Source organism: Leptolyngbya sp. BC1307, from assembly GCF_002286735.1.
Lineage (GTDB): Bacteria > Cyanobacteriota > Cyanobacteriia > Phormidesmidales > Phormidesmidaceae > Phormidesmis.
Window position 1 is genome coordinate 1 of record NZ_NRTA01000001.1, and the last position, 56,967, is coordinate 56,967.

The window sequence follows — 56,967 nt, forward strand, 5'->3', positions numbered from 1 at the left end:
TGTTTTACCTTCTGCTGCCGAATTCCCCGCTTTGGCAAGCTGCGTTTAGTGATTAGCTTTGAAACTGCACAGCTCACCGGGACTTACGCTGTGCTGCTGACCAATCGCGCTGACTGGTCAGCCAAACAGGTGCTCGCCAAATATTTACAAAGATGGCCGATAGAAACCTTTTATCGAGATGGAAAGCAATATCTCGGGCTTGATGAGTATCGGATGCGAACCTTTGAATCCATTCAAACCCATTGGACGTTGGTGTTCGTGGCTTACTCAATCTTGCACTTGGCTTGCTTGCCACCCCCGACAAAGGCTCCGGGCAAGCGCCCTACCCAGCTCACACAATCCATCGGGCAGGTCTGTCGCCAGCAATCGCAAGCGCTGATAGAAAAGCTAATCCTCTTTGCTCATGACTGTCTTGAACAGGGTGAATCGGCGTCGCAGGTGTTTGCCAAATTGTTTGACAAGCAGAATAAGGGGGTGCCTGCATGACTCGCTAGATAACGCCTCAATTATTTTTCTACCGTCAGAGCACAACACTCAAGTAGTTACATCCAATATTGACATTTGACATCAACCTTAGAATTGGAAGTTAGGATCTCGATCCCTGTAAATTGCTCAGCCCAATTTTCCCCTTCAGTGTCACAATGGAGTGTTGAAAAAACTTGTCCCCAACACCACTGCCCCTTACCATGAGCGAATCGCGCCGCTACCACGTCACCACCTTCGGCTGCCAGATGAATAAGGCAGACTCTGAGCGCATGGCAGGCATCCTCGAAAATATGGGCATGTCTTGGGAAGAAGACCCCCTAGCGGCAGACGTAGTGCTATACAACACCTGCACCATTCGCGATAGCGCCGAACAAAAGGTGTATTCGTACTTGGGCAAACAGGCCAAACGCAAGCGCAAAAATCCGAATCTGACGCTAGTGGTCGCAGGCTGTGTCGCTCAGCAGGAGGGCGAAAATTTACTACGACGGGTGCCCGAGCTAGATCTGGTGATGGGGCCGCAGCATGCTAACCAGCTAGAGAGTTTGCTGGCACAGGTAGACCAGGGCAATCAGGTGGTGGCGACTGAGCCGGTGCATATCATGGAAGACATTACCAAGCCGCGCCGCGATAGTCAGGTGACGGCTTGGGTAAATGTCATCTACGGCTGTAATGAGCGCTGCACTTACTGTGTGGTGCCTGGTGTGCGGGGAGTGGAGCAGTCGCGAACGCCAGCAGCCATTCGCGCTGAAATGGTAGAGCTAGGGCAGCAGGGCTACAAAGAAGTGACGCTGCTTGGCCAGAATATTGACGCCTATGGCCGCGATCTGCCAGGGATTACGCCCGAGGGCAGAAGAGAAAATACGCTGACTGATCTGCTGTACTTTGTTCACGATGTGCCAGGCATTGAGCGGATTCGCTTTGCGACGAGCCACCCGCGCTACTTTACCGAGCGATTGGTAAAAGCTTGCGCCGAGTTGCCCAAGGTGTGTGAGCATTTTCACATTCCCTTTCAGTCGGGCGATAATGAGGTGCTCAAGGCGATGGGCCGGGGCTATACCCACGAAAAATACCGGCGGATTATCGACACGGTGCGCCGCTACGTGCCCGATGCTTCGATTAGCGCGGATGCGATCGCTGCCTTCCCCGGCGAAACCGATGCCCAGTTTCAAAGCACCCTCAAGCTGATGGAAGACATCGTCTTCGACATGGTGAACACGGCAGCTTATTCCCCCCGGCCTGGGACGCCAGCGGCTGAGTGGGCCAATCAGCTCAATGAAGCGACCAAGCAGGACAGGTTGCAGCAGCTCAATCATTTAGTGTCACAGCAGGCGGAGGTGCGATCGCAGCGCTACTTAGGCCGCACCGAAACCGTCCTGGTAGAAGCCGTCAACCCTAGAGATCCAGCGCAGGTCATGGGCCGCACCCGAGGCAACCGGCTCACCTTCTTTCCCGGCGATATCAGCGCGCTCAAAGGGCAGATCGTTCCGGTTAGAATTACCGAAACACGGGCGTTTAGCTTAACAGGCGCTGTGCTAGAACAGGCAGCGATAAAAGAGCGTATCGGCGTCTCAGCCTGTTAAGCGGTGCGACTTATAGCGTTACCCAGATGCATTCGGGTAACGCGAGTCACTTGGTCTGTTGTTATGCAAAGGTTTTGCCTGCGTTGCTGTATTCAAGCCAAGTGACCAACGCTATAGATAAGAGATTCAGACGCTTCGAGAATTATTTTTAATAATCTTTCTGAAAGAAAGTTACTGGCCAGTATATCTAGTTGGACAGCAGGCTACTGAGCTAAGAGTTCATGAGCTAGCTAAAAGCAATCTGAGGTAGCTGCTCAGTCAGTAAACCTCTGATCACCTAAAAAATATTGAGAATTAGTCTCACTGGCAGGCACACAAACTGATTGCCAAAAATCGTATTGAAAGAAGGTTTCCTGCTTCAGGTTGCCACCTTGATCATAAGTTGAGTTCCTGGTTGAAAGTCACGCCTTTGTTAATGACCCAACCCTACAAGAGAGAACCTTCTGATGGATCGCTTGACCCTATTAAAAAACGGTATAGAAACTTGGAATAAGTGGCGATCACTTCATCCTAATGAGCCGTGCAATTTGGCCGGTCAAGACCTGAGCTATGGCTACTTTTTTGGTGGGAATTTTTGCCAGGTCGATTTAAGCGGCGCTAACCTGCGGCAGGCTTGTCTGATCAGCGCAGATTTTCGGGGCGCAGACCTAACAGGCGCAGACTTAACGGGGGCCTATCTGGCTGATGCGGTCTTTTACGGCGCTGACCTCAGCCATGCCAACCTGGGCGGCGCTAACCTGGATCGAGCTGATTTGCGGCGAGCCAACTTACTGGGCGTCCAACTTGCCAGAGCCGATATTCGCCTGGCTTATCTGCCCAACCCTAATATCGATCCCTTGGCTGATGAGGTGGTGCATTTGCTGGCACAGCGCAATCTATCAGCTCAGAGCGCCCCGACGCCCGAGCAAAAGACCTTTATAGAAGCCGTCCACAGGCGTCTACAAGTCTGGTTAAATTGGCGTGACCAGGAGGCGACTGACGAAGGCGATGTCAAGCAGGGAGAGCAGCCGGTTGATCTGCCTGCCTCATCTACAGATTCGCCTGTACCTATCCCTGACATGAGCCCGGCGATGAGAGTGCAAAAAAACAACGACGGCGAGGATGAAACCGATGCGATGCTGTACTCAAGCGCCAAGGGCGGGCTTTATCAAATGAACACGACGGGCTCAGCATGGATGAACGCCGCTGCAAACGGTTACTATCTCAGCCGTGGCTTGCGGCAGTAGCGATGCCCCTCATTAGACAGATTTTACTTTCCTCAGCAAATTCTATAGTTTTGTGAGCGAGCTCTAAGCAAAGATTCAGCTAGACGGCATACGCTTCAATCCAGAGCTTGCAAAAGAGGGAATGTAATGTCAGTAGACTATGATTTGGTCGTGATTGGTGGCGGTTCAGCCGGTTTAGTCGCGGCCAGTGCCGGAGCCCAAATTAACGCCAAAGTCGCCCTGATCGAAAAAGATCGGCTAGGGGGAGACTGTCTGCACTATGGCTGCGTGCCTAGTAAGTCGATAATCCACGCAGCGCAGATTGCCTACAATGTGAAAACGGCTTCGCGCTTTGGCATTTACACCAGCGAGCCTACCATCAAGTTTGAGGAAGCCTTGGGTCACGTCCATTCAGTCATTGACACCATTCAAGAACATGACTCGACTGAGCGCTTTGAGCAGCTCGGGGTAGAGGTCATTTATGGAGAGGGTCAGTTTGTTGACGAAAAGACATTTGCAGTCAATGGGCGTAAGCTCAAGTCGCGAGCTTTTTTAATCGCGACCGGATCACACCCGGCAGTACCGCCTATAGAAGGGTTAAAAGAGGCTGGCTTTTTGACTAATGAACAGATTTTTAGCATTAAATCGCGGCCCGAGGCGTTAGCGGTAATTGGCGCAGGGCCAATTGGCTGCGAGCTGAGTCAATCTTTCTCTCGGCTGGGCTCTCAGGTGACGCTAATCTCTAGCCGGGAAGTGATCATGCCCAAAGAAGATCCCGAAGCGGCCAAGGTCGTCCAGCGGCAAATAGCGTCGGAGGGCGTACGCATTATCTCTAACGCTCGGGCCGAAAAGGTAGAGACAATCGGCGACAAAAAACACGTTACCGCTGGCGACGAAAAGATTGTTGTCGATGAGATTTTGGTGGCGACCGGGCGATCGCCTAATGTCGGCTCGCTCAATCTGGAGGCCGCTGGCGTGGACTATGACAAAAAAGGGATCAAGGTCGATGAAAAGCTACGCACGACTAACAAGCGAATCTACGCAGCGGGCGATGTGATTGGCGGCTATCAGTTTACGCATGTGGCGGGCTATGAAGCGGGCGTGGCGATGCAAAATGCGCTGGTGTTCCCGACTAAAAAGGCCGATTACCGGGTGATTCCCTGGGCGACCTTTACTCAGCCGGAGCTGGCGCGGGTGGGTTTAACTGAAAAGCAGGCGCGCGATCGCTATGGCGATGATGTATACGTGCTCAAGCAAGGCTTTGACGGTGTAGACCGGGCGCTGGCAGAGGCAGCAGGCTATGGCTTTGCCAAATTTATCACCAAGGGCAATGGCGAAATCCTCGGGGCGCATATTGTCGGTATTCATGCGGGCGAACTGATTCACGAAGCGGTGCTAGCGATGAGCCAAAATCTCAACGTGAGCGCTCTACAGTGCATTCACGTATACCCCACCCTGAGCGAAATCAGCTCCAAAGCAGCGCTACAGCTCACCAAGCAAAAGTACGTCAAAAACACCTTCCTACAAAATCTATTGAAAAAGTTCTTTAACTGGCGGCGGTCGATTGCAGGGTAGCTAGTAGTCTCTCCCAATGGTGCGATCAAGCTGATCGAGCAGGGTATCTATGCGCCGTGCTTTCTTGGCGAGCTTGTCCATATCGGGCGGTTCTTCGGTAGCGCTTTGAGCAAGTTCAACGCTGGCCCGTACTAGGCTGAAAATGGGGCTGTAGAGAGCGGGTTGGCCGCTGCCGCCGCGCAGTTTTTTGGCGATACTGGTCATCTCATCGAGTAAGAGCGTCCAGTCCTGAGCTGCTTTGGCAGGTGCTTTTTTCGCCTTGGCAGAGTCGAATGAAGGATCGAGGGTTTCGATGATGGCATCGTTATCTTTGGCAATGAGATAAATCTCTTTGAGAGAGGACCGAATGCCGCTACCGAAAGAAACGTTGTAAAAGCCCAAAAGACCGTCGTGAACAATTCTGCCTTTAAACGGGAGTAGAACAGCTTGTGCGCACAAGGGTAGGTTGCGCCTGTCAATCATGTCAGATAGTTCGTCGCTCAGCCCTGAGATGCCGTAAACGTTTTCTTTGCTGTCTATGAAAATGCCGTGCTTTTTGAGCAGTCGCTCGACGTAGAATTTATCTTTAACAAAGGTTTTCCAGCCGCTGACAATCGCTAATTCTTCCTGAGTGAAGTCGGCTGGGTTCTCTTGAATAAACTGATCGATTAGCTCAGAGTGGTTAAAAAGGTAGTCTCTCACCTCTACTTTTTCTCTCATAGAGGTGGTGGTATAGGCAGCAAAGCTTTTGACTTTGGGCAAAACCTGACCCTGCTTCTGGGCATACCACTGGAGTTGCAGCGTCAGTTTCATGAACAGATCGACATCGGCGGGGCTAAGCTTCATGAGCGGATGGGGAGGTTTCGGTTGAGAGACGTTTGTAAACTTCTGAACTTAAATAGTCGGAGACGAGTTTTTGAAAGGCATTGTCGTTCATATACTGGGCAAAAATTGCTTCGTTTTGATCGACTCGCTCGACAAATAGAGATTGTAATACTTGCTTGAATAATAGGCCAAAGCTGTCTTGTGAATTGGCTTTGGCAGCTTGCTGCAGTTCTTCAGAATTTGTAGCGGTTTCTATGAGCTGGTCGAAGAAGAGCTGATCGGCCTGGTTGAAGTCAGCGCCGAAGCGGTCGTTGATGAGGTCTATGAGCTGGGAGAGCTGGACGGCGTTTTCTTTGACCATCGCGCTGCCGACTGCCTTGGGGCCATCCAGAGCATCGGCATAGCCTTGATTGAGGTCGATGGAGCCTTCGCTGATTTTTTGGAGGCGGTAGTACTCTAGCTGAACGTCGTCATCAAAGTTGTATTGGGGGGCGCTTGAGCGCTTGGGCAACTTAGCACTCAAGTGCCGCAAAAAGACATACTGTTTTTCTAAGTCAGAGTCTTGATAGGGAATGACCTGACTGAGGAAGGCATAGAGATTGCGAAAGGCGGTGAGCTGACCGCGCCAGAGAGTAGCTTCTGCTTCGTTTTCAGTTTGAAAGTCCACGAAGCGCTCTACCGCCGGATCTAGGGCCGCGTTCATGGCCTGATGGTCGGTAGGGCTTTGCTTTTGCTTGGGCTTAAAGTAGGTGATGCAAAAGCGTTCGATTTCTTCGGGGAGATGGATGCCTGCCTGGGTTAAGTCGGCGGCGAGCTGGTAGAGCTGATCGGGGCTAGCTTCTTCACCGATTTCAGCGCCTTCATAAAACTGTTTGAAAGCTTCGCGAATTTCTTCTCTATCATTTACAAAGTCAAGAACGAAGGTGTCTTCTTTGAGCGGGTGGGTGCGATTGAGCCGGGAGAGGGTTTGAACGGCTTGAATTCCGGCCAGGCGGCGATCAATATACATGCTGTGTAGCAGGGGCTGATCGAATCCGGTTTGATATTTTTCGGCGACGAGGAGTACCTGATAGCCGTCGGTGGCGAACTGGTCGGGGAGTTCTTTTTCACGAATGCCGTTGTTCATGGCGGTTTCGCTGTAGGTGACGCTGGAGAGTTTGTCGTCTTCGACGATGCCAGAGAAGGCGACCAGGGTTTTGATGGGATAGCCTTTTTCGCGGATGTATTTGTCGAAGCCTTGTTTGTAGCGGACGGCTTCCAGGCGGGAGCCCGTGACGACCATGGCTTTGGCTCTGCCGCCGATTTTGTGGCGGGTGACGGTGTTGAAGTGCTCGACGATGACTTCGGTCTTTTGGGCGATGTTGTGGGGGTGCAGGCGCATGAAGTTGACCAGGGCGCGGGCGGCGGCTTTGCGCTCTACGTTGGGGTCTTCGGCAGAGTTTTGCAGGAGTTTGTAGTAGGTTTTGTAGGTAACGTAGTTGCGAAGTACGTCCATGATGAAGCCTTCTTCGATGGCTTGGCGCATGGTGTATTGATAACGGTTTGTGCTGCCAAAGACTTTGAGGGTTTTGTGTTTGGGGGTGGCGGTGAAGGCGAAGAAACTGAGGTTGGCTTGATGCGACCGGGCTGCCATACTCCGAAAGAGTTCTTCCATATTTTCCTGCCCTTCTTCAGCGGCCTGCTGCTGCGCTTGGGCCTGAAGCTGTTCGCCGCCGAGGACGCTTTTTAGCTCGGTGGCGGTTTCGCCGGATTGGGAGCTGTGGGCTTCGTCGATGATGACGGCGCAGCGGCGGGTAGGCAGGAGACCGCTGCCCTGCTGCTGGCGTTCTTCGGCGAGCTGGAGGAGTTGGCGGGTGACGAAGGGAAATTTTTGTAGGGTAGTGATGATGATGGGGGTGGCGTTTTCGAGGGCTTGGGCGAGCTGTTTAGAGTCTTTGTCAATTTTTTGGACGACGCCCTGGGTATGGTCGAACTGGTAGATGGTGTTTTGCAGTTGCTGATCGAGGACGCGGCGGTCAGTGATAACGATGACGCTATCGAAGATGCGTTCGTCCTGGTCGGTGTGGAGGGAGGCGAGGCGGTGGGTGAGCCAGCCGATGGTGTTGCTTTTGCCGCTGCCTGCGGAGTGTTCGATCAGGTAGTTGTGGCCGGGGCCTTCGGCTTTAGCGGCTTGCTCCAGGGCGCGGACGGTTTGGAGCTGATGGTAGCGGGGGAAGATCAGGGTTTCTTTTTTGAATTTGCGGCCTGTGTCGTCGTGTTTTTCGTCGATTTGCAGATGCAGGAAGCGGGCGAGCAGGTCTAGGAAGCTGTCTCGCTGGAGGATGGTTTCCCAAAGGTAGGCGGTGCGGTAGGTGCGGCCTGCTGGGTCGGGCGGGTTACCGGCTCCACCGTCGTGGCCTTTGTTAAGCGGCAGAAAGTGGGTGGCGGGGCCTGCGAGGCGGGTGGTCATCCAGACGGTTTCGGTATCGGCGGCGAAATGGACGAGAGTGCGGTGTTTGAAGGTGAAGAGGGGGTCTCGGGGGTCGCGATCGTGCCTATACTGCTCAATCGCATCCTGCGCGGTAGATCCGGTCTGAGGATTCTTGAGTTCCAGGGTGACAAGCGGAATCCCGTTGAGACTGAGGGTAAGGTCGATGATGCCGTTTTTGGCCTGTGATCCTGCGTCGTAAGTGGCTTTTTTCGATTTTTTGGGGGCTTTGCGGTAGTGGAGCTGGCGGGTGACGGTGACCTGATTGGCCTGGTAGCTGGTTTCGAGATCCGCGTTGAGGCTATGGGCGGCTTTGAAGGTGGCGATCCGGAGGGTGCGGCCATAGCATTTGAAGCCGTGACGTAGGACGGTGAGACACCCGTAGGTGTCGAGCCATTTGCACAGGTCGGCGAGGATTTGGCTGGCGGTGTTGTTGCCAAGGAGGTTGTGCAGGCGTTCCCATTCTTTGGGTTGGGTTTGCTGAATGAAGCGGATGGCGGTGTCTGGGAAGAGGGATTTTTCGGGGTCGTATTGTTTGCTGGGTAGGGCGCTGTAGCCGTTGGCGAGCAGGTGAGCTTCGATGACGGATTCAAAGGCAGCTTCGGTATGGGAGGCTGCTTTCATTTTTCAGACCGCTTCGATTTTGATTGGTTCTTAGCTTTAGAGTCTCTAATATTTTCCAGCTTATCTACTCGCCGTTCTAAAACTTGCTTTAGTACAAAACAAAAGGGTTCTAGTCGGTTCCCTTCCTCGACTTTCAGCGATTTTAGTCGTTTTCGAGCCTCTTTCAGGGTAATTGTATTATTTCTACCAAGCGTTCCTTGAATACGAGCTTTACGTTCGCCTTTTAGATACCGATGATTGAGCCCTAATTGTTCGATAGTGGTTTCAGCCGCAAAATCATTTTTGTCAATAGCTCTCACTTCACCTGTCGCTCTATATTGAAAGCGAGTTTCGCTAGTTCGGTCTAGTGGTGAAACAAACAAAGGACTTTCCTCTTTACTAGGCCAGTGGTCTTTTTGCTCTGCGCCATAAGGTGTTTTACGTTTTGGGTTGGGTGCTGGGTAGCAGGCGACGACATTCCCGTAGGATACGGTTTCGTCTGGAGTGCAGTGTTTCTGAGGTTTGACGTGTTCGATATGGCATTTATTTTCATCAATACCAATGCCAGTATAAGCACAGAGCCAGCCTTGTTCTTTTAACAAGAGAACGACCAATGCAGTTATCACAGTTGAATCTTGGCGCAGAAGATCATAACCAAAGTTGATATCAGTGTTATATTTCGAGCGCCATTCAGTCAATTCACGAGGTTCACTCGTCTTCTGTATCCATCTCATCTGCAAGTGCCTCCATGTTGTTAATACTGGCTTCTAGCCGTATGGCTTCATCATCGTCACCGCGAATGGTATTGCGGTATGTCGCAAGATACTCTCGGGCAAGATCTAGTTCGCCGTCTTCAAGAGCGTCCTCAATATTATCAATTTGATCTTGTGCCTCAGGATTGCGTGAATCCGTGTCCATTATGTGCTCTAGGATCCAGCTAGAGTCAAGCCCAAATCCTTGTAGACCTTCTTGAACAACGTTGACATGTCCGTTTTTTCGATTCAACAAAATAATTCCGTTGGGATCCACTTCTCCAATTACCAATGGGGAATGAGTTGTCGCGATGAACTGACAATTCGGGAAAGTGTCGGTTAATCTTTTGACAATAGTGCGCTGCCAGCGAGGATGGAGATGTAACCCAATCTCATCAATTAGAACGACAGCTTCCCCCTCAAGTGGATTATCCAGTTCTGGATTGGCCTGTGATAGCCGACGTGCAAGGTCTAACACCAGCGCTAGCATACCGCGCTCGCCATCGGATAATTGGCGAACATCAAGCGTGATACCATCTTTGTTAATTAGCAGCGTAGTGTTTTCTATCGTTCTTTTACGACCTTCTTTGTCCTCAGAGACATAAGATTCTTTGTCTACTCTGACATCTGTACAGGTATCCAAAATAAGGGCAGTAGCTTCGCTTAAAACTTGCAAATGCCGTTTTGCAGTTTCGCTCTCTTCAGAAAGGCTTTTTTGGACAAGCCACCAGCTCGAAAACTCTGTAAGCATAAGGCTACGATGCTCTAAGGAATCTGCGAAGGCATTAGTTGGCTTACCTTTGCTGGTATTGGCTAATGAGCGGTAAGGTGAAAAATAGACGGCTAGCGGTTGCCGTTTTAGCCTTCTAGTGTTGGTTTTTAAGCTGCTAAGGCTGGGCGTTAGCTTTTGAATATCCTCGGCCTCGTAGCTATATCCAGACTCTCGCAGTCTTCTTTCTTCTATGCGCCTTTCCCTGCTCATATTTTGAATGTCTTTTTCGATATTTTCTTTAGATTCACTAACAGACCCAAACTTTGCTCTCGACTGTTGTACTAAGTAGCGAAAGTCAGTATCAAAGGCTTCAAATCTCAGCTCAGCAGACAACGTATTTTGGCTGACACTTATATCACTAGGTTCAAAGGTCAGCTTGCTTTTTCTAGCAGCGGTTATCTTCGGGAGGCATTGAGCTAGTAGAAACCTTAGCGTATCTAAAATTGTCGATTTGCCGACTCCGTTTACGCCTACGATCAGGTTAACGCCAGGTTGGAAGGCTAATTCGGCTTGTTCAAAAGCTCTTACGTGAGTGAGGATGAGGCGTTTGAGTTGCATAGCTAAGCGGCGATTTGAAGTTGGCCAGTGACAGCGGCAGAGATAAGGGATGTACGGCGTTCTTGGAGAAGGCCGATAGCACTCTCGGTAATCGAAAGAAGGCTATCCAATCGAGTCAAGGAGCTTTGTAGATATTGCAGTATCTCCATCTGAGTTTCATTAGAAGGTAGTATGACAGGCAATTCTTTGAGATTAGTGCCTGAGATTGAAGCAAGATTAGTACTTTGCTTTGCACGGGATTCAAAATAGGCTTTTGCAAAATTGGAGCTAGTGAAAGTTGTTAACCAATAGGGAGAAACACTATGGCACCTTACGGCAAAAACGTGGTTTTGATGTAGGCAGGGCTCAATCGAGCTATCCCAGACTGCCCCACGTCCTAGCTTGTCAGCATCGCCTCCCTCATTCATCAGAACGTCTTCTTTTTGTAAACTAAATGACTCTACCTCTTCAGGCAATACTTCTATGCTGGTTACACGCTTCAAGTCTAAATAACCGTCTTGAACATTGGCAACACGAAGGTATGGCACCTTTATGGTTTCCCGATTTCCTAGATTTCGACCTTTTGTAATACCTGTTTTTACTTCTGCAAGAAAATTCAGGCTCACAATTTCCCAATCTCTAGGAATTTCCCCTAACCACTCGATGCCCGAATCCTTCATGGGCACATCCCCCCTCACCCCACGGGTCACCGCCTGGGTAATCATCGCCCGCCGCTTTTCAGCCAGAAGGGTTAGCAAGCGTTGTTTGGCAGCAATGAGCGCATCCAGTTTAGCCGTCTCGCGATCAAGGTAATCAGCAATTTTGCGCTGCTGAGCTATTCCGGGTACAGAGACAAATTGAGACAGATATTCTTTAGCATCTAGATTTTGAATTCCGGTTGTTTGCTTGATATAGGGTATAACAGCTCTACTCGCCCATAAAGAATAGAACAGATAAGTTCCGAACCGCGAATATAAAGAGGCTTGACGCGGACGCAAAGCCTCTAGAAAATTTGAGCAGAGTGCAGGTTCGTTAAGATCAAACGATATTACGCGACCTACTGGCTGTTTTTCACCTCCCCCAGATCTCTCTAGAATAAGATCTCCCTTTTTTAACTGTCTTGAGTTGATTTCTTGCTCGCTATACTTCCGCCTAGTTAGGTTATTGACTTTATGACGTAGCTCGTGCGTCACAAAGTCAGCAGCCCGTATACATACGATACCCTCGTCATCATCCGCTTCTTCTCCCCATGCGCCGAGGGCTCTTTCAGAAAATAGAAACTTCAGCGGGATTTCATTCCAAGATGAGTTCTTTGCAATAATCATCCAATCACCTCCCGCAGCAAATGAATAATCTTTTCTTCTACCTCCCGCAAGTCCGCATCAATCTCCTCTAACGGACGGGGCGGCGTATACTCATAAAAATACCGATTAAAGTTAATCTCGTAGGCACTGCGAATCTTCTGCCCATCCGCCCAGGCATCCCCCACATGCGGCTCTACCTCCTCACAAAAATACCGCACCACCTCATCTTTAAGCTGCACATTCTCAAAATCTCGCAGCTTCGTATCCGGCTCATACATCCGCTCTAGCTTTCCATCCGCCGCCAGAAACCAGCCCCACACCCGCGCATCCGGCTCCCGCTTCGCCTTCCGCTCCTTTGCAATTACCGCCGCCGCCTCCGGCTCCTTCTCGGTAAACACATCCCGAAACAGCTTTTGCTCACTCTTTTTCCACTTACTTTCCCGCTGCTTCAACAGCCGCTGCATCAGCGCATCAAACTCATTCCAATCGGTTCTAGGCGACCTGCCCAACTGCTTATCTATCGCCTGCACATCGTCTAGCAAATGCGGCGCAGCATCTAAAAAATCGCTCTTACGCTCCAAAGACATTTCATACAGCAGCCGCAAAGGCCGCTCAATCGGCACCCGGTTATAGCCAAAGTCTTCATTGTCAAAGAGCTTACTTGTCTCCGTCTCCACAAACTTGCCATACTCCCGCACCGTAATCGCAATATCTTCTGCACCCATTTTGCGCCGCTTATCGCCCAAGCTACGCCGCATCGCCTGCCACCGCTCCCGCGCATCAATTAACTGAATCTTCCCTTTGCGATGCTTCTGCTTGCGGTTCGTCACTACCCACACATAGGTGCCAATCCCCGTGTTATAAAACATCTGCTCCGGCATCGCTACAATCGCCTCTAGCCAGTCATTCTCAATCACCCACTTACGAATCTCACTCTCACCGCTGCCCGCCCCGCCAGTAAACAATGGCGACCCATTAAACACAATCGCCAGCCGCGACCCATTCTTTTTTTGCTCCGGCGCATAGGGCTCAAACTTGCTAATCATATGCTGCAAAAACAACAGCGAGCCATCATTCACACGTGGCAACCCCGCCCCAAACCGCCCCGCAAACCCGCGCCGGTTATGCTCTAGCTTTACATCCTTATTCTGCTTTTTCCAATCCACCCCAAACGGCGGATTCGCAATCAAATAGTCAAAGCGGCCATTCGTCAGCGGGTCATCTGAGGGAAACTGATCGTCAGTCAGCGTATCGCCATAGCGGATGTCGCTCTTTTCGTTGCCCTTCATCAGCAGGTCGGAGGCCGCGATCGCATAAGCTCTCGGGTTAAAATCCTGCCCAAACACATAAAGATTCGCCTGCTTCTTGTCGCCATTGGGCCGACGCAAATAATTTTGAGCCTCTGCCAGCATCCCACCCGTACCACAGGCCGGATCTAGCATTTTACGAATCACCGGCTGGGTGAGAATATCGTCATCCGGGTCAAATAAAATATCTACCATCAGCTCAATCACTTCACGCGGGGTAAAGTGATCGCCTGCCGTCTCATTCGCTGCCTCGTTGAAGCGTCGAATGAGATTTTCAAACAGCGACCCCATTTGACCGTTGCCTACCGCATTAGGGTGCAGGTCAATATCACAAAACTTAGAGACCACCAAATAGAGAATATTGGCCTCTCGCATTTTCTCGATTTCAGCGGTGAACTCAAACCGCTCAAAAATCTCTCTAACATTCTGAGAAAAGCCGTTGATATAGTCCGTCAGATGCCGATCAATATTATTCGGGTCGCCCTTTAACCCGCCCTTGCGTTTCCCAGCGCTGCCATCTTCACTCCCTTCAAAACTAAAAGGCGAATGATTGTGAAATCGCTGACCCGCAATGCTATTCAGCACCGGATCTAAAATAGACTCAGCGGTTTGCTTGTTTTTACGCCTTTCGTATTCTGCCAGCACCTGCGCCTTAGTCGGAGCCAGCACACAGTCAAACCGGCGCAGCACCGTCATCGGCAGCATCACCCGCTCATACTGCGGAGGACGATACGGCCCGCGCAGCAGGTCGGCAATTTGCCAAATAAAATTTTCGAGCTGCTGCTGATCGGCCATAAATGTCTCTATAAGCCCTTTGGCAAATTTACATTTTACAGAATAAAGGTGCCTCTTAATGTAGAGCAGTTGACCATTCCATGGAATATTCCGTTCACAATCTTAATCGTCCCATTGCTTTGCCAGCGGCTCGATCTGAGCATCTGCATCAATTTCAATGATAGCGATGTCCGCATTCTCGACCACCGTATTGCCCATGATGGTATTCTGCAACGCTTCAAACTTTGAAATTTCCTCAGCTCGCCGCTCGTAGTGCAATATCACGTGGTAGTGCTTAGCGATCGCCTCCCCCGCTGCCGACTGCTCCACTGCATCCCAGTCTAAATTTTGCTGCGCTTCGGCTGCCTGGCGGTAATGGCTAGCTAGCTGTTCTAGGGCGATGGCGATCGCATGTTTCTCTGTTTGCCCTTCACAGCGAATCGCCTCCTGAGCGAGATCATCCAGCGTCAGTCGCAGCTCGCAAACGTGCCGCCCGTCGCGATTCGTCGATGTATTCACTGAGATGTTTCCGGTGCTTGGATTAGGACGCCATTTAAATTATTTGTTACACGTCGACTCAAAACCCGTATGAGTCTTACACTTTGATCCTATAGCGGGTCGGCGGGCGCTGTCTATATGGCTGCAATTATCCCTCACTTGATGGCGATCGCTGAGCAACTCCGCTTAGCGATCGTGAGTACTGCTCACCTGTGGATACCGATTGTTATGGCGCTGATCGGCCTAAAGCTGACTGGCCAGCGCTGCTTTCGTCAGCGTTGGGGACGGCGGATTAAGTGGTTGCCTCATCCCAAAAATCGCATTGGCACGCTGCTCTACTTTCACGGCGCGGATCTCAATATTGGCTTTAATGTCGCTCAGGCTTTTTGGCTCAGACAGCTGGGCTTTAGCGTTTTGCTAGCGGAGTATCGGGGCTATGGCCTGAGTTGAAGGCGGCTTTTCCTCAGAAGCCTCGCTGTATGGAGATGCTGAGGCAAGGCTGACTTACCTCACGCAGGAGCGCGGTATCCAGCCAGAGGAGATTTTTGTGTATGGGCATTCGCTTGGGGGAGCGATCGCCATCGATCTGGCTGCCCCCCCAACCTGGCCGGAATCATCGTCCAGAATTCGTTTACCTCAATGGCAGACAGGGTAAGCTGAAGCACTAAAACACCGCTATCTGCAGAGCTATCGGTTAATCCAGGTAACCAACCTAATCTAGTTCAGCGTTGGGCGATTTATCAACAAATGCAATATCCACAGTGCCGTCAATACGTGCCGCCAATACAGAGATGAACGGTTTTATCTGTACAGAGTGCGCGTTCGCTAGCCTTTCTGGCATCTACCAAGGTTTTTGTAGAAAATTAGAAACTATCTGAGAGTAGGTGTTTGGCGCTTCTCTATGAATGTTATGACCGCACTCGCAGGCTTTAAGAACAGCCTGTGTTGCTCTATTTCGTTGGTAGTGAGCAAGCATACTACGGTTGATAATGGCAAACTTATGATCTAGTGTGCCGACCAGCAGCAAAAGGGGGCTACTGATATGGGAGAGCTGGTGCCAAAGTGAGGGCTGTCGTCCGGTGCTGAAACCACGTAGCGCATAAGATAGTTCGATAGGATCATTGGCTTGACGGCATCGGAGCATAACCTCGTAGTGCTCTGGAAAATTTTTGAGACTTAGGAAGAGAGGGTTGGTGTACCACTGCGTTAAGAAGTCAGAGAGAGACATCGTTTCTAGCTGGTGGGCGATCGCCTCGTCCTTCTTCACTCGCTGTCGGCGTTCTGCAGCCGTTTTCAGCCCCGGCGAAGCTGATTCTAAAACCACCCGCCTGAAGCGCTCGGGAAAATGACAGACCAGGTACAGTGCCAACCGTCCCCCCATCGAATAGCCCAACAAATGGGTTCGAGTAATACTGAGGTGATCGAGTAGGCTCAAGAGAGTTTTAGTCGTTGTCGGAAAGGTATAGCTGCCAGGGGCTGTCAGCGTTTGGCCGTGGCCGGGTAGATCGGGTGTGATGCAATAGAAGTGTTCGGAGAGCGCGGGTAAAGTCGCAGCGAAATCCAGGTGGCTACCGAGAAATCCATGCAGGATTAAAAGGGGCGGATCTGTGGCCTTTCCGGCAGTCGTATAATAGAGGGTATGGTTTTCAGTCGTGAGACGGGGCATGACTTAGAGTGAATTTAGGAGTGAATTTAGCAGCGACTTTCTCTGATGGGCGCTTTGCTTGCGATCGCACCTAACTTCAATAACTCGAATGCCCTGTTTGGGTAAAATCCGAATGCAGTCTACAAAGTCTTCGGCCTGGCTAACGAGCCGATATGCGATGCCATATGTTTGACACAGGAGAGAGAAATCTACCGGCTGCGGCGTGACAAAGTATTTCTCAAACTCGGGCTCAAACTGCGAAATTGGCAGCGTTTCAAAGATGCCGCCGCCCTGATTGTTGATCAATACAATGGTCAGGTGGCTCTCTAACTGAGCGGCATTGAGAAAACCATTGGTATCGTGAAGCAGAGCCAGATCGCCGGTGAGCAGGACTGCCGGGCCGTTACGATGGGCGAATCCCATCGCGGTAGACAGCGTTCCGTCGATACCGTTTGCGCCCCGGCTGAAGACAGGTTGAATGTGGCGATCGCCCGGACGCCAGAAGTATTCAATATCACGCACGGGCATACTGTTCGCAATCACGAGCGGGGTATAGGCAGGCAGGTATTGTGAGAGCAGCCAAACAACATTGCTTTCAACTAAGGCCGGTTCACTGGCTAGCCGGTTATCAAGTGTCTCGCGGATAGTCTTTTCGTAGGCTAGCCAGCGCTCACAGTAAGGATTGAGAGACTCGGGCTGAGGCCGATTGCGCGCTAGGGTAGACAGCGTCTCGATATCTGTTGTCCAGAAGTGCGTAGGGCCATGAAGTGGGTCGAGGTTGCGCTGTGAACCGATGACCCAGCGCTGAGGCTGTGTTGCCTGTAGCCACCGACGTAGCACAGCGCTAGTTGGTAAAGGCCCGAGCTGAATCACCTGTTGAGGCACTAAAGCCTCTGCCCGCGCTGGATTTCTAAGGATGATGTCGTAAGTGGAGATCAGAGCAGCATTCAGACTGCTGTAGTTGCGTAAAGGAGAGAGCCCTTCTGCTAAAACCGGCCAGCCTAATAGGTTAGAGAGATCGTTAACGGCTTCGCAATATTCCTGCGGATTTTTAGGGGTAGCTGGGCCAGCAATAATAATTCCTTGCGAGTCTTGTTGCCAGCCCAGCAAAGAGAGATAGGGCGTTTGTTCAATGGCGGCGGTCGGCGGCGTCACGGATGCAAAGAACCGAGCTGAATCAAAGGTGTTGACAAGGTCGGTTGTTTTGCCATCGGGTAGCGGGGCGAGTGGGTCGCGAAAGGGGCAGTTAAAGTGAATCGGGCCTGCTGGGGATGCGATCGCCTGTCCCCAAGCACTGACTAACGTCTGCCGCAGGTAGGCCAGCATCCTTTCATCGGCAGCGGGCACGGCTAGCTCACTGTAGCGCTTTGTAAAGCTGCCAAAGAGCTTCTGCTGATCAATTGTCTGCCCGGAGGCGCAGTCTCTCATCTCGGGCGGGCGGTCGGCGGTAAATATCAGCAGGGGGACGCTGCTTTCGTAGGCTTCAATAATGGCGGGATAGAAATTGGCGGCGGCACTGCCGGAGGTGCAAACCAGCGCCACCGGGCAAAACTGACGCTTAGCACAGCCCAACGCAAAAAAGGCGGCAGAGCGCTCATCTAAAATGGGCAGCGTTTCGATAGCCGGGTGACGGGCCAGGGCAAACGTCAGCGGCGTAGACCGAGAGCCGGGGCAGACGATGGCGGTTTGCAGGCCCAACCGGGCCAGCGTTTCAGCGGCGACCGAGGCCCACAGGCTGTTGGTATTGCGAAAATCGATCTGAGAGTTAGGCTGAGAACCTGTTGACATTGCCTCTAAACCAGTGCGCTGAGCAGCGTCTGCAATTTTAGCTTGATTTCTGCTAGCTCTTTGGCCGGTTCTGAGCCCGCGACAATGCCAGCGCCGGCGTAAAGTCTGGCCTGGCAGCCGTTGATTAAGGCGGAGCGAATGCCGACGACAAATTCGCTGTTGCCCTGGGTGTCGATCCAGCCGATGGGCGCGGCGTAGAGGCTGCGGTCGAAGGTTTCATGATGGCGGATGAACTGGCAGGCAGCCTGACGCGGCACACCGGCTACGGCGGGCGTGGGGTGCAGCTTGGCTAGAATATCTAAGGGGGGGACGGTCTGCGGACTTAAGACGGCGCTGATTTGCGTGTGCAGGTGCTGAATGTGACGGAGCTGCAGCAGCTTGGGGGTTGCCGTATAGTGTGGATTAAGGCCGAGCGATCGCAACTGCTGCACAATAAATTCAACCACTACCTGGTGCTCATAGCGTTCTTTTTCGCTATTTAAAAGGGTCTGAGCCAGCTGGATATCGATTCCGGGAGTTTGGCTGCGAGAGGCCGAGCCTGCTAGCGCGTCGGTTGTGAGTTGCCCATTGGCAATGCTGAGCAGCCGTTCGGGGCTCGCACCGATGAAGGACTGGCCGCGACCATTCCCAACTGAGAACACAGTGCAGTCAGGGTGGTTTTGCCGAAGGGCTTGGAGCGATCGCCCCACATTCACCGGCTGCGGCGCGACCACATCCATCACATCGGCTAGCACGACCTTGTGTAGCTTGCCGCTATGCACCTGCTGCAAAGCTGCCGTCACCGCCCGCTCAAAATCGGCAACGCCTTTAGTCACACACTGGTTGACCGGATGAGGAATACTGTCCTGCTTGGAATCAGCAGCCGTTAGCTGCTGTAGCTGCCGGTAAATCTGCGCCGTTGTCCTATCCAAGTCAGTCGCTGCCATCATCAGACAGTTAAACGTCACTGTAGAGCCGTCTGCCCGCGTCGTCACCTGTACCTCAGGCACAAAGACATAAGCGGGTTCAAAATGAGCCGAATCTGCATTTGGCTCAGCCATCTCTGTTGCCGCTTTTGCAAAGAAGGTGGCGCTACAGAAAAAGCGGCCTTTGGGCGACTGAACTGAGTCAGCATAGATAAACCGACGCTGCCAGAGATGCACAAACGCCTGCGCCTGCTCAAACCGCAGCGGGCCAGATGACACGCAGTCTACCGCTGCGCCTAACCCCACCGTTGCGGGTGCCTTAGGCGAATCATAATAAAAGTAACGGGGGTGCGCCGCGCCCAATATTGCCAGCACAGCCCAGGGGACAACCGCTGCGATCTCAAACGTCAGGCTAGCAATCTTAGCGTGATCTGCCTGGACAGCTTGCCGCTGGCAGTGCTTTAAGAATCTCAGAGTCTCTGTCGTGGTGAATAGGTCAGATTCGTGCTGAAGAGCTGGCATGAAGATGGTGATGACAGGCGATCGCTCAATTTTCCCATGCTAGTTACCGATGTCAAACTGATCGGTTTCCCACAAAAAGGCTTGACTGCTACAGTGCTTTGCTTTGATCCCTATTCTACGGTGGCGCGTTCTTGCACCCAGCGTTTTATCAGGGGAATGTCAAACCCGTAGCGACTGTTGCCAGCTCTTAGCATATGGTAACCGGTGCAGGGCTGCTTTTATGAGTTCGTAAGGGGGGCGATCGCGGGGGGATAAGTCTGCGGTTTGACTCTCGTACAGCAGTTCGATATCTCCTTGGGGAAGCGTACTCTACAGATCTTCTTCAGAGAATATTTTTTTGGCTGTCAGCGTTGCCTTCGGGAATGCCGCCGACTGAATAGCCGTGTCGCCCTGATAGCAAGCTTCCACATAGTAATCGCCTGCCAAAGTTAGGACAGTCACTTGCTGCCGGTGGCGATCAACAATCCAATACTCAGGGATCTTTCTTGCTTCGTACTGTGCCCTTTTATCGATATAATCTTCATCAGCATTGGACTCACTGACGCATTCAACTACCAAAACCGGATTGTGATGGTCTAGAGAGAGTGCATTGTAGTCGTTATAAATTTGCGCTCTCCCCTCAGGCGTCAGCACCATTAGATCGGGTATTCGGCTTTGTCTGCGCACTGGCTTCTCTTGACCATTCGCAAGCGTCACGGCCATCGGCGTCACCTGAATAGCGGTAGAATTGAGCCTCAATAAGCGCCAATACACGAACTGCTTTAGGTATTCGAATAGTGCCAGCGCCAGCTCAATATTAAGATTGTTCTCACCAGGCAACTCAATCAACTCTCCAGTATCCAACAGTTCATAGCGTCGCCCTGACCCATCATCGTAGGCCAAGTATTCCTCAAAGGTGAGGGGTTTAGCTGGTGTATAGACCGAAGACATCTTTTCACCTCACTCAACGGCACGCTTTGCACGATTATAGCGGTTAGTAGTGGGTGCCGGTTTTGCGATGGTGGACGGCGGTTTTGGCGCTGTTGTCGATGACTTCGCCGCCGCTGACGGTAGCGTATATGACCCAGTGGTCGCCGCAGTCCATACGGTTTTTGACTTCGCATTCGAGGTAGGCGATCGCCCCTTCCAAGACAATCTGCCCATCTTCCGTTTCTCTCGTCTCAACGCCTTTAAACCGATCTTCTCCCGGTGCAAAAGGCTTCAAGAAGTGCTTCATTGGCCCTAAGTGCTTGCCTTCTGCCAGGATATTTAGCGCAAAGTGAGAGCCCGAATACATGAGTCCTTCAATGGCGCGATCTTTGGCAACGGCCACCGTAAAGCCTGGGGGCGTAAAGGTTGCTTGGGCCACCCAGGAAGCCAGCATTGCCCCGCTGATCTCACCCTGTTTTGCGGTGACAATGCACATGGAGCCGACTAGCCGCCCGATCGCTTTCTCCACTGACGAGGCCGCAACGCGCGGAGCCCTGGTCTTTTTAGCTTTCTTGAGCTGCTGGGCAAAGTCCGTCCCGGCCTGCTCACATTCCTGCAAGGTGCGGGCATCGGGGGTGAATTTTACCCGAATGGGGTCGAAGCCAAAGCTGTAGCCCGCGTCTGTAAATTTGCTTTCTAGCAGGTCAATGGCTTCGCCGCTCCAGCCAAAGGAGCCAAAAACGCCTGCCAGCTTGGTTTTACTGGCGGCGGAGAGAACCACGCCTAGCGCCGTTTGAATTTGGGTGGGGGCATGGCCGCCGAGCGTGGGTGAGCCCATGATGAAACCGGCAGATTTTTCAGCGGCAGCTTGGATTTCGGCAGTGTCGCTTTGCTCAGCGTTGATTGAGTGGACGCCGACGCCTGCTTTGGTGATGCCACGGGCGATCGCCTGCGCAATCGTCGCCGTATTTCCGTAGGCCGAGGCGTAAATCAGCGCAACTGAGAGATCTTTGCCTTTCTGCTGAGCTGCCCACTGGTGATACTTCTTCGTAAGGTCAGTCACCCCGTAGCGCACTAAAGGGCCGTGACCTGTCGCATACAGCCGGGGCACATACTCACCGAGCTTTTCCAAGGCAGTTTCTACCTGGCGGGCGCTAGGGGCCATCAGGCAGTCGAAGTAATAGCGCTGGTCTTCTAGCAGGGTTTCGCGGTGGAGATCGTAGGCATCTTCACTGCAAAGGTGTGCGCCGAAAAATTTGTCGCTGTATAGAACCTCAGTCGCGCTGTCGTAGGTGCACATGCCATCCGGCCAGCGCGGAGTCGGGGTGAGAATGAATTGCAGGTGGTGGCGCTGCCCTAAGTCCAGGTCGGCTTCAGTTCCGCCTTTGACTGGCTGGGTGGGGTGGTCGATATTGGCGGATTGGAGGGCGATCGCCGCTGGGTTAGAACAGACAATCACCGCCTGCGGCGTCAGGGGCAGCAGAGCTTTGAGCGTTTCTATCCGGTTGGAATTGGTGTGGCCCAAAACGATGTAGTCGATTTCTGCCGGATCGATTTCTGCCTTGAGCGCTGCTAGAAATGCTTCGGTAAAGGAGCCGCCGGGCGGATCTAGCAGGGCAACGCGGTTGCCGCGAATCAGGTAGGTATTGGCAGTGGTACCTTTTTCCAGGGCGTATTCGATTTCAAAGCGCAGGCGATCCCAGGAGCGCGATCGCAGTGCCGTCGTATCCGCCGCAATGGGCAGTACTTGCACATCTCTACGGCCCGAGTCAGCAGGCTTTTGCTCAGCAGAGGACTGAGTGGCTGGGGTTTGAGCAGTCATTGTTGTGTCCTCTCTTTTGCTTAGTAGTAGTTGCCAACTTTGCGATGGTGAACCGCCGTTTGCGCGTCTTCTTTGGCGACTTTGCCATTGTCTACAGTGCAGTACACCAGCCAGTGATCGCTTAGCTCCATGCGGCTGGCGACTTCACACTCCAGATAGGCCAGAGAATCTGCCAGAATGGGCGATTTGTTGTTTGCTGGACGAGTGCGCACGCCCGCAAATCTGTCCGCACCGGGCGGAAAGCGCTTGAGGAAATGCTTCATCAGCGGCAGGTGATTGCCTTCTTCTAAAATGTTCAGCACAAAAGTATCGCCGACCTGCATCAGCGATTCGATCGCCCGGTCTTTGGCGACGGCGATGGTAAAGCCCAGTGGTTCAAAGCTCGCCTGCGTAATCCAGGAGGCTAACATTGCTGACTGTACGTCGCCCTTGGTCGCGGTGATAATGTATAGCCCGCTGCTGATGCGGCCCAGTGCCTTTTGCAGGTCAGCGTCGAGCGCCTTGATTTTCTTGATTTTTTTGGTCTGCGCCAGCTCTTGGCCTAAGTCAGTGCCGGTTTCTTCGCAAAGCTGATAAGTCGCTTCACTGGGCGTGTCTTTAATCCGAATCGGATCGAAGGCGACTTTTAGCTCCAGGTCTTGCAGCTTGGTATGCAGCGGGTCAATCGGCTCGTCGTCACCGCCGTAGGATTCAAACAGACCAAATGTCTTTTTACTGCCGACGCCTGCCAGGATTGTGCCCAGAGCAGCGCGGGTTTCTTCGGAGGCTCTGCCGGTGGAAGGCGGCATACCGATGATGACGCCAGTTGAGCGGCTGACAATCTCGTTCACGTCTTGAGTGTCCGCAGAGCGCATGTCTACCATTTCCACACCGACGCCGGTTTTGGTGATGCCTCGGGCGATCGCTTGAGAAATGCGATCGCTATACCCATAGTCAGACACATAAAACACCGCTATCTGCGTTTCGGCGTCACTCTTTTGCTGGCTCCACTCGCGGTAGCGCCCGGTCAGCTCAGCGACGTTGTGGCGCAGCAGCGGGCCGTGACCGGTGGCGATGGTCTCAATCTCGCCATCGATCTTATCCATCCGCTTCATGGCAGAAATCACCGAGCGGGCGTTGGGGGCCATCAGGCATTCGTAATAAAAGCGAAAGTCAGGGGAGAGCGCCTCTAAGTCTTCGTCAAAAAGATCGTCTTTGCAGAAGTGTGCGCCAAAGGCATCGCAGGTGTAGAGAATGCCGGTTTTGTGGTCGTAGGTGAAAATGGTGTCGGGCCAGTGCAGGTTGGGCGCGTTGGTAAATTCGAGGACGTGACCGTTGCCCAAGTCCAAAGTTTCGCCGCTTTTGATGACCTGACGCTCAAAGGGAGTGTGGAGGAGGTCTTCGAGGAAGGCGATCGCTACTTTCGCACCGACCACTACCGCATTAGGAGCCAGCGCCAGCACGTCTTTAATCAGGCCGCTGTGGTCGGGCTCGGTGTGGCTAACCACAATGTAGTCAATCGTCGCCGGGTCGATTTCACCTTTGAGCGTATCCATGTACAGCTCACGAAATTTGGCGTGGGAGGTGTCTACCAGCGCCGTTTTTTCGCCGTGAATGATGAAGGAATTGTAGGTGGTGCCGTTTTGCAAGCCAAATTCGATGTCGAAGCGATCGCGATCCCAGTCGAGCGAACGAATCGCTGTCGTCTCTTCTGCAATGGTGGCAACCTGCATAGACAGGCGCTTTTGGCTGGGTTCTTGACCAGATGTTTTGGTTTGGGTAGCGGCGGCAACCATGGCGAATCTCCTATTTCTGTGGCCCGCATGGCCTACCAGATCCCTGGCCAGCTAACACGAGCAGTCTTTAAAGTGAGTTTAGCAACAAAAGTGTTGCTTTATTCATATTGTGCCGCAACTTAGCGATTTCAGCCGCCTTTTATTAGTTACAAATACTTATCGAACCGATTAAGCCACCCGCCGCAAGAACACTAGAGAAGTGCTGCCGTAGCGTTTTTCTTTAACGATTTCTAAGTTCTCAGGCAGATTGCGAGGTTGCCAGTGGGCTGCGCTGTATTCAATGGCGGCTTCTGCGCGATCGCTCAAACAGTCTGCTAGCTGAGCAATTACTGGCCCATACAGCTCGCCTGCATAAGGCGGATCAAAGTAGACGCAGTCAAATAGCGAGCCTGTTTCTGCAAGCTGCTTCATCTGCCGGACAACATCGCCCTGTATAACCTGCAAGCGCTGCTCCGGCTTTGCTACCTTCTGCCAGTTTTGGCGCACTATCTGGCAGGCCGCACCGGACTTCTCGATACCGACCACTTCTGCCGCGCCCCGGCACAGCGCCTCAGCGCCCATCGCCCCGCTGCCCGCACACAAGTCCAGCCAGCGACAGCCCGAAACCCGCCCCTGCCAAATATTAAACAGCGCTTCTCTCACCCGTGATGAGGTGGGCCGAGTAGCCTCGCCAGGCAGCGTCTTAATTTCTCGGTTGCCATAAATGCGGACGGGCATAAGTCACTAAAATCCTCGTATAAACCTCAATCAGAATCGGAGCACCAGTCGCTCCAGCCACCGGGATAGAGTTTGTGCATGGGGTGGCCTGCCATGACCAGCGCAAATAAGTTGACGCAGGCTGTGACGCCAGAACCGCAGTAAACAATGATTTCGTCATTGGGGTTGAGCCCTGCCCAGTGAGCGGAGAGTGCGGCGGAACTTTTGAGCTGACCTGAGTCTGTCGTGATCTCCTGCCAGAATGAGTTGACTGCGCCGGGGATGCTGCCTGCAATCGGGTCGATGGGTTCTACTTCGCCGCGAAAGCGTTCGGGCGATCGCGAATCCACCACCACCACCCCAGGCAAGTCTTTCCGCTGCCGCACCGTTTCAATATCTACCGTCCACCCCAACTGAGGATTTGGTTCAAAGCCACCAGTTTTTGCAGGTGGAATATCCTGGCTCAGCGGCAATCCAGCCACCTGCCACGCCCCAATTCCACCATCCAAAATCGCCACCCGATCATGACCGAGATAGCGCAGCATCCACCACAGCCGGGCCGCAAAGGCAAAGCGAGAGTCGTCATAGATAACAACCTGAGTCGGGCCAGCGGGAGGTTCAGAATGAATGCCGATTGAGTTGAGTTGGCTTGCGAACTGCTTCCAGTTGGGTAAGGGATGACGACCGCCGTGCGATTGAACAGGGCTGGAGAGATCCTGATTGAGATCGAGATAGTAAGCGCCGGGGATGTGGCCTGACTGGTACTGATTGCGGCCTTGCTCAGGCTCGCTCAGGGAAAAGCGAGTATCGACGATCACGACTTTTGGATCGTCCAAATGCTGCGATAGCCACTGAACGTCTGTTAGATAAGGAGACTCTGCCATAGTAAGGGCGAAAATGGGCGACGCTTCATTATCCGCTGGGCTCGGCGACCTGTGAAGGTTTGAGCGTAGTGTGGTCATCGACTGGCAGCCGCCCATCGCTGTCGCCAAGAACCAGCCGGGGGCAAGGGGGAGCGCGCCTGCTCTTGAGTGCGTCGCACCAGTATCTCTTCAGTCGTAGACTGTAAAGTTGGGTCGCGGTAGGGTACAGCCGCGCGCGTTTGAAGATGCTCCTGCTCCTGCTGAGACAGCGCGGATGACCCACCTGACGAATAGCTCGCGAGGGTGCCCGGCCATTTCCGTCCGCCTGCTGGAATAGATCCAATCGAGAGACCAGCCAGTTTTAGCGCTGAGCGCACAGCCGCCGCGCAGGAGTAGGTTACAAGCTGGCCGCCCTCGGGACACAAACATTGGGCGACTAGCTGTAAAAATTCTACTGTCCATAGCTGGGGGCAGTGAGGCGGCGAGAAGGGGTCGAGAAAAATAACGTCGGCTTGCCACCCCTGCTCGACCAGCGGCTGAATCTGCTGGCGGGCATCGCCCAAGAGAATATGAGCAGTTAGAGGGTCGCGTTCGGCTGTGCAGGTCTTGGCAAGGTCGTTCAGTATTTGCTGTACGGCTGGCTCGTAGCGCTGGGTGAGTTGGTGAGCGATCGCACTTCGCCCCACTTCAATATCAATTTCCAGTGCCTTAATTTCCACATGGCAACGGTCATTCGCCTGCCAAATAGTCTCCAGCGCCGCTGCTGTGTTATAGCCCAAGCCGTAGCAGACATCTAATATTTTGAGCGGTGAATCAGCGGGTTGTTGCTGCGATCGCTGTGCCAGTCGAGTTGTCTCGACGTAAGTCTGCTGCGCTTCATGATGAGCCCCTTCGCGGCTGTGAAACCACTCGCCAAACACCGCTGAGTAAAATGTGCTCGACCCGTCACCAGTCTTAACAGGCGTAAACATTGCGCTTAGTCAGTGAACGAAATCTCCACATTTAGCAGTTTCGACTTTAGATAAGGCAACAGCGCATCTATAAAAATGACAGTGCCGAGCATTTCCAACTCTTCATAGGTCAATGCCAGGCTGTCCGCCATGGGATACATCATTCTGGGCAACTAACTGCATACTCGATATCTTACCGCAACCATTTCCATTCCCAGCGCGCCGCCGACAAACGTGCTCCCTGCTATCAAAAACAGGCGTCGCATCCTTTTGAGCAGAGCCAAGATGAACCTGACATACCCTAGTAAAAAGACCACCACCAGAAAGGCCGCAGGAATAACCCAAGCGAAGTGTAAAAAGCCTTCCGTATTCAGCAGACTTTGCAGTACCAATCGGACGCTCATGAAAAGAAAGCGCCTCGTCAAACGATAGATATAGAAATATTTAGAGACAATAGCTGCCAATGCCGTACAAATTTCCCACGGCTGATCTTTGTTGGGTGAGCAATGGCGCACAGAAGCAGCGATAGGGCCTGTAAATAGATCAAAGTGTCTTCAGTCAGATCGCCCTTATGTTTTGAGCGACGAGGGTAACCGTCTTTTCGATCCGCTGCTGCCGGGTTTGCTCGCGCCTAGCCATTTTGATCCACTGCAAAATGCCTTTTTTAGCAGAAGGGCTCAACTCTTCGAAATACTCTGCTGCTGTAGGAGAGATAGCGATCGCCCGTATGTTTTTTGTAGGTGACCAGCCAGATACTCTCCGGCTGCTGATGGTGAGCCGCTAGCCAGTTTCGCCAGGCGGCTCGACTGGTAACTTCAACTTGCTCAAAGTCTTTCATTGCGCTTTACTGCTGATGTTTTGCCAAAAATCGGTCTAGCTGATTGGCGAAGTTGGCTTTGTCCCGATTGTTTAAAGGGGGCGGGCCGCCGCCAACGGGTTCTGCGCCGCCGCGAAAAGATTCCATCAGGTTGCGGACAGAGAGGCGATCGCCAATATTTCGGCTCGTATACTCATCGCCCCGGGGGTCAAAGGCATAGCCGCCTTTCTCCAATACCTTAGCTGCTAGGGGAATGTCTGCTGTCACCACCAGATCACCCGGTACCAGCAGTTCTACAATCCGATTGTCAGCCCCATCGAAGCCCGCTGGCACAACTAGCATTTCTACATAGGCAGGCACCTGCACTGGCTGATTGGCGACTAGCGTCAGCGGGCACCCCGTCCGTTTTGCCGCCCGAAACAAAATCTCCTTAATCGGATTGGGACAGGCGTCAGCATCTACCCATATTTGCATCGGTTCGCTCCTGGTTCGCAGCCCGGTGAATTCACTTAAGCGCTAGCGCTCAGCCCAGTTTACAACAATAGAAGTTGGTCGATTTCACCCATGATTTCGCGAGTAAAAGGCCTTAGGCTATCGGGCAGTCTGGCTATTCCGACTGCCTTAGCACCTATACACAGCCGCTGCTATTTACTATGCTGCCGTCTTTTTTTGCGCCATTGCGCTGCTCTCTGCGTCAAGTTTTTCCGCTGGTGATGACGGTAATCGCAGTGGCGAATCCGGCGATCGCTCAGCCCCTCACTGCTCCTTTTGTCAGGTCGGCAGAAAGCTGGCCTATCAGCCAAACCAAACAAGCCCTGACCTTTGACCAGTTGATGAACGTGGGCTACGCCGCCTCTCGCCAGGGCGACTTTAATACGGCCCTGATCAACTTCCGACGGGCGTTAGCGCTGCAGCCCAATCAGCCCTACGCGCAGGCCGCCGCTGACAACATGATTTACTACATTCACTACGAGCGCACCGCGCCGCGCCGCCGGGCCATCAGTCAGCTAGAAGCGCGCCTGGCCACGGCCACCAGCCAAAAAGATTGGGTTTGCGCCGCCACCACACTCGACCAGCTAGCCACCTACGCCGAACCTAACTCCCTCAACCAGGAGCGCCTCATCGGTCAGCGGGGAGAAATCAGCGGCTTGCTCGATGCCCGTATAGACTACGAGCGCTGGTCCACGGTTTGTACGGCTGCTGGCCCCGTTTATTAAAGACAACCAGGCTCCATTGCTACCAGTTTTTACGACCCAAAGTCTTGTCACCGTCGTTACATTTTGTTACATTAATGGCAGTTAATGTAGCTTCACAATTTTCCCTCGAAGGGGTCGGGCCTTGCCAGATGAGGTCATTGCCCTTTTTTGGAGAATTTTGTCAGCGACAGGTAATTAGACAGTAGGTAGAATGGACGCTTATCTCAGCCCTGCCCAACTTTTAAAGCACTACGTCGCAGGTCAGCGCAGTTTTGAGCGGGCCGACCTGCGAGAGTGTAATTTGTCATCCTTTCAGCTACCTGGCGTACAGCTATGCCGGGCCGATTTCACTAGCGCTAACCTCAGTCAGGCAAACCTGGACGACGCTAATTTGACGGGAGCTATGATGTGGCGGGCCAATTTGCAGCGAGCCAGCCTACGGTGGGTCAATCTACATCAGGCTGTGATGGTGCGCAGTGATGCCGGCGGCGGTGATTTCAGCGGGGCGAGTTTGCAGCTCACCGATTTGCGCCTGGCTAATCTGCAGGATGCCTGTTTTGCAGGGGCGGATCTGCGTGGGGCTAAGCTCTGCTATAGCGATCTGCGCAGCGCTGACTTTACGGGCGCAGACCTGACGGGCGCAGACCTGACGGGCGCAGACCTGCTCGGCGCTCGGATGGAGGCTGTTTGTTGGCGATCAACGACGCTGCACCAGGCCCAGTTTGATCAATCCCAATTTAATACCGGCCTGACGCTGGCGGCTGAGTTTAGCAATGCGGCTTTACCGCGCCGACACCGTCTCTTGTCGGGAGAGTCACCCCTGACTATGGTCTAAGCTTGAGGCTCTATTAAGTCTAGATAAGTCTAGAAATTAGAGCTTGGAATTTTAGGGTGCGGCTAAGGGAAGTTTATGGAATTTTATAGCTGGCAAAACTATCGCTGTGCCTTTGAGCGGGTGCCCGGACAGCGTCAGCCCGCACTGCTGCTGATTCACCCAATTGGGGTCGGCCTTTCTCAGCGATTTTGGCAGCCCTTTGTGCAGCAGTGGATGCAGGGTGACGAGTCGGCTCGCAATATGATCTACAGCCCTGATCTGCTGGGCTGCGGTGAGAGTGATATGCCAGCGCGAGCCTATGCCCCTGAAGTCTGGGCCGAGCAGCTTGATTACTTTATCGAACATGTGGTGCAGGGGCCGGTGATCTTGGTTGTGCAAGGGGCACTGCTGCCGGTGGCGGTGCGACTGATGGCGCTGCCTGCTGCTACCAAGGTAAAAGGGTTGGTGCTTTCTGGCCCACCGGCTTGGCGGCTGATGACGACGCCTTCGGCTACCTGGAAGCAACGGCTGAGCTGGCAGTTGTTTGAGTCACCCTTGGGCAATTTGTTTTACCGCTATGCGCGGCGCGCGTCGTTTCTGCGGTCGTTTTCTCAGCGGCAGCTGTTTGAGCACGCAGAAGATGTGACTGACGACTGGCTGGCGATGCTCAAGGCCGGATCGCAGGAGATGGCCAGTCGCTACGCGGTATTTTCGTTCTTGGCGGGTTTCTGGCGGCAGGACTATGCCGATGCGATCGCCCACATCCAGCAGCCCACGCTGATCGTTATGGGTGAAACCGCTTCTAGCATTGATCGCACGACTGCCAAACAGACCGATGCCGATGCTGAAATCGCCAGTCAGCAGCGCCTGCAAACCTATCTTGAGCACTTTCCTCATGCTCAGGGTGTGCAAGTGACCGGACGCAATGTGATGCCCTATGAGTCAGCGCCTGAGTTTGTGCAGGCGATCGCGCCTTTCATAGCCGATTTGACCGAATAAGAAGCCAAAAGGATTACGGCGTGCCGGTTTCGTCTGGCTCTTCGATAAAGGGTTCAGTAGTCTCGTCGGGTGTCTCGGTACTGCCCTCTGGGTCTTCTGCCGGGTCTTCCTCGGGTTCGGCGGGCGGTGTGGTCGTGACATTATCGACAGCGATCGCTAGCTGATAGGTAATCGGTTCGGCAGAGCGATTGACCGCGACGACCTCGTAGTAGCCGGTTTGGGTGACCGCCCCTGACCAGGTGGTATCTTCCGAATCGGCCAAAACAAACGGACTTTCGTCTGTGGGCTGAGGGAGATAGATAGAGAGCAGCGTGCTTTCGGCTGGGGCCGACAGGCTGAGTCGCAGCAGCTGACCGGTGGTTAGCTGCATGGTATAAACTCTGCCTTCTCCCGGCTTAAGGGTACCGCTGACATCCTGCCTAAAAGCGCCAGAGGCGAACTGTACTTCTTCTCTGAGTGCGCCAGATTCGATTGAGCGCGCGCGGTCGTCAGCCAGGGCGTAGTAAACCTGACCGACGGGCTGATTGAGAAAGTCGCTGCCCGACTGGCGAGGAAATAGCTGGAAAAACTTAGTATCGACCAGGTCGTAGAGCGATCGGGTGCCGACATTGACTGCCGCAATCTGCGACTCCCAGCGGCTGCGGCTATCTTCGCTATAGCTGCCCATGGCGCTGAGGCTGCGCTGACTGAGGTTGGTTTCTAAGGTATCGAGCAGATCGAGGGCGATATTGTCCCACCGGATTCGCAGCGGTTCATCTTCTGGGGCAGTGGTTAATGCTTTGGGGCCGCCGTCTACGCCGCTATTGCGCAGCGCTGGATATTCCTGGTAAAAAAGCTGGTTGACCAAGCGGGTAAAATAGTCTTGATCGATGCCTAACCCTTCCCGGCGGCGCTGAATTTCTTGCTTACGGGCGGCTTCTGCGGGCGAATACTCTGTTTGCGACTGCTCTGTGGGGTCAGTCCTCTCGGCTCCCTCGCCTGAGGGTCGATTCCAAAACCGTACTAGCGCAAACAGCAGTAAAGTAGTGACGATGCCTATGACTACTAGCAAGCCAATCAGTGCCTGCTTAGGGTCGGGCCGACCAAACGTCTGGGACTCAGGTTCAACCTCGGGCTCATATACATCTGCCGATTTTTCTAGCTCTCTTTCTGCTGCCGACTCGTCTGCACCGGGCGATGCCATGAGCGTGGCGGCGTCTTCGTCATCAAGCGGCTCTAAGCCCATAGGCACGATTGGCTGGGTGCCTGGCGAGGGCGCGGCATCAACGGGCGGATAAATTGCGCCAGCGACAACGTTCAGATCGTCTACAGGCGCACGCCGGGTGGAAGTGTCTACGCTTCTCAGGGCTGTCAGGACGGCTTCAGCGCTGGGAAATCGCGCTGCTGGGTCTGATGACAGCATTTTTGAAAGAATTTTGCCCAGCTTAGGGCTAATGGCGTCGTAACCGGTCCAGGTACCGTGGTAGGGGTCGTTGAGCACCTGCGGCTCTTTGCCATTGGCCAGTACCAGCATGGTGGCAGCTAGGCTGTAGAGGTCGCTGGTTGGGTCAGCGTCGCCGCTGCTCATTTGCTCGGGGGGCACGTAACCCACTTTGCCGATGCGAGTAGCGGCTGGCCCTGCGCCCTCAATGGCAAGCTGGCTGCGTACTGCTGCGGCAATCTCCTTAACACTGCCGAAGTCAATCAGTACAGGCAATCCGTCTGACTGGCGCAAAATCAGATTGTCAGGGGAGATATCGCGATGTATCAGACCTAAGCTGTGGATGTATGAAAGGACAGGCAGCAGCTGGTAGAGCAGCTGAGTGATTTCAGTTTCGGTAAACTGACCGCCAAACTGCTGACGCTCTTGCAGTAAAGTTTGATAGGTTGGGCCTTCGACATAGTCTTGTACTAAAAACAGCTGGCCGCTAGTGTCTGAGTTGACTTCTAGCAGCTGCCGAAATTCGGGAATTTGCTTGTGGCCTAGCTGATAGAGCACGTTGGCTTCGCGCTCAAATAGCTCTTTGGCTTTATCGAGTGTGGCTTTATCCTCTACTTGCGGGAGAAATTCTTTGATGACGCAAAGCTCGTTGTAGCGGTGCAGGTCTTTGGCCAGGTAGGTTTGGCCAAATCCGCCGCGCCCTAGCTCGCGGATAACTTCGTAGCGATCGCCCAAAGGCGACGTTGACGAGCCTAGCCCACCACCTGCATTCATGAACGATTCTCCTGAGAGTAAATGAGAGGACTCTATAACTTTGGCCAGATCGCTGAAGACACTCGCTAGACCTACAATCTTTGCGTAGAAGCGGCGACCTAGCTGGTGATCGTCCTCAGGCATAGCATATTTGCTTTCAATAGACTAGCGGGTTTTGCCCAAGCCAAGGCTTACCGGCTGGAGCTATAGCCGGTTTCTACAGTATTTTTAGACTGACCTGGCCCTGCTACTTGTCTCTGTCATTTGTCTGTCATTTGCCTTACCTCGCCCACAACCTATCTAGAAAAGCATCTGCTTTGTGTTTGCTTATGAAGTCTCTCGGTCGCCATATTTTAGTCGAATTCCACGGCTGCTCCGCCGAAATTTTGAACGACGTGCCCCGGATTGAACATGACATGCTGGCGGCAGCGACTCAGTCAGGCGCGACGATTATCAACTCGGTATTTCACCATTTTTCACCCTTTGGCGTTTCGGGGGTGATTGTCATTCAGGAGAGCCATCTGGCAATTCATACCTGGCCTGAGTATCGCTATGCGGCGGTCGATCTATTTACCTGTGGGGACTCGGTCAATCCGTGGGTGTCTTATGAAAGCCTCAAGCTGGCGTTTCAGGCTGAGCATGGGTCAGCCATTGAGCTAAATCGCGGTCAGCTAGAGCTGCTGGAGAAGACGGATATTGACTTAGGTGAGATGCGCGATACGGCGACTCAAAAGATTATGCCGCCTAAGCACAGCCGCAGCGTTTGGTTTACCGATAAGGACGAAAATATTGCGCTGTCGATTCGGCATAAGGGCGATCGCATTTTTCAAGAGCGATCGCCCTATCAGCTCGTCGAAATTTTTGACACCTTCAAGTACGGCAAAATGCTCACCGTTGACAAAATGGTGATGTGCAGCGAAAAGGACGAAACTGCCTATCATGAGATGATCATCCACGTGCCGATGCTGGTGAACCCGCAGGTGAAAAACGTGCTGGTAATCGGCGGCGGCGACGGCGGCAGCGTTCGCGAAATTTTACGTCATCCGCAGGTAGAGCGCGTCACGATGGTGGAGATTGACGAAGCGGTGGTGCGGGCTTCGCGTGAGTTTTTGCCCTCGCTGTCATCTTCGCTAGACGACCCTAAGCTCAATTTAATCATTGGCGACGGCATTGAGTACCTGAGAAATGCCGAATCTGAAAGCTTCGACTTTATCGTGGTCGATTCTTCTGATCCGGTGGGGCCGTCGGTGGGGCTCTTTAGCGCTGAATTCTACAAAAATGTCCACCGCTGCTTGACTCCCGACGGCATGATGGCCGCTCAGAGCGAATCGCCCCGGTTCAACCAGGCCGCTTTTATCGATTTGAGTCACTGCCTGCGGAGTATCTTTGAGCCGCAAAATGTCCATGTCTATCTAGCCTTCATCCAAACTTATCCGACGGGCATGTGGAGCTTTACCTACTGCACCAAAAACGGCGTTCATCCGGTGGCAGCGCTCGATACTGACAGCGCGGCGCAGTTTGCCGCTGACCACGATTTGCAGTACTACAACCCCGAAGTTCACCAGGCGGCTTTTTGTCTGCCAACGTTTATTAAAAAGATGCTGGCTCGCCCATCTGTGGCCGAGGCGTCTCGCTAAATTTTGGGCTAATGCTGAGCGGGTGCGATGTTAGATAAATCAAATAAACAGCAGATTATTGCCGGGTTTGACCCCAGCGGTGTCGGCTTGAATAACGGCAATATCTTTGGCTTTCCCTTTGCCTATGACACTGCCAACATCATCATCTTAGGAGTGCCCTGGGAGGTGACGGTCTCTTTTCATAGCGGCACAGCGAAAGGGCCACAGGCGACCCTAGCGGCCTCTCCCCAGCTCGATTTTTATGACTATGACAATCCGAACGGCTGGCAGCAGGGAATCTATATGCCGCCGATTCCTGAGTGGATTGGGGCGCAGAATAGGGCGCTGCGATCGCCCGCCCAAAAGATCGTCCAGGCCACCGAGCAGGGAATTTCAATTTCAGCGCCTGACTTAGCCGCTGACCTAGCTTCTGACTTAGCGCAGGTGAACGCAGGCTGCGAGCAGCTGAACCAGTGGCTCTTGGCCGAAGTGCGTAAAGCGCTGGCGGCAGGCAAAAAAGTCGGCGTTGTGGGCGGCGATCACAGCGTTCCTCTGGGGGCAATGCAGGCGCTAGCTGAAAAATATCCGAGCTTTGGCATTCTCCATATCGACGCTCACTGCGATCTGCGCGATGCCTATCAGGGTTTCCGCTATTCTCACGCTTCGATTATGCGGAACGCGCTGGCACTGCCTCAAGTGTCCAGGCTGGTGCAGGTGGGCGTGCGCGACGTTTCTCCTCGGGAGATTGAGTTTGTTCAGGCTTCGCAAGGGCGAATTGTGCTGCATCACGATACGGCATTGAAGCGATCGCGTTACGACGGCACCCCCTGGCGCGACCTCTGCCGTCAGATCATTGCCGATTTGCCTCAGCAGGTTTATGTCAGCTTTGATATTGACGGGCTCGATCCCAAGCTGTGCCCAGCGACAGGCACCCCCGTTCCTGGCGGGCTGGAGCTAGATGAAGCGTTTTGCCTGCTGCGAGAAGTGGCCGACAGCCGCGAAATTATCGGGTTTGACCTGTGTGAAGTTGGCCCTGATGAGTGGGATGGCAATGTCGCCGCTCGGATTGTTTACAAACTGTGCAATCTGATGGGTCTCACCAGCACCTAGCCAGCGCGATACACTAGAAACCGACAAAAGACGAACTCTCAGCTATTCATGACTTTGGAACCAGGGCAGTCTCCCGCCTCCACCCCAGATCCCGCCACTCCCGATGCTTTACGCCGCGCCCTCAACAAGCTCGATCAGGACGAAAAAAAAGCCCTAGCGACTGAAGCCTTCAACCTGGGTCAGTCAGCGTTTGAACGGGGCCGTTACCGGCGGGCGATCGCCCATTTTCAAACCGCTCGTACCCTGACTAACCCCATTGGTGCCCGAGGCGGCGAAATTCAGCTCTGGCTGGTGAATGCCTACATCGCCACTGGTGAGCAAGCCGAAGGACTGGTCCTGTGCCGTAAGCTCGTCGTTCACCCCGATCTAGAGACCAGCCGCCAGAGCAAACGCTTGCTCTACATTTTAGAAGCCCCTGAGCTGGAGCTAAAGCCAGAATGGGTTACGCAAATCCCCGACCTGGCAGACCTGGACGACGACCAGACCCGCCGCTATGCTCAAACGCCTAAGCGCCAGCGTCGGCCTAAACCCAAACCCGAACCCGAACCGCTAGACCTCAGCCAGGTCAATACCGCCGACAATCAGTTTGTCTGGATTACGCTCATCGGCATTTTGCTCACCCTGGGAGGGCTTGTTTGGTTCAGCTAAAGACCGTTCGGCGCTCTGCCACGGTGATTTGTCTGCTGCTTTGCACCTTGCTGAGCGGCTGTGTCGATTATGACCTGGGCATCCGCTTCGACAGTCAGAACCACGGCACTCTCACCCAGACTGTTCATTTAAGCGATCGCCTACTCACCCTCAGCGATACCAGCTCCCGGCAGATTTTTCAGCAGTTCACTGACCAGGCCCAAGCCCTCTCTGGTCAGGCCCATCAGATAGACCCAGAGACCCTGGCGGTCACCCTGCCCTTCTACAGCGGCGCGCAGCTCGTCGAACGTTTCAACACTTTTTACGGTAGCGACGATAGTCCGACCAACTTTTCTACCCGCCTGCTCGATCTACCCGGCGCACCCACTGTCAGCGCCCACTTAGACTTGCAGCAGCGTAACTATGTCTTCGCGCTCCGCAATCACCTCACCTACGACCTGCAAATTGACAGCGCTGCAACCCTGCCAGCTAACAGCCGGTGGCGCGTTGGCAAAGCCACTCCTAGGGAGTCTCGCAGCTGGCTAAACCTCGACTTTCACCTCACCACCCCCTGGGGCCTAACCCCAACCGATCCCCCACCCGGCAGCGTTCAAAGCCATACTGCCACCTGGCATCTAGAACCCAATCAACCGCAGCACATCGAAGCGATCTTTTGGGTACCCAGTCCGATTGGCATTGGCGGCGGGGCGATCGCCCTCCTCTGCCTGGTCGGCTACATTCTTCGATACAAACTCCTCCCGCTCAAATAATCAGCACCCCCTCTTTCCCTTCCCTCTTCCCCCACCCGCAGCCACAGCAGTATGATGATTTGAACCCCACCCCCACCGCTTCATGGCCCTACAACTGCGCGTTTACGTTCCGCCCCATCCGCTAATTAAGCATTGGCTAGGCGTCGTCCGCAGCGTCAACACACCCTCTCCAGTTTTTCGCAGCGCTATGACCGAGCTAGGCCGCTGGCTCGCCTACGAAGCCGGACGCGACTGGTTGCCCACCGTCGATATGACCATTGAGACCCCGCTCACAACCTGCCCGGCTACCTTCGTCGATCCAGAAGCTCCGATTGCGATCATCCCGATTCTACGGGCAGGTCTGGCGCTGATTGAGGGTATCCAAAGCGCAGTTCCTACTGGTAGCACGTATCATATTGGCCTGGCCCGTGACGAAGAAACGTTAGCGCCCACCTGGTATCTCAATAAGCTGCCTGAGCAGTTCACGCCTGACACCCGCGTGATTATCTCTGAGCCGATGCTGGCAACAGGCGGTACGATCATGGCAACGATGGAAGAACTTACCCGGCGCGGCGTTGATCCGGCCCTGGTGAGAATTATCTCAGTAGTGACCGCGCCGCAAGCGCTGCAAAAGCTAGCCGAAGCCTATCCGACACTGGCTGTCTATGCCGCCATCATTGACGAAGGGCTAGATGAAAATGGATTTATCGTACCGGGTCTGGGCGATGCGGGCGATCGCACCTTCGATACCTAAACGACGGCTGACCATGTTGGCCAAAAACTAAACTTATATAGACCTATCTAACTAGAACGAAGGAGGTTCCATGAGTCAAAACAACTTTGCCGGGGGATTTGTCGCAGGCGCACTGGTCGGCGGTGTGATCGGCGGCATTGTCGGCGTATTGGCCAGCAATCGGCTGCGTCGGGGAGCGCCGGACGATTTTACTCAGCTCTCAGAAGAAGAGCGCCGCCAGCTAGAAAACGCCACCGCTGAAGAACGCATGGAAATTGCCCGGCGTGGTCTAGAAGACAAAATTGCTCAGCTCAACCTGGCGATTGAAGATGTCAGAGAGCAAATGGGCAACGTTCACAACGGTCATCCACCCACTGATTTTGCGGCTTACCCAACTGCGCGTCCGGCAGAGCCAGAATAATATAAAGGTAAGTAGTGGCTGATTGGCGGTAAACCGTTCCGCAGCCAACTCCTCAAGAAGAGTCGCATCAGGTAAAATACAAAGCAAAGATAGTATTCTCTCGTTCATCTAAATCCTCAAAGACGCAAACCTATGAGCGTAGTCGCTGCCACCCTAATCACAGCCATCTCTAAATTTCTGCAAATTTACTTTGTGCTGCTGATTGTTCGTATTCTGCTGAGCTGGTTCCCTAATATCGACTGGTCAAATCCGATCTTCTCGACCATCTCTCAGCTAACCGATCCTTATCTCAACCTCTTCCGCTCGATCATTCCGCCCATCGGTGGCTTAGATCTTTCGGCGATTCTAGCTATTCTGGCTTTGCAGCTGGTGTCTGGACTGGTGACTGCTGCTGGTAGTAGCGTTGTTGCCATGACTTACGGCTACGGCGGATTCTAACAAGACGCTTTAACAGCAGTTCTGCTGCCATTGAGCCGGTATTTCGATATAAAAAACCACGCCAGGTATGATTGGCGTGGTTTTGTCGTGCTTGGAAGGGTTCTCTGGCACTAGCTATTCATCTATAGATTGATCCCAAGCCTGAAAACGTCTGACCTTGCTAGAAAATCCTGAGGCTTTAAACTTCTCAAGCGTCAGGGGAGCACGCTGCACTGAGGGGACTGAGATTCTGAAGGAAAAGTCGCTCTCACCTGCGGGTACATATTCGATGCCGCCTAAGCGAAAGCGGTTTTTCATCACCGGGCTGTTGTCAGCATCGTAGATCCGGCCAAAGATATCCGCATCGACAATATCTTTACCTGACTTGTTTACCGCTGTGCCGTAAACCATGTAGCAGGTTGCCTCCATAGATGAGCCGCTGGTGGTCAGTCCTTCGGCATAGGCGGCATCAGCAGGGCACTCTTTAGCGACTAGGTCTTTGAGTTCGATCTGGGTGAGCGCATGGGCCGCTGGCGTCCAGATCAGAAAGCAAACGCAGGCGACTAGTAAAACAGTGAAAAATTTGGAGCGTGAGAAGGTCATAGCGCGGTAACTGAGCGTTTATTCTCTCAAGCTTACCGTGAATTTAGGGCGGCCTTTTCATCCTGCTCACCTGCTCTCTAGAAACGGTTTATTTACGCCTGGCTATTAAATATAGCTATGGCTGCTGGCCTGCCAAATGATCGAGCAGCGCCTGACGCATGATGGCGACTGGTACAGGTTGCTTCAGCCAGATTTCTAGCGCCGCTGAGCCCTGCTGCACAAGCATTTCTAGTCCGTCTATGGCAGTGAGTCCGGCAGCGCTAGCCTGCTGTAAAAACTGCGTAGGTCGGGGGGTGTAGATCAAGTCGTAAGCGAGGGCGTCCTGAGGTATTAGTCCGATTTCAGCCTCGCTCAGGGGCGAAGCGGTTACCTTTGGATGCATTCCAATCGGCGTCGCATTCACGACTAGCCCAGCTTTTGGCAAATAGTCACCGAGCTGCTCCCAGTCTAAAGTTGATAGCTTTGATGCGATGTCTGCTGACCAGCTCTGAGCAAAGTGCTTGAGTTTGTCTGGCGATCGCCCCATCACCCAAATCTGCGAACATCCCAACTGATAGCAGGCTGCCACTACTGCCCGCGCCGCGCCACCATTGCCCAAAATGACCACGGGCGTACTTGACCACTCTCGATTCAGCGCCTTCAGTGGTGCTAAAAAACCGGCGGCGTCTGTATTAGTGCCGTGCCAACCGGTTTCACTGCGCCACACCGTATTGACTGCGCCAATGGCCTGTGCCACCTCACTCACGTCGTCAAGCAGCGGTATGATGCTTTGCTTGTGAGGAATAGTGATATTAAATCCCTGCACGCCGATGGCGCTAAAGCCTGCGATCGCTGCCTTTAAATCCGCCGGACGAATGGGAAAAGGTAAATAAGCGTAGTCGGCAGCGAGGTAAGCGATCGCCGCATTGTGCATCAGCGGCGAAAAAGAATGCTCTACCGGGTAGCCAATCACGCCGAGCAGTTGAGTTGTTCCCTTGATGATCATGATTGTCGGAAGCGTCATTGACCTGATAGCACTCTAGCGCGGCGATGCCTCACCAGGTAGTGCTGCCGTTTTCACAGTGAGCACCTGCGGCGGCGTGGCATCAGGCGGGTAGAGCAAATCTATGCTCACCGTGCGAGTAGACAGAGGGGCGATCATAACTGTTGCTAGCGGTTCTGCCTGCTGCCCCCGACGCTGTACAAGGTGAATATTTCCCACCTGGGGCAAACCGCTGTCGCTGCGATAGCGCACCTGCACCGGCCCGCGAAAAAAGGTCTGCGCGGCGGGTGGCTCTAAAAAGCGCAGACCATCCTGGCTGAGCTGATCTTCTTTGAGAGCGGTCTGCAAAGCGACGCTCACCGTTTGCGCGGTATCTGCCGGGTTGTATAGCGGCAGGGTCAGGCTGTATCGCACACCGTAGTTACCGTGAGCCTGATAAGCCGTGTCTAGGTAGCGGACTAGCATCGGGGCAGACTGTACCTGATCGGTGCCCATCGTGCCGCCATAGAGCAAGCTCACACCGTAGGAAAAAGCCTCTCCCGCTGCTGGAATCGTCAATCGGGGGTCAGCTGTAATCTCAGCATTGCCTGAGTCGGTAAGCGTCGCTTGCCACTGCGAGCCTTCGGAAACGCCCGCTACTCGGCCATAGATTAGCTGTTCGCCGTTGGTGATGGGTAAGGGAGTGGGGATGCGATCGCGCGGCCCAGCCAAACCACCGCCGCGTAAAAGCGACTGCCAAGAGGCCAAATCAGGCGGCGCTTCATTGCCTGCCAGGTCAGTCGTCGCCATCTGAGCCAAACTCGCGACATATACCGGCCCACTGCTCTCTAGCTGCACTAGCGTAGAGCGACCGTTAATCGGCGGCTCCAGTTCACGCACCGGAATCGGCTGATTCAAAAGCAATTCGCTTTTACCGGGTGCAACGGTCAGCACTGCCGGAAAAATCTCCTGTCGCCGACCCTGCAAAATATCGCCCATCACCCGACTACCCGGCCCCGCAAAGACAGGATTACGCGGGCCGAAAGCAACAAAATCAGGCAGCTGAATAAAAGGCGCGTCTGGTTGACTGAGATAGCTAGCGCCCGTCAGCACCCGCACGGTTACCGGCTCGGCGCTGGGGTTGTGGATCAAGACGCCTAAATACAGACTATCCAGCGCTTCAGAAGCTTCCACCTTATAGACATGGTGCGCAAACACATCAAACCGCCCCTCTAGCGGAAAATTAAGATGGGCCTCCGGCACAGCCATCCCCTCAGGTGGAAATGTGGAAAGCAAAATACCCGGCTCTCCGACCAGTTCAGGGCTGTTGCTATTCAAGACTGGCACGCTGTCGAGTTGCCCAGGCAGCGGTCTGACCTGCTGCCCTACGATTTTTTCTACAGATTGCGGGGGCATCTCCGCTGGTGTCAGCGTTTGTGCCAGTAACGTTGCAGTCAGCCAGGCGAGCATAGATTGCTTCCAAATTAACGTGTGCTTAATGTGTAAATACTCTATTGCTATTGAGATAGCCGCGCCGCGATATGAACAAAATCGTTCAAAATCAAGGCTTTGCTGGGTGGGCTCAAAGCTGGGATATGGACAAACAGCCCCTGAGTCTCCAGATTCAGCTTCTCAATGAACTCCAGAACGCTGTAGTAGAGATGATTGCAGACATACCAGCCCGCATCGTCGCTGACCTCGCTTAGCATTGTTCCCGTCAGGAGTTCTGGCAGGTTGACAGAAGTTTGTAGCACCCGAGGGCCTTTTGCCTGCTGCTCTAAAGATAAACAGCTACGCCCTTCAGCCATGCCGCAGCAAATGACGGCGCGAGGACGCAGGCGATAAATTTCACTCATCACCCGCAGCGGCGCAAGCGGAAAGCTGACCGGTACTCGCCGCAGCCAGATCGCATCGGCAGGCAGCCGCTCTTGACTATGCAGATCGGCAATCAAATCGTCGGACGAGTTGGATCGCTGATGGGCACGCCACGGCTGAAAGGAGGTGATCAGCAGCGGGCCTGTTTTCATATCGTTGGCTGTACGTGAGACAAGGTAAGCAATGGACTAGCGCTAGAGTTTCACAGTAGAGTAGTAAGGATTCTATCTCTAATGGATGCCTGCTCTAAAAAGTTCGCTGGAGGCTCGCTATGACCACCATTGCTGTAATTGACTACGACATGGGCAATTTGCACTCTGCCTGTAAAGGGCTGCAAGCTGCCGGAGCGAAGACCCTAATTACCGATTCGGTGGCTGAGATTGAGCAGGCAGACGGCGTCGTTTTACCCGGTGTAGGGGCCTTTGACCCGGCTATGGAGCATTTGCGATCGCGCCACCTGACGGGTCCCCTGCGCCGAATTGCCCGTAGTGGCAAGCCCTTTCTTGGCATTTGTGTGGGTTTGCAAGTCTTGTTTGAAGGCAGTGAAGAAGGCACTGAACCTGGCTTGGGCATTTTCCCCGGCATCGTTCGCCGGTTTCAGCGTGAGCCCGGCCTGACCATTCCGCACACGGGCTGGAACCAGCTAGCGCTTACGCAGCCCGACTGCCCGCTCTGGCGAGATGTTCCCGCCGAGGCCTGGGTGTACTTTGTGCATTCTTTTTACGCAGCCCCGAGCGACCCGGCCATCAACGCGGCGACCGTCACCCACGGTAGCCAAATTGTCACCGCTGCCGTTGCTCAGGGCAACCTGATGGCTTTACAATTCCACCCCGAAAAGTCATCGACGGCGGGTCTGCAAATTCTCAGCAATTTTGTCACCTACGTCCGTCAGACTCAGCCCGTCGCGGCCTAGCGCTAACGGCTTGCACTGTGAAACCCTACCAAAGAGTGCCTATTCAGGAATGCGGCGAGCCGCTGATGCCCATTCCCCTGACGCAGTTTGCTGTTGTCACGCCTCATCCCTATGCCGTCCTTGGCGCTCCCTATGGGAATCTGTCTCCCTACTTTTTGCGTCAGGGGGTGTTGCAAAAGCTCATACAGGCTCAGACTCACTTGCAGGCTCAGTGTCCCGGCTGGCATCTGCAAATTTTTGATGCCTACCGACCTGTAGCGGTGCAGCAGTTTATGGTGACTTATACTTTTGAGCAGTTAGCTCAGGCAGAAGGGCTCGATGTAACCGCTTTAAGTCAGACTGATCGCGACCGAATTAATGCGCAAGTTCTAAAGTTTTGGGCACTTCCTAGCCTTAATCCGGCTATGCCGCCGCCGCATAGCACCGGGGCAGCGGTCGATCTCACTGTGGTCAATGCCCAGGGAAAAAGCCTCGATATGGGTTCGGACATTGACGAAATCTCGCTGCGCTCTTACCCTGATCACTTTGCTAATAGCCCAGACTCCGATCAGCAGCGCTACCATCAGCATCGCCATTTGCTGACAGCAGCGATGGCAACCGCTGGTTTCCGTCAGCATCCTAACGAGTGGTGGCACTTCTCTTGGGGCGATCAGCTGTGGGCCTGGCAGATGGGAGAAGTCGCTCGGTACGGCAGCGCTCAGGATCTCAATATCAAACCGGCGTAATCGCCAAGTCTTTGACCAGCTTTAGACAGTTGCGATCGCCGCCCACCCGCAGCTTATACTCCACCCGATCCATAATCCGGTGCAAGATCAGCCAGCCATAGCCCCCTTCTTGAAAGTCACCCGGCGCAGGCGCAGCATATTGGTCTAGCTGAAAGCCCTCCCCCTGATCCCATACTTCCAGCGAGAGATGGTGACCCTCTAGCTCAATACGAATCAGCACCGGTAGCTCAGGCTGCTCATGATGCGCATGGCGGACAACATTGGAGTAAACCTCCACCATTACCAGCCGCAGCCGACTTTCTACCCCGCTCCAGTCAATATCTTGATCAACGACTAGCTGCAAAGATTCCAGTAGCCAATATTCTACTACCTTCAAAAACCTTAGATCGCTGGGGACCACTAATTCGGTTTTCAACATGGCATCACCTCCAGTGACAATAGCGTTTGATCGTCTTCCTGATCGGCTTCAGGCATTTGAATATAGGCGAGTAAATCATCCACGTCTAGCTCAGCAGGCTGCTGCTGTAAAAAATGCCACAGTCCCTCCTGATTTAACATAGAGCAGCTACCGCTCCCCCGATAGCTGGGCACAGTCGCTTCGGTAATGCCATCGCTAGTCAGTAAAACGATATCGCCTACTGCTAGCTCTAGTTCACCAGCCGCCGCCTGCCAGTCTGGCAAAATACCCAGGGGGACACCTCTTTCATCCAGGTACGTGGGCTGTACGGGCTCAGCTCGCCCCTGACGGCTGGCCACTAGCTGGGAGTGAGACCACACTATGGGGTAGACATGTCCGGCATTGGCATAGACTAGCCGCTTGGTCGCTTCGCTATAGCGAAGCAGCGCCATCGTGATAAAACAGTTGTTGCTCACCAAGTCAGCAGACAGGATGCGGTTGAGATTGCGCATCACCCGATCTGGATCGGGCGATTTTTCTTGAGCTAGCTCGCGGCGCAAAACCGAAATAGCGCTGGCCATAAACAGCGCAGCAGGAACGCCCTTGCCCGACACATCGCCTACTGCTAACCAGATGTCTCCTTGAGGATGCATGAAGACTTCAAAAAAATCACCGCCTACTTCTCTAGCAGGCTGACAGCGCGCCTGAATCTTAATGCCTGGAATTTCGGGCCAGCTTTGGTGCAGCAGGTTGCTTTGAACTTTTCTGGCGACCTCAAGCTCAGCTCGCATCTGCATCGACTGACGATGGATTTTTTGATAGAGCTTAGCCTGAAAAATAGCTAAAGCAACTTGCTCGGAGACGTTGTTGAGTAGCGATGTGGCACTGTCTGCCCAGGTTTGATCTGCTGCCGCTTTGTAAAGGCAGATGGTCGCAATCGGCGTGCCTTTGTCTAAAAAAGGAACAACGATTCTAGTGACGAGTTTACCCGCTATCTCTACTAATTCTGAGAAAATAGCTGAAGTCGATAGCAGCGGCGGTAGGGATTCTAGATCTAGGGTAAAGCCCTCTTCAGGCTTGCCTTCAGACTGAGCGCCATCTTGTAGAGGTCGGTAGATCAACAGAGCTTGGGGGTCGCTTTCTCCTAGCGAAGTTTCGACTGGATAGAGAATGGCTAGATCGGTATTAAAGGCTTTTCCCAGGGTAGTTACGACGGCTTGCAGGGTACTGCCATAGTCAAGAGAGCCCCGCACCGCCGTCATGATATCGTTGATTAACGACTTCTGTTGAAGGGCACGATTTAGCTCATCAGTGCGACGCTTGATGACTCTGTAAGTTTCGGCAGCTTGGGCAACAATCTCCTTGAGCTTTTTAGGTTGCCACGGCTTGGTGATGTACTTAAATACTTTGCCTGAGTTGATGGCTGAGACGAGATCTTCTACGTCGGTATATCCAGTGAGTACCATCCGAATGGTATCGGGGAAGCGCTCTACCGTCCGACTCAGAAACTCAGTGCCATTCATCTGTGGCATGCGCTGGTCGGAGATGATAATCGCCATTTCCCCCACTTCGTTGAGCAGATCCAGGGCTGCTTTGCCGCTGTCAGCTTTAAATACCTGAAAGTCTCGGCGAAAGGTCCGATACAGCAAATCTAAATTGTCAAGCTCATCGTCAACGACAAGCAGCTTCAGGTTCTCTTCCATTCTAAGCCTGTCTGCGGTTGTCTAGATAAAGTGTCCGGGGCATACTAAATTCGCTATCTCAATCAGGTTAGTCGGTGCTAGCTGCAGCCAGCGGTTCTAATGTGCCCGGCTGATGGGTTTTGCTAGCGTAAACCCAAAGTTTACATCAACCAAATTTGTACAAATATCTATTTATTCAAACCAAAGGAGAAAATATGGTGAACCGATTCTGGGTTGCCTGTCGATCTAATTGGCGATTCTGCTGGCCACCGTCAGCGCTCATGCTTGTCCTTAGTGCGTTTGCAGCTTCTGGTTTACCTGCTTATGCCCAGAGGACGACTATATTTGATCTAGATCAGGCGATTTGCGCGAATGACTGGTATGAAGCGGTCAATATCGTTGGGATGCTGGTTGCTGATGACCAGACAACTGACGGTAATCGCCGTGCGCTTTTGGATCTGCGCCGACAGTTAGAGCGCTTTCGAGCAGAGAATATTATCGTGACTGATGAGCAGGCTTGCGATCGCGCCAATCCATACCTGCTAGAAGCAACCTTGCCGCCGACTGTCCAAACTGGTGAGCCGCTCGGGTGGAACAGGGCCGTTGCCGCTACGACGAACAACCGCTACTCCGCTCAGGTCGTCACCGAAACCGAAGCCTTTGCGCTGCCAGTAGCCATGAGCAATCCGGTAGGGCTGACCCCGGCTGAACCGATTGATTTGAGCCGGGGTCTAAACGTCATTGCAGGCCATGTAGGGCCGGGCCATCAGGTGTATGGCTTTGTCGCGGGTTTGGGCGATCGCCTCACCATCAATCTAGAAGTCACGCAGGTGATGACGGGCAGCCTCTACACAAGTGACGATTCGCAGCTATTCATTTTTGATCGCAGCGGCGCGCTAATCGCGGCAGCCGATGATACCGATGGCGGGCAGCAGTCTCGCATTAGTGACCTGATGGTGCCTAAAACCGACTTATATTTTGCGGTCGTCACGAGCTATAACAACGACCCCATTTTTGACTCAGCAGGCCGACTCACTGGCTGGCAGGACAATGGCGGCGGTCGGTTTGACTATACGCTTTCAGTCTTGGGGGCAACGCCGACTGGTCGGTTGGTTCGATAGGGGAGCAGAGCGTCAGACGGTGACATATTCAGCAGGGCGATCGCTGGCTAGCATAGCTTGTGCCTTTGATGAGGAGAGGCTGAGCGTAGCCTGTGAGCAATTCACTGTGACTACTCAGCCAGATTCAGCAGCCCTTAATGAAGACTCAGATGGCAGCTCCTTGGCGATGGCATTCTTAAATCACTGAAGCAAACACACTGCTTTCTCAAGAAAACCAAACTAGGAATTCCATCATGAAACGATTCTTCACGCGAAGACGGCGTATCTCACTCAGGGAACTACGAGTTTTTCATTGCCGACCCGATGGATGCTAAGTCTGTCCCTGAACCGGCTAGTGTACTGGGTTTAGTGGCTTTAGGCGGGTGGATAGTAGCCGGTAAGCGCAAGGCTGTGGCGTAAAGGCGGGCACGGTCACGACTGGTTGGGGGAGACAGTCAGCTCTTTGGCCCCTGTCGTTTCATCAAATATGCGGCGAAACCTGACTTCGGGAATAGAGACGATTACCAGCTCAAGCGTAGTGTATACCTGGCATCCGTAGACAACATGGCCGCCGATACACTCCCCTTGCGAGTTGGCAACGGTCATATGCAAATGGACGCCGTCTGCCCCTAGCGTGCCAGACAGGGTTAAGACTTCGTGTTTACCTTCTAGCTCAGTGAGGGTGTCGCTATTGGCAAAGCGTAGACATACTTCAGATAGGCTGCCCACCGCACTGAGAACCACGCCTGCACTGATCCTTTCTCTAATGGCAAGAGATTCTAGTTCCTGGCGAACATCCTCACCGGGCTTAAGTCTTAGAGAGATGGTTGTCGGTGTGATGGGTTCACTGGGTGCTTCAGAGGATGAATTTTGCAGTGGTTCAGGGACTGATTCGTCGGTCATGGCAAGTGACTGCGGTAGGAGGGGCTCTGGCGATTTTATCAGCTTAGAGATGGCCAGCGATATTTTCTGGCTCTATGGAAGCGCGGTTCGGCTGTTGCGCGGGTAAGTGCCTGCTGTCTGCATAGATGACAGATACTGGCGGTACCTTACGGGCAGAGTAGCGACCGAGAAGACCATAGCTAACCAGGCCGAGGCTTTCTCTAAAGACTAAAAACTGCCTTTGAATGCGCTGGGTATTTTCGGCGACTGGACTGATGTGGGGAATGACCTCGAATCCGAAGCTCTCAAAAGTAAGGAGCGATCGCATCATGTGCAGCGGATCGGTGACTAAGATAATTTTATCTATGCCCTGGGGCCGCAAAATCGCAGCGGTAAATTCGGCGTTTTGGTCAGTAGTGAGTGAGCAGGGTTCTCCGGCGATCGCTTCTGACGGCACCTGCTGCTGCTGTAATAAATCGGCGATTCGCGGAGCATCACCGCGTCCGCTGGCAAAAATTAGCGGAGCCCGCTGGTTATTCCACAGCTTAGCCGCTTCTCTGACGCGCATCGGATTTTGCTCTGACCCTCGGCCCAGCACGACGATGGCCGCTGCTTTTTCACCAGAATCGGGCGGGACAAAACCCACCAGCAGTTTATTGCCTAACCCCATCAGAATAGGTGAGGCAGCTGTCAGGTAAATGACTAGCAGACTACCGCTGAGCATGAGCGCTGGCTTTTGCCAACGGGCCTGCCGGACTATCCAGGGTAGGCCAGCGATCGCGACTAGAGCCAGCACCACTAGCAGTGGGTGAGAGAATACGAAAGAAAATACATGAGTCACTCTCCAGGTCAGCATTGACCAGAGGCGTGTGGACGATGCCTGCTGGCACAGAGCAGAATCTAGCATGTGAGAGCATCTCTCAAGGCTGAAACAACGGAGGAGCGATCGCTCCCCCCATTAGTTTTGACACACAACTTAATATCTGTCAGTAGCCAGCCTTGCAAACTGTACCTTTTGGATCTGTATTGCAGAATTAGGTCACGCCGACCAATTTTTCGCTGAGTTCCCACAGCTTGCCTGCTTTGTTCTCATCGGCGGCTTCGCTGGAAACTTCCTGGCAGAAGGCTTCGCGATTTTCGTTCTGGCGGTTGCCCCAGCTCCAGTACACGCCCGATTTGTTGTAGCCTTCGTCGGCGACGACTTTGGCGACGCGATCGCCTGACTCTTCTTCAGAGACATACCCGCCGGTGATATTCTTCTGAAAGAACGGAAAAATCGTCTGAAATAGCTTGGGCGCATCCCTAAAGAGGTCAGATTCGGCCACGCAGCCCGGATAGAGCGCGTTGAAGACGATCCCCGTATCCTTGTGATAGCGGCGGTGCATTTCTAGCATGGTCAGCATATTGCACAGCTTGCTGTCTTTGTAGGCTTTCCCTGGCTTGAACTTTTTGCCGTCGATCATGGCAATCGGCGCTTTGAACCCGAGTTCCATGCCCTTCAGGTCGCCCAGATCGGGCGGTGCCGGGATCGGGATTTTGCCGCCTAGCTCCTTGGGATTGGCCGTTACGGTGCCCAGGGTTACCAGGCGAGGCTCCGGGTGAGCCGCCTTTTTCATATCCTCTAGCAGCAGGTTGCACAGCAAAAAGTGACCGAGGTGGTTGGTGGCGACGCTGATTTCATAGCCGTCTTCACTGCGCTCGGGGGATTTGAGCTGGGGTTTGTAAATGGCTGCGTTGACGACCAGGGCGTCGAGCGATCGCCCGGTCTCCCGAAAGTCTTTGACAAATTGCCTGACGCTATCTAATGAGGCCAAATCCAATTTGAGGATGGTATAGCTGTCAGGGGCCATGCCCACTTCCTCGGCAACTCGTTTGGTTTTGGGTAAGTTGCGGCAGGCCATAATCACATGCCAGCCTCTTTGGGCGAGCGACTTGGCTGCGTATAGGCCAACACCGGAGGAGGCTCCTGTGATTACAACGTTGTAGGTCTGCTGCTGTTCCATGGATCGCTTAAGGGAAATTGCTTTTAGTAGGGCTTTGATGATGCTTGTTAGCTCATCATTATGCTGCCATATGGTTGAAGGAATACAGCGAAGCGTTACCTTTTGCTAAGTTGCTAGCAGCTTTTCTAAGGAGACGGGGAGCAGGGGAGATGAGCTTTGGCGCTGCATTAGTCTGTCAGCAGCGGTGCAACTTGGGAAGCAAACCAGTGGGTGGTTGTTAGCGCGCCGGTTTCTAGCTTTTCTGCCAGTCGGGCTCCCAGGTCTGTCAGCAAGTTTTCTCGGGTCTGCGCTTCGAGGGCGATGTAGCCGGAGAGCGTGCTTAGCAACGCCAGGTATTTTTCAATGCTGTAGATAGACTGACAGCTTTGTATTGCCACGCTGCTGGGCTGAAAAAAGCCGGAGGTGTTCAGCATCTTGGCGAAGGTTTCAAAGTTGCCCTGGTAGTAAGCCTCGCTGCGACCATGTTCTTGCCCCATGTCCGAAAGCTTGTAGCGATCGTAAACGGGCTGTAGATACTGGCAAAGTTCTGCGCTGGGTTGAGGCGGCGTGGCCCAGAGCAAAATCAACGATCCGCCTGGGTTGAGCGCGGCGGCTGACTTTGTGCAGGCAACGCCGGGCGATATCCAATGAAAGCAGGTGGCGGCGAGTACCGCGTCGTATTTTTGGTTGAGCGGATAGTTTTCAAAGGTGCTGTTGTGAATGCTGACGCTGGGGTAGGCTTTGCAGGCTTGACGAGCTAAAGCACAGGCCGTTGCACTCGGTTCTATACCGGTAATGGTTAGCCCTTTTTTGGCAAAGTCAGCCGTGGCAATCCCTGGCCCGCAGCCTATTTCTAGCAGGGTGCTTTGTGCGTTGAGCCCTGCTCGCGCTATCACCTGCTCAATGATCGCCTCTGGATAGCGAGGTCTGGCCCATCGGTAGGCTTGAGCGGCCTGGCTATACCACTGCTGGCGCTCTTCCGGGCTATGGGTTTCATCAAACGCGGCGTACCAGGCGTACCAGGGGTTGTCTTGGGTTGCGTCCATTGCCGTTCTCAGTATGGATTGAGGCGCTATCGACTTTTTAATACTAAAGGGATACCGCTACTCGCCGCGACCAATACCCCACGACGACGAGGGGTGACTGGCTGCTCGTCAGCGAGCCTGAGAGAGCAGTGCTTTAATATTGTTGCCAGCACCAGATTAATCTCTAGCTTTGCCAGGGCGTATCCTAAGCAGCGCCGATTGCCGCCGCCAAACGGCATGAACTCTGAGGGAGAGAACTGTCTTTCTAAAAATCTTTCGGGTTTGAACTGTTTGGGTTCAGGGTAGAGATCTTCGCGGTGGTGAAGCGCATACATGGAGGGCGCTAGGACGGTCTCAGGAGGGAAAGCGTGATCTATGATGGTGACTTTCTGGGTGGCGATTCGAGGTGAGGTGATGGGGGCAATGGGATAGATGCGCAGCGTTTCTGAAGCGACGGCGGTTAGGTAGGGTAAGTGAGCTGCTGCCATACAGTCGGTCCCTTCTTCGAATCCTGCTAATTCTGTCAGCAATTTATCTTTCACCTCGGGCAGTTTGTGAATCCAATACAGGGCCCAGGTCAGTACGGAGGCGGTGGTTTCATGCCCGGCGACGAGCAAGGTCATCAGCTCGTCTTTTAGCTCTATATCCGTCATTGCCTGCCCGTCTTCATCTCGCGCCGATAGCATCAGGCTCAAGATATCGTCGCCCGCCGTTTCAGGCTGGCCTCTTCGTTCTTCAATTTCCTGCTGCAACAAGTTGTAAATCTGTCGTCGCTGGCGCATGATTTTGCCCCATGGACTCCAACTGCCCCAATCTTTTTGTAGCCAGGGAAAAAACAGCATACTGGCGCTGAGCGGCGTCCCGGTTGCATCTAGCAGCGCAATCAGTAGGGACTTGAGCTGCTGATAGCGATCGCCTTCTCGCAGTCCAAACACCGTTTGCAGAATGACTTCTAAAGTGATCTCGGCCATGGCTTCGCTGGCCAGAAAGGGCTGCTGCGGTTGCCAGGTGTTGCTCACTTCGCGGGTAATCTGGCAGATGGTGTCCCCGTAGGCTTTGACCTTGGCACCGTGGAAAGGGGGCATGAGCAGTTTGCGATCGCGTTTGTGGCGATCGCCATCCAGCAAAATTAGAGAATTCTCTCCCAGCAGCGGCTTGAGTATTTGTTGCCCTCTGCCTGCGTCAAACTGTTTGGCATCGACCGCAAAAATCTCCTTAATCGCCTGCGGATTGCTAATAATCACCATCGGCGGAAAGCCAAAAAGCTGAGCGATAAAGATATCTCCGTACTTTTCTGCGCACTCATCTAAAAAATCGTAGGGGCGAGCGATCCATTGAAAGAGCTGCTGAAGACGAGAGAGGTTGACCGAGGGTAGCTGCATGGGGATATGCCTGGTGAGAGGCGATCGCGAGATTTGATCTGGGGGCTTTGCCGATTGCGCTGATGAGTGCAGACAGTCTCAATTTTAGCGACCTGCCGATAGAGCGTGGCAGCGGAATCAGGGCTCACTTACCTTCTGACCTCATGGTTCGCTCAAATTAATTGGAGTTTCAGAAATGCTACGAAAGCAATAGGGTTTCAGTCTATTGACAAAAAAGCAAGTCTATGGTCTGTCGCTCACCATATGGGTGCTCAAGCAATCACAAGGAAAATCCGAGTAATTCTAGGCTGCATTACGCTACATATAGCGTTTCCAGTTTTTGTGGAACCACTAGAATAAATGAGCGAACCGTGAGTAATCAATCTGTCTGGAGATATACAGCGTGGATCTTTAGAAGACGCTAAAGCCGGTGTAAGGTTTGGTTAAAAGCGAATTTGGCAACAACTGTCACAGTTGGCAGAGCAACCGATAGCACGCTCTGCTTTACTGACGAAGAGTTTAAGCAAACGCTTTGCGCTAGGCTGATTTGAGCCGGGAGCTGAGGGGTCACGCACCTCAGCAGGTCTTGTTGTCTGCCAAAGCATTTGCGCGTTGAGCGGTTAAAGAGGGGTCTACTGACACTATGCAAAAACAAATCAGAAACCAACCGGTTCTCAACTCAAAATTGCTTTGGTTGCCTCTAGCGATGCTCGGGGCGATCGCCCAACCCAGCTTTGCTCAATCAGAGAACCCAGCAGACTTGCCCCAACTGTCACCCCCCCCCTCACCAAGCCCCCCACTGCCAGCCTCAGAGCCCGTACCAGAGAGCGATCTGGGCGAGAGCGATCGCTACCTTCTAGGCGGGGGTGACCTGATTCAGCTCGAAGTCTTTAACCTGCCAGACTACAGCAAGCAGTACCAAATTCTTTCCGATGGCAGACTCAGCCTGCCGCTAGTTGGCCCCGTACAGGTGCGCGGCCTGACGATTGAGCAAGCGGCAGCAGCGATTGAAGCGGCCTACGCGCAGTACATTCGCTCGCCTGTGATCACCCTCAACCTGGTGACGACGCGGCCAGTGCAGGTAGCGATCGCTGGCGAAGTCAACCGCCCCGGGGCTTACACCGTCCCCGCCGAACTCAATGCAATCACCGTCACTCAGGCGCTACAGCTCGCAGGCGGGATCACCCAGTCAGCAGACGTTCGTCAGGTACAGGTGCTAAGACCTCAGCCCAATGGCGCTAGCCCCCAAATCTATACCGTCAGCCTGTGGCAGCTACTAAAAGATGGCGACCTGAGTCAAGATCTGAAGCTGACTGATGGCGATCGCGTTTTAGTCCCTGAAGCGATCGCGCTGAATTCAGAAGAGATCACCCAGTTAGCCACCGCTAGTTTTTCACCAGAGACGATTACCGTATACGTAGTCGGCGAAGTAGAGACGCCCGGAGCAGTAGAGCTAGCGCCGAATACGCCCTTAAACCAGGGACTGCTAGCCGCCGGTGGGTTTACCAATCGGGCCGCTAGAGGAGAAGTTAGCCTGGTGCGCCTGAACCCCAATGGCACCGTCGCCCAAGAAGCCGTCGAAATTGACTTCAGCGAGAATCTTGACAGCACGGTCAATCCGCCTTTGAGAGAAGGCGACACCATCGTAGTTCAGCGTTCAGGCTTGGCGCAAACCTCAGACTTTGCAGGGCTTTTACTCTCACCGCTCAGAGGCGTTCTCGGGTTGTTTAATTCCATATTTGACTAGGCTGATGCTTAGCTGCTCAAGAGAGATCGACGCTGCTACCGTCAACAAGCTTCAGCTTCGACTTCTTTAACGCCGCCCGACTGACCTTAAGAGGACGCGAATAGGCCGTCGCTAAAACTAGCTGCAAGGCAAACGCTAAGTTTCCGGCCAGGTAACGCTTGGCCAGTCGCTTAGGCTCCCGTATCAGCCGATACAGCCATTCTAGACCCACGTCAGATATCCAATAGGGACAGTTGGGCACAGCGCCTGCCAGACGGTCAATAATAGCACCGCAGGGAATAATCACCCTGACATCGAGATTATCCATATTATGAGCGATCCACTGCTCTTGAGTTGGCATACCCATACCGACGATCAAGATATCGGGATTCGCCTGGTTAATTTTTTGAACAATACTGGCATTTTGCTGAGCATCGTCACGATCAAAGTAGCCGTGGTGGCCAGCGATATTTAGTCTTGGATAGTCCTTTCTTATCTTTTGAAGAGCCGTCTGTAAGTGTTCAGGCTTAGCGCCCAACAAAAAGAATGAGAGATCTAGATCACTGCCACATCGGAGCAGTTCGGGTACAAACACCGTACCCGGTGTACGATACTCCAGTGGCAAGCGCAACCCCAGAAACTTGATTGCCTTAAGAATGCCGGAGCCATCGCAGGGCACGATATCCGCCCGCCGCATAAAGGTGTCAAACCACGGAAGATGTAGCGCCAGATTAAAGCTGTAAACGTTGAAAAACGCGATCACAAGCCGCTGACGATTTTGACAGGCTTGTTCTACCTCTCGTAAAAGTTCTGGGATGGTAATGAAGCTGATTTGTCGCCCTAGCAGGCTAACGTTAATCCTCGGAAAGCCTGTAGGCTTGTCGCTTAACTGAGGCTGCGACAAGTCCTCTTCATGTGATATTGAATGCATAGTTGTCCCCTGAGTCTTTTGGAATACGAAGCCTCGCCCCTAGGCGATACGGAATTAACCAATGAAAATGCCGTACTTTAGAGCTAAGAATACCGAGCTATCAGGAACATATACGCTCAACCCTAACGTGCAGCATTCACATGAAGAAATTAGAAAAAGACAGTTTAGAAACTGGCTGAAACTATCTCCGTTGATAATACAAGCTCATTCAGAATCCTAAAGCCTAGATTAGTTCACCTAATCAAATGCCGATTCTTACTGCAGGCAGAGTCCAACCACTACCTTACACAACCGCCTTACACAACCGCCTTACACATAGGATGCTTGGCTTTCATTGGGCCTTGCCTTCTAAGAAAAGATTTCTGACTTCGTCACTAGCTTCGTTGCCATTACTAACCTACCACTGCTGTCAGCTGATTACTGTCGCTAATTCATCACATCGATCTAAAGACTGAAGCCCCACCATAGCTGCGTTTGTGTGTCTATAAAGCACGGAAAGAGCATTTAACATTATCAGAGATAAAAAAGCAGTGATCTCAATCAAGGACGAAGACCTAACCCCTTAAAGCAGACGTAAAAATTAAGAGCGAATCTGCCAAAAGCATTGTCTTTGTTAAGTCTGCAGAGCTTCTGACTATCTCGATCTGCTCTTAAAACATCACTGCTTTGACAGGACAAGTGACTGGTTTTCTCCAGTACACGGCGCTGTTTTTAAGGTAGAGTTCTCGTGAGCCTTTCTGAAGCTCCGATGCAGAGTTGCTGTGAGCCTCTCTGTAGGACGGCTACTTTGGTCGAATCTACTATTTGCAGGGAGGGAAATTTTCAAGGAGAAAAATATACACCTTAGATAGACTCCAACCTGAGTAAAGCTGTGCTCAATTAGATGCAGCCTGCTAATGGGGGACGACCCTTTTGAAGCTGCTAATACGGGCGTTTTTCTAAATTTAACTATCAATCAGCATATAAATATAAAACGAAATCGAATATTTACTGAACATTTTTATCAGGAAATGTATCAATTAGAACGCAGTATTGTTGCCAATAAAGTATCTAAAGTGTCAATTTGAGCCGAGTATTTATTTGGCCAGCAATCCGCTTTGTAAAATTGTCTGGGAAGGGACTAAGATTGAAGCAATTATCTAATGAAGTCAGCTCTGAAGTTAGTGTAGTCATTCCTGCCTACAATATCCGTTCTTATCTCATGCCCGCCTTGCTTTCTCTGCAACAGCAAACGCTATCGTCTTTTGAGGCGCTGATTGTAGATGATGGCTCCACCGATGGCACTGCTGAAGCAGCAATCGCCTTTGCCAAAGGTGACCAGCGCTTTAGAGTGCTGAGAAAGAAAAATGGTGGACTCTCTTCTGCGCGTAACCACGGTATTCGCCACGCCAGGTCAGACTATATCGCGCTTTTAGATGGTGACGATCTCTATAGTCCTGATAAGCTAGCGAGACACGTTGCTGTTTTACAGCAAAAGCCTGAAGTTGGGGTTGTTTATAGCGCTTCTCAAGCGATTCGAGATGACGGCAGACCGACACCGATTCGGCTTAGCGGTAAACCAGTCTACGCTGATCCCCTGATAGCGCTGCTGTGCAAAAACTTTATTGGCCACGGCTCTAACGCCGTTTTTAGAAAGCGCATTTTTGAAGAAGTAGGTGAATTTGACGAATCGCTGCGTAGCTGCGAGGATATTGATTTTTGGCTAAGAATTGCCGCTGTCCGGCACTGGCAGTTTTACCGAGACCCTCAGGTTTTGTGCAAGTATCGGGTACGGCCCTCCGGACTCTCTTTTAATGTAGAACGAATGCACTTTTGCCAGATGCAGGTACTCGAATCGGCTCGTCAGCGCTCTCCTGAAACAGTGGAGCCGATGCTGCCTACGGCGCGAGCCTATGCCTACCGGCTGCTGGCCCGGCTCTCATTGAGTGCGGGCGATCGCGACCAAGCTGAGCATTACATTGGTCAAGCCTGGGCTGAAGATGCCACTATCTTTTATCGCGATCCGCGCTCTCTGATTACGCTGGTCTCTGTTAAGCTGATGCCGGTTGCCAATGTGATTATCGGTAGATTGCTGGGCCGGGCCTCATCCGTTCACAAGTAGCTCCCAAATGACTGCTCTCTGCTCTCGTTTACAGCGCACATGAAACAGAATGTCTACTGTCGGGCATGAATTTAATCTTTGCTATGAAAGTATTTAATATAGGACTGCCCAAAACAGGGACTTCTAGCCTGAACGAGGCGCTGATAATATTGGGCTATCGGTCGTTGCACAATCCGCTAGATCTGCGTATGGCCTCCTACCGGCAAGGCGTGTATAGATATGCTCGCGATGACTGGGATGCGATTACCAATTTTGGCGAACATTTTTATCCTCAGCTCGACCAGAACTATCCGGGCAGTAAGTTTATTTTGACAGTGCGCGATCGCGATGCCTGGCTAAAGTCAACAGAGAAATGGTACAGCCAGCCACCGATGTATCCACCGCGCGACAACCAGTCCCGGCTAGAGACATTTGGCTGCATTACCTTTAGCTATGAGCGCTTTGCCTATCTCTATGAGCATCATACCGAGGGGGTAAAGCGCTACTTTGAGC

Annotated in this window: 55 protein-coding genes (1 of these 55 only partly in view); 22 read left to right on the plus strand and 33 right to left on the minus strand. The window is 53.1% G+C overall.

Annotation, left to right across the window (positions count from 1 at the left end; translation table 11 throughout):
• The 4 genes from CKL79_RS00005 to CKL79_RS00020 form a co-directional block, all read left to right on the plus strand.
• Positions 1-486: transposase (locus CKL79_RS00005; RefSeq protein ID WP_141242116.1), on the plus strand; the 486-nt coding region annotated here is incomplete at its 5' end.
• 200 nt (positions 487-686) lie between these two features.
• A complete protein-coding gene (gene miaB / locus CKL79_RS00010) occupies positions 687-2,066 on the plus strand; it encodes a tRNA (N6-isopentenyl adenosine(37)-C2)-methylthiotransferase MiaB (RefSeq protein ID WP_121967538.1) in 1,380 nt (459 codons plus the stop codon).
• A gap of 446 nt (positions 2,067-2,512) precedes the next feature.
• Positions 2,513-3,292: a pentapeptide repeat-containing protein gene (locus CKL79_RS00015; protein WP_121967539.1), complete on the plus strand. Its 780-nt coding sequence runs from the start codon at positions 2,513-2,515 to the stop codon at positions 3,290-3,292.
• Between the two features lie 126 nt (positions 3,293-3,418).
• Positions 3,419-4,846, plus strand: coding sequence for an FAD-dependent oxidoreductase (locus tag CKL79_RS00020; protein ID WP_121967540.1), 1,428 nt, complete (start codon positions 3,419-3,421; stop codon positions 4,844-4,846).
• On the opposite strand, the gene CKL79_RS00025 is transcribed toward CKL79_RS00020, so the two are convergent.
• The 7 genes from CKL79_RS00025 to CKL79_RS00055 all read right to left on the minus strand — a co-directional run bounded on the left by CKL79_RS00025 (position 4,847) and on the right by CKL79_RS00055 (position 14,685).
• Positions 4,847-5,671 (minus strand): hypothetical protein, encoded by an 825-nt coding sequence (locus CKL79_RS00025; RefSeq protein ID WP_121967541.1) that lies wholly within the window; start codon positions 5,669-5,671, stop codon positions 4,847-4,849.
• Positions 5,661-8,741 carry a type I restriction endonuclease gene (locus CKL79_RS00030; RefSeq protein WP_121967542.1) on the minus strand — a complete coding sequence of 1,027 codons (3,081 nt, stop codon included), beginning with the start codon at positions 8,739-8,741 and terminating at the stop codon, positions 5,661-5,663. The genes CKL79_RS00025 and CKL79_RS00030 overlap by 11 nt, the downstream gene beginning before the upstream one ends.
• Positions 8,738-9,454, minus strand: a complete 717-nt coding sequence (locus CKL79_RS00035) for a retron system putative HNH endonuclease (protein WP_121967543.1) — start codon at positions 9,452-9,454, stop codon at positions 8,738-8,740. The genes CKL79_RS00030 and CKL79_RS00035 overlap by 4 nt, the downstream gene beginning before the upstream one ends.
• Entirely contained in the window at positions 9,429-10,802 is a 1,374-nt protein-coding gene (locus tag CKL79_RS00040) for an AAA family ATPase (RefSeq protein ID WP_121967544.1), read from the minus strand. Before CKL79_RS00040 ends, CKL79_RS00035 begins: the two co-directional genes overlap by 26 nt.
• 2 nt (positions 10,803-10,804) lie before the next feature.
• On the minus strand, positions 10,805-12,106 hold the full coding sequence (locus tag CKL79_RS00045) for a restriction endonuclease subunit S (protein ID WP_121967545.1): 1,302 nt from the start codon (positions 12,104-12,106) through the stop codon (positions 10,805-10,807).
• Positions 12,103-14,187 carry a class I SAM-dependent DNA methyltransferase gene (locus CKL79_RS00050; protein WP_121967546.1) on the minus strand — a complete coding sequence of 695 codons (2,085 nt, stop codon included), beginning with the start codon at positions 14,185-14,187 and terminating at the stop codon, positions 12,103-12,105. Before CKL79_RS00050 ends, CKL79_RS00045 begins: the two co-directional genes overlap by 4 nt.
• A gap of 102 nt (positions 14,188-14,289) precedes the next feature.
• Positions 14,290-14,685, minus strand: a complete 396-nt coding sequence (locus tag CKL79_RS00055) for a hypothetical protein (RefSeq protein WP_240518563.1) — start codon at positions 14,683-14,685, stop codon at positions 14,290-14,292.
• A 117-nt stretch (positions 14,686-14,802) separates the two neighbouring features.
• On the opposite strand from CKL79_RS00055, the gene CKL79_RS00060 reads away from it, so the two are divergent.
• On the plus strand, positions 14,803-15,114 hold the full coding sequence (locus tag CKL79_RS00060) for a hypothetical protein (RefSeq protein ID WP_121967548.1): 312 nt from the start codon (positions 14,803-14,805) through the stop codon (positions 15,112-15,114).
• Between the two features lie 391 nt (positions 15,115-15,505).
• Here CKL79_RS00060 and menH read toward each other — a convergent pair whose 3' ends face one another.
• From menH to CKL79_RS00120, 13 genes are all read right to left on the minus strand, one after another.
• Positions 15,506-16,330 carry a 2-succinyl-6-hydroxy-2,4-cyclohexadiene-1-carboxylate synthase gene (gene menH, locus CKL79_RS00065; protein ID WP_121967549.1) on the minus strand — a complete coding sequence of 275 codons (825 nt, stop codon included), beginning with the start codon at positions 16,328-16,330 and terminating at the stop codon, positions 15,506-15,508.
• A gap of 3 nt (positions 16,331-16,333) precedes the next feature.
• A complete protein-coding gene (gene menD / locus CKL79_RS00070) occupies positions 16,334-18,097 on the minus strand; it encodes a 2-succinyl-5-enolpyruvyl-6-hydroxy-3-cyclohexene-1-carboxylic-acid synthase (RefSeq protein WP_121967550.1) in 1,764 nt (587 codons plus the stop codon).
• Positions 18,098-18,102: 5 nt separating this feature from the next.
• On the minus strand, positions 18,103-19,524 hold the full coding sequence (locus CKL79_RS00075; RefSeq protein WP_121967551.1) for an isochorismate synthase: 1,422 nt from the start codon (positions 19,522-19,524) through the stop codon (positions 18,103-18,105).
• 309 nt (positions 19,525-19,833) lie between these two features.
• Entirely contained in the window at positions 19,834-20,454 is a 621-nt protein-coding gene (locus CKL79_RS00080; protein ID WP_121967552.1) for a Uma2 family endonuclease, read from the minus strand.
• 43 nt (positions 20,455-20,497) lie between these two features.
• Positions 20,498-22,255: a diflavin flavoprotein gene (locus CKL79_RS00085; protein ID WP_121967553.1), complete on the minus strand. Its 1,758-nt coding sequence runs from the start codon at positions 22,253-22,255 to the stop codon at positions 20,498-20,500.
• A gap of 20 nt (positions 22,256-22,275) precedes the next feature.
• Entirely contained in the window at positions 22,276-24,030 is a 1,755-nt protein-coding gene (locus tag CKL79_RS00090; protein ID WP_121967554.1) for a diflavin flavoprotein, read from the minus strand.
• Between the two features lie 168 nt (positions 24,031-24,198).
• Entirely contained in the window at positions 24,199-24,747 is a 549-nt protein-coding gene (gene rsmD, locus CKL79_RS00095; protein ID WP_121967555.1) for a 16S rRNA (guanine(966)-N(2))-methyltransferase RsmD, read from the minus strand.
• 26 nt (positions 24,748-24,773) lie between these two features.
• Positions 24,774-25,610 carry a sulfurtransferase gene (locus tag CKL79_RS00100; protein WP_121967556.1) on the minus strand — a complete coding sequence of 279 codons (837 nt, stop codon included), beginning with the start codon at positions 25,608-25,610 and terminating at the stop codon, positions 24,774-24,776.
• A 74-nt stretch (positions 25,611-25,684) separates the two neighbouring features.
• On the minus strand, positions 25,685-26,560 hold the full coding sequence (locus CKL79_RS00105) for an MnmC family methyltransferase (protein WP_121967557.1): 876 nt from the start codon (positions 26,558-26,560) through the stop codon (positions 25,685-25,687).
• A gap of 152 nt (positions 26,561-26,712) precedes the next feature.
• The gene (locus tag CKL79_RS00110) at positions 26,713-26,943 is read right to left on the minus strand and encodes a hypothetical protein (RefSeq protein ID WP_121967558.1); all 231 of its coding nucleotides are present in this window, start codon (positions 26,941-26,943) and stop codon (positions 26,713-26,715) included.
• Between the two features lie 154 nt (positions 26,944-27,097).
• On the minus strand, positions 27,098-27,220 hold the full coding sequence (locus tag CKL79_RS23695; protein WP_240518564.1) for a YdeI/OmpD-associated family protein: 123 nt from the start codon (positions 27,218-27,220) through the stop codon (positions 27,098-27,100).
• The gene (locus CKL79_RS23700) at positions 27,204-27,377 is read right to left on the minus strand and encodes a hypothetical protein (protein WP_240518565.1); all 174 of its coding nucleotides are present in this window, start codon (positions 27,375-27,377) and stop codon (positions 27,204-27,206) included. The genes CKL79_RS23695 and CKL79_RS23700 overlap by 17 nt, the downstream gene beginning before the upstream one ends.
• Positions 27,378-27,383: 6 nt before the next feature.
• Positions 27,384-27,830: a YaiI/YqxD family protein gene (locus CKL79_RS00120; protein WP_121967559.1), complete on the minus strand. Its 447-nt coding sequence runs from the start codon at positions 27,828-27,830 to the stop codon at positions 27,384-27,386.
• A 179-nt stretch (positions 27,831-28,009) separates the two neighbouring features.
• On the opposite strand from CKL79_RS00120, the gene CKL79_RS00125 reads away from it, so the two are divergent.
• The 3 genes from CKL79_RS00125 to CKL79_RS00135 all read left to right on the plus strand — a co-directional run bounded on the left by CKL79_RS00125 (position 28,010) and on the right by CKL79_RS00135 (position 30,365).
• Positions 28,010-28,573: a hypothetical protein gene (locus CKL79_RS00125; RefSeq protein ID WP_121967560.1), complete on the plus strand. Its 564-nt coding sequence runs from the start codon at positions 28,010-28,012 to the stop codon at positions 28,571-28,573.
• Positions 28,574-28,763: 190 nt separating this feature from the next.
• Positions 28,764-29,387 (plus strand): pentapeptide repeat-containing protein, encoded by a 624-nt coding sequence (locus tag CKL79_RS00130; protein ID WP_121967561.1) that lies wholly within the window; start codon positions 28,764-28,766, stop codon positions 29,385-29,387.
• A 75-nt stretch (positions 29,388-29,462) separates the two neighbouring features.
• A complete protein-coding gene (locus CKL79_RS00135; protein WP_121967562.1) occupies positions 29,463-30,365 on the plus strand; it encodes an alpha/beta hydrolase in 903 nt (300 codons plus the stop codon).
• 13 nt (positions 30,366-30,378) lie between these two features.
• Here CKL79_RS00135 and CKL79_RS00140 read toward each other — a convergent pair whose 3' ends face one another.
• Positions 30,379-32,682, minus strand: a complete 2,304-nt coding sequence (locus CKL79_RS00140; RefSeq protein WP_205878937.1) for a serine/threonine-protein kinase — start codon at positions 32,680-32,682, stop codon at positions 30,379-30,381.
• Between the two features lie 185 nt (positions 32,683-32,867).
• Between CKL79_RS00140 and speE the strand changes: the two genes are divergently transcribed.
• The 7 genes from speE (at position 32,868) to CKL79_RS00175 (ending at position 38,232) form a co-directional block, all read left to right on the plus strand.
• Positions 32,868-34,175, plus strand: coding sequence for a polyamine aminopropyltransferase (gene speE, locus CKL79_RS00145; RefSeq protein WP_121967563.1), 1,308 nt, complete (start codon positions 32,868-32,870; stop codon positions 34,173-34,175).
• 27 nt (positions 34,176-34,202) lie between these two features.
• On the plus strand, positions 34,203-35,264 hold the full coding sequence (locus CKL79_RS00150) for an agmatinase family protein (protein WP_121967564.1): 1,062 nt from the start codon (positions 34,203-34,205) through the stop codon (positions 35,262-35,264).
• A 48-nt stretch (positions 35,265-35,312) separates the two neighbouring features.
• Positions 35,313-35,912, plus strand: coding sequence for a tetratricopeptide repeat protein (locus CKL79_RS00155; protein ID WP_121967565.1), 600 nt, complete (start codon positions 35,313-35,315; stop codon positions 35,910-35,912).
• Positions 35,900-36,661, plus strand: a complete 762-nt coding sequence (locus tag CKL79_RS00160) for a DUF3153 domain-containing protein (protein ID WP_170943906.1) — start codon at positions 35,900-35,902, stop codon at positions 36,659-36,661. The genes CKL79_RS00155 and CKL79_RS00160 overlap by 13 nt, the downstream gene beginning before the upstream one ends.
• 82 nt (positions 36,662-36,743) lie before the next feature.
• Entirely contained in the window at positions 36,744-37,394 is a 651-nt protein-coding gene (upp, locus tag CKL79_RS00165; RefSeq protein WP_121967567.1) for a uracil phosphoribosyltransferase, read from the plus strand.
• 70 nt (positions 37,395-37,464) lie between these two features.
• Complete coding sequence (locus CKL79_RS00170; RefSeq protein WP_121967568.1) at positions 37,465-37,794, plus strand: gas vesicle protein; 330 nt, start codon at positions 37,465-37,467, stop codon at positions 37,792-37,794.
• A gap of 132 nt (positions 37,795-37,926) precedes the next feature.
• Positions 37,927-38,232 carry a YggT family protein gene (locus CKL79_RS00175; RefSeq protein ID WP_121967569.1) on the plus strand — a complete coding sequence of 102 codons (306 nt, stop codon included), beginning with the start codon at positions 37,927-37,929 and terminating at the stop codon, positions 38,230-38,232.
• 114 nt (positions 38,233-38,346) lie between these two features.
• Here the strand turns inward: CKL79_RS00175 and CKL79_RS00180 are convergent, their stop codons facing one another.
• The 4 genes from CKL79_RS00180 to CKL79_RS00195 form a co-directional block, all read right to left on the minus strand.
• Entirely contained in the window at positions 38,347-38,814 is a 468-nt protein-coding gene (locus tag CKL79_RS00180) for a hypothetical protein (RefSeq protein ID WP_121967570.1), read from the minus strand.
• Between the two features lie 115 nt (positions 38,815-38,929).
• The gene (locus tag CKL79_RS00185; RefSeq protein WP_240518566.1) at positions 38,930-39,817 is read right to left on the minus strand and encodes a shikimate dehydrogenase; all 888 of its coding nucleotides are present in this window, start codon (positions 39,815-39,817) and stop codon (positions 38,930-38,932) included.
• Between the two features lie 15 nt (positions 39,818-39,832).
• The gene (locus CKL79_RS00190) at positions 39,833-41,245 is read right to left on the minus strand and encodes a DUF3370 domain-containing protein (RefSeq protein ID WP_121967572.1); all 1,413 of its coding nucleotides are present in this window, start codon (positions 41,243-41,245) and stop codon (positions 39,833-39,835) included.
• A 47-nt stretch (positions 41,246-41,292) separates the two neighbouring features.
• A complete protein-coding gene (locus tag CKL79_RS00195; protein WP_121967573.1) occupies positions 41,293-41,802 on the minus strand; it encodes a peptidase C15 in 510 nt (169 codons plus the stop codon).
• 119 nt (positions 41,803-41,921) lie between these two features.
• On the opposite strand from CKL79_RS00195, the gene hisH reads away from it, so the two are divergent.
• Together hisH and CKL79_RS00205 are read left to right on the plus strand one after the other, a co-directional pair.
• Complete coding sequence (hisH, locus tag CKL79_RS00200; RefSeq protein WP_121967574.1) at positions 41,922-42,563, plus strand: imidazole glycerol phosphate synthase subunit HisH; 642 nt, start codon at positions 41,922-41,924, stop codon at positions 42,561-42,563.
• Between the two features lie 17 nt (positions 42,564-42,580).
• Positions 42,581-43,288 carry a M15 family metallopeptidase gene (locus CKL79_RS00205; RefSeq protein WP_121967575.1) on the plus strand — a complete coding sequence of 236 codons (708 nt, stop codon included), beginning with the start codon at positions 42,581-42,583 and terminating at the stop codon, positions 43,286-43,288.
• On the opposite strand, the gene CKL79_RS00210 is transcribed toward CKL79_RS00205, so the two are convergent.
• Together CKL79_RS00210 and CKL79_RS00215 are read right to left on the minus strand one after the other, a co-directional pair.
• Positions 43,275-43,706: an ATP-binding protein gene (locus CKL79_RS00210; protein ID WP_121967576.1), complete on the minus strand. Its 432-nt coding sequence runs from the start codon at positions 43,704-43,706 to the stop codon at positions 43,275-43,277. The genes CKL79_RS00205 and CKL79_RS00210 overlap by 14 nt on opposite strands.
• Complete coding sequence (locus CKL79_RS00215) at positions 43,700-45,388, minus strand: SpoIIE family protein phosphatase (protein ID WP_121967577.1); 1,689 nt, start codon at positions 45,386-45,388, stop codon at positions 43,700-43,702. The genes CKL79_RS00210 and CKL79_RS00215 overlap by 7 nt, the downstream gene beginning before the upstream one ends.
• A 260-nt stretch (positions 45,389-45,648) precedes the next feature.
• On the opposite strand from CKL79_RS00215, the gene CKL79_RS00220 reads away from it, so the two are divergent.
• The gene (locus CKL79_RS00220) at positions 45,649-46,488 is read left to right on the plus strand and encodes a hypothetical protein (protein ID WP_121967578.1); all 840 of its coding nucleotides are present in this window, start codon (positions 45,649-45,651) and stop codon (positions 46,486-46,488) included.
• Between the two features lie 303 nt (positions 46,489-46,791).
• On the plus strand, positions 46,792-46,887 hold the full coding sequence (locus CKL79_RS00225) for a PEP-CTERM sorting domain-containing protein (protein ID WP_121967579.1): 96 nt from the start codon (positions 46,792-46,794) through the stop codon (positions 46,885-46,887).
• A 12-nt stretch (positions 46,888-46,899) separates the two neighbouring features.
• On the opposite strand, the gene CKL79_RS00230 is transcribed toward CKL79_RS00225, so the two are convergent.
• The 5 genes from CKL79_RS00230 to CKL79_RS00250 form a co-directional block, all read right to left on the minus strand.
• A complete protein-coding gene (locus CKL79_RS00230; RefSeq protein ID WP_121967580.1) occupies positions 46,900-47,370 on the minus strand; it encodes a PPC domain-containing DNA-binding protein in 471 nt (156 codons plus the stop codon).
• Positions 47,371-47,413: 43 nt separating this feature from the next.
• Entirely contained in the window at positions 47,414-48,256 is an 843-nt protein-coding gene (locus CKL79_RS00235) for a YdcF family protein (RefSeq protein WP_121967581.1), read from the minus strand.
• A 127-nt stretch (positions 48,257-48,383) separates the two neighbouring features.
• Positions 48,384-49,352, minus strand: a complete 969-nt coding sequence (locus tag CKL79_RS00240; RefSeq protein WP_121967582.1) for a protochlorophyllide reductase — start codon at positions 49,350-49,352, stop codon at positions 48,384-48,386.
• Between the two features lie 167 nt (positions 49,353-49,519).
• Complete coding sequence (locus tag CKL79_RS00245) at positions 49,520-50,377, minus strand: class I SAM-dependent methyltransferase (protein WP_121967583.1); 858 nt, start codon at positions 50,375-50,377, stop codon at positions 49,520-49,522.
• A gap of 26 nt (positions 50,378-50,403) precedes the next feature.
• On the minus strand, positions 50,404-51,738 hold the full coding sequence (locus CKL79_RS00250) for a cytochrome P450 (protein WP_121967584.1): 1,335 nt from the start codon (positions 51,736-51,738) through the stop codon (positions 50,404-50,406).
• Positions 51,739-52,360: 622 nt separating this feature from the next.
• On the opposite strand from CKL79_RS00250, the gene CKL79_RS00255 reads away from it, so the two are divergent.
• Positions 52,361-53,464 (plus strand): SLBB domain-containing protein, encoded by a 1,104-nt coding sequence (locus CKL79_RS00255; RefSeq protein ID WP_121967585.1) that lies wholly within the window; start codon positions 52,361-52,363, stop codon positions 53,462-53,464.
• Between the two features lie 16 nt (positions 53,465-53,480).
• On the opposite strand, the gene CKL79_RS00260 is transcribed toward CKL79_RS00255, so the two are convergent.
• The gene (locus CKL79_RS00260) at positions 53,481-54,374 is read right to left on the minus strand and encodes a WecB/TagA/CpsF family glycosyltransferase (RefSeq protein ID WP_121967586.1); all 894 of its coding nucleotides are present in this window, start codon (positions 54,372-54,374) and stop codon (positions 53,481-53,483) included.
• A gap of 1,126 nt (positions 54,375-55,500) precedes the next feature.
• Between CKL79_RS00260 and CKL79_RS00265 the strand changes: the two genes are divergently transcribed.
• Positions 55,501-56,475 (plus strand): glycosyltransferase family A protein, encoded by a 975-nt coding sequence (locus CKL79_RS00265; RefSeq protein ID WP_121967587.1) that lies wholly within the window; start codon positions 55,501-55,503, stop codon positions 56,473-56,475.
• A gap of 83 nt (positions 56,476-56,558) precedes the next feature.
• Positions 56,559-56,967: the 5' portion of a sulfotransferase family protein gene (locus CKL79_RS00270; protein ID WP_141242117.1), read on the plus strand. 188 nt of this gene lie beyond the right edge of the window; 409 of the gene's 597 nt are visible here — the first part of the coding sequence; its start codon is at positions 56,559-56,561; the stop codon falls past the right edge of the window.

Excerpts from the sequence above, each read along its gene's own strand:
- miaB (WP_121967538.1), top strand. The coding sequence starts at position 687 with ATGAGCGAATCGCGCCGCTACCACGTCACCACCTTCGGCTGCCAGATG.
- CKL79_RS00015 (WP_121967539.1), top strand. The coding sequence starts at position 2,513 with ATGGATCGCTTGACCCTATTAAAAAACGGTATAGAAACTTGGAATAAG.
- CKL79_RS00020 (WP_121967540.1), top strand. The coding sequence starts at position 3,419 with ATGTCAGTAGACTATGATTTGGTCGTGATTGGTGGCGGTTCAGCCGGT.
- CKL79_RS00025 (WP_121967541.1), bottom strand. The coding sequence starts at position 5,671 with ATGAAGCTTAGCCCCGCCGATGTCGATCTGTTCATGAAACTGACGCTG.
- CKL79_RS00030 (WP_121967542.1), bottom strand. The coding sequence starts at position 8,741 with ATGAAAGCAGCCTCCCATACCGAAGCTGCCTTTGAATCCGTCATCGAA.
- CKL79_RS00035 (WP_121967543.1), bottom strand. The coding sequence starts at position 9,454 with ATGAGATGGATACAGAAGACGAGTGAACCTCGTGAATTGACTGAATGG.
- CKL79_RS00040 (WP_121967544.1), bottom strand. The coding sequence starts at position 10,802 with ATGCAACTCAAACGCCTCATCCTCACTCACGTAAGAGCTTTTGAACAA.
- CKL79_RS00045 (WP_121967545.1), bottom strand. The coding sequence starts at position 12,106 with ATGATTATTGCAAAGAACTCATCTTGGAATGAAATCCCGCTGAAGTTT.
- CKL79_RS00050 (WP_121967546.1), bottom strand. The coding sequence starts at position 14,187 with ATGGCCGATCAGCAGCAGCTCGAAAATTTTATTTGGCAAATTGCCGAC.
- CKL79_RS00060 (WP_121967548.1), top strand. The coding sequence starts at position 14,803 with ATGGCTGCAATTATCCCTCACTTGATGGCGATCGCTGAGCAACTCCGC.
- menH (WP_121967549.1), bottom strand. The coding sequence starts at position 16,330 with ATGCCCCGTCTCACGACTGAAAACCATACCCTCTATTATACGACTGCC.
- menD (WP_121967550.1), bottom strand. The coding sequence starts at position 18,097 with ATGTCAACAGGTTCTCAGCCTAACTCTCAGATCGATTTTCGCAATACC.
- CKL79_RS00075 (WP_121967551.1), bottom strand. The coding sequence starts at position 19,524 with ATGCCAGCTCTTCAGCACGAATCTGACCTATTCACCACGACAGAGACT.
- CKL79_RS00080 (WP_121967552.1), bottom strand. The coding sequence starts at position 20,454 with ATGTCTTCGGTCTATACACCAGCTAAACCCCTCACCTTTGAGGAATAC.
- CKL79_RS00085 (WP_121967553.1), bottom strand. The coding sequence starts at position 22,255 with ATGACTGCTCAAACCCCAGCCACTCAGTCCTCTGCTGAGCAAAAGCCT.
- CKL79_RS00090 (WP_121967554.1), bottom strand. The coding sequence starts at position 24,030 with ATGGTTGCCGCCGCTACCCAAACCAAAACATCTGGTCAAGAACCCAGC.
- rsmD (WP_121967555.1), bottom strand. The coding sequence starts at position 24,747 with ATGCCCGTCCGCATTTATGGCAACCGAGAAATTAAGACGCTGCCTGGC.
- CKL79_RS00100 (WP_121967556.1), bottom strand. The coding sequence starts at position 25,610 with ATGGCAGAGTCTCCTTATCTAACAGACGTTCAGTGGCTATCGCAGCAT.
- CKL79_RS00105 (WP_121967557.1), bottom strand. The coding sequence starts at position 26,560 with ATGTTTACGCCTGTTAAGACTGGTGACGGGTCGAGCACATTTTACTCA.
- CKL79_RS00110 (WP_121967558.1), bottom strand. The coding sequence starts at position 26,943 with ATGAGCGTCCGATTGGTACTGCAAAGTCTGCTGAATACGGAAGGCTTT.
- CKL79_RS23700 (WP_240518565.1), bottom strand. The coding sequence starts at position 27,377 with ATGAAAGACTTTGAGCAAGTTGAAGTTACCAGTCGAGCCGCCTGGCGA.
- CKL79_RS00120 (WP_121967559.1), bottom strand. The coding sequence starts at position 27,830 with ATGCAAATATGGGTAGATGCTGACGCCTGTCCCAATCCGATTAAGGAG.
- CKL79_RS00125 (WP_121967560.1), top strand. The coding sequence starts at position 28,010 with ATGCTGCCGTCTTTTTTTGCGCCATTGCGCTGCTCTCTGCGTCAAGTT.
- CKL79_RS00130 (WP_121967561.1), top strand. The coding sequence starts at position 28,764 with ATGGACGCTTATCTCAGCCCTGCCCAACTTTTAAAGCACTACGTCGCA.
- CKL79_RS00135 (WP_121967562.1), top strand. The coding sequence starts at position 29,463 with ATGGAATTTTATAGCTGGCAAAACTATCGCTGTGCCTTTGAGCGGGTG.
- CKL79_RS00140 (WP_205878937.1), bottom strand. The coding sequence starts at position 32,682 with ATGCCTGAGGACGATCACCAGCTAGGTCGCCGCTTCTACGCAAAGATT.
- speE (WP_121967563.1), top strand. The coding sequence starts at position 32,868 with ATGAAGTCTCTCGGTCGCCATATTTTAGTCGAATTCCACGGCTGCTCC.
- CKL79_RS00150 (WP_121967564.1), top strand. The coding sequence starts at position 34,203 with ATGTTAGATAAATCAAATAAACAGCAGATTATTGCCGGGTTTGACCCC.
- CKL79_RS00155 (WP_121967565.1), top strand. The coding sequence starts at position 35,313 with ATGACTTTGGAACCAGGGCAGTCTCCCGCCTCCACCCCAGATCCCGCC.
- upp (WP_121967567.1), top strand. The coding sequence starts at position 36,744 with ATGGCCCTACAACTGCGCGTTTACGTTCCGCCCCATCCGCTAATTAAG.
- CKL79_RS00170 (WP_121967568.1), top strand. The coding sequence starts at position 37,465 with ATGAGTCAAAACAACTTTGCCGGGGGATTTGTCGCAGGCGCACTGGTC.
- CKL79_RS00175 (WP_121967569.1), top strand. The coding sequence starts at position 37,927 with ATGAGCGTAGTCGCTGCCACCCTAATCACAGCCATCTCTAAATTTCTG.
- CKL79_RS00180 (WP_121967570.1), bottom strand. The coding sequence starts at position 38,814 with ATGACCTTCTCACGCTCCAAATTTTTCACTGTTTTACTAGTCGCCTGC.
- CKL79_RS00185 (WP_240518566.1), bottom strand. The coding sequence starts at position 39,817 with ATGACGCTTCCGACAATCATGATCATCAAGGGAACAACTCAACTGCTC.
- CKL79_RS00190 (WP_121967572.1), bottom strand. The coding sequence starts at position 41,245 with ATGCTCGCCTGGCTGACTGCAACGTTACTGGCACAAACGCTGACACCA.
- CKL79_RS00195 (WP_121967573.1), bottom strand. The coding sequence starts at position 41,802 with ATGAAAACAGGCCCGCTGCTGATCACCTCCTTTCAGCCGTGGCGTGCC.
- hisH (WP_121967574.1), top strand. The coding sequence starts at position 41,922 with ATGACCACCATTGCTGTAATTGACTACGACATGGGCAATTTGCACTCT.
- CKL79_RS00210 (WP_121967576.1), bottom strand. The coding sequence starts at position 43,706 with ATGTTGAAAACCGAATTAGTGGTCCCCAGCGATCTAAGGTTTTTGAAG.
- CKL79_RS00215 (WP_121967577.1), bottom strand. The coding sequence starts at position 45,388 with ATGGAAGAGAACCTGAAGCTGCTTGTCGTTGACGATGAGCTTGACAAT.
- CKL79_RS00220 (WP_121967578.1), top strand. The coding sequence starts at position 45,649 with ATGCTTGTCCTTAGTGCGTTTGCAGCTTCTGGTTTACCTGCTTATGCC.
- CKL79_RS00225 (WP_121967579.1), top strand. The coding sequence starts at position 46,792 with ATGGATGCTAAGTCTGTCCCTGAACCGGCTAGTGTACTGGGTTTAGTG.
- CKL79_RS00230 (WP_121967580.1), bottom strand. The coding sequence starts at position 47,370 with ATGACCGACGAATCAGTCCCTGAACCACTGCAAAATTCATCCTCTGAA.
- CKL79_RS00235 (WP_121967581.1), bottom strand. The coding sequence starts at position 48,256 with ATGCTAGATTCTGCTCTGTGCCAGCAGGCATCGTCCACACGCCTCTGG.
- CKL79_RS00240 (WP_121967582.1), bottom strand. The coding sequence starts at position 49,352 with ATGGAACAGCAGCAGACCTACAACGTTGTAATCACAGGAGCCTCCTCC.
- CKL79_RS00245 (WP_121967583.1), bottom strand. The coding sequence starts at position 50,377 with ATGGACGCAACCCAAGACAACCCCTGGTACGCCTGGTACGCCGCGTTT.
- CKL79_RS00250 (WP_121967584.1), bottom strand. The coding sequence starts at position 51,738 with ATGCAGCTACCCTCGGTCAACCTCTCTCGTCTTCAGCAGCTCTTTCAA.
- CKL79_RS00255 (WP_121967585.1), top strand. The coding sequence starts at position 52,361 with ATGCAAAAACAAATCAGAAACCAACCGGTTCTCAACTCAAAATTGCTT.
- CKL79_RS00260 (WP_121967586.1), bottom strand. The coding sequence starts at position 54,374 with ATGCATTCAATATCACATGAAGAGGACTTGTCGCAGCCTCAGTTAAGC.